Source organism: Sphingomonas sp. CFBP 13714 (assembly GCF_014842205.1).
In the GTDB taxonomy this organism is placed as follows: domain Bacteria; phylum Pseudomonadota; class Alphaproteobacteria; order Sphingomonadales; family Sphingomonadaceae; genus Sphingomonas; species Sphingomonas aerolata.
This window is the reverse complement of record NZ_JACYVG010000002.1, coordinates 676,264-732,871: the sequence shown is the minus strand read 5'-3', so window position 1 is coordinate 732,871 and position 56,608 is coordinate 676,264. Positions and strand designations below refer to the sequence as shown.

Here is a 56,608-nt window from a genome sequence, read left to right as displayed (position 1 = left end):
GTTTGCGACCTCAGCAACCAGACCGTGTGGCCGTTCGCTGCGGTGACACCCCTCTAGGACCACTCCCCAATCCCGTCAAATGCAAATTTCACTTTTATGGCAATTTTTGCGCCTTGTCGGCTGAGACGCTCCTGTAACGCTCCCGTCCTGCTTCCCGCCCCTCCCGTCCGTGGGGTCGTCCGAATGCGCGGCCCGGTACTGCCGTACCAACGGTCTCATAGTATTCAGATGCTAAAGAGGAAAATACGAAAAAACCGGCGCACGCTGCTTGCGTACGCCGGTTCTGTCTTTCGCCAGCCCGACATCAGTCGGACAGGAATTACTTGCGGAGCGTGAGACCGCCACCAAAGCGCTTGTTGAAGCGCGCGACCTGGCCACCAGTGTCGAGCATGGTGCCACGACCGCCGGTCCAGGCCGGATGCGCGAGCGGATCGATTTCGAGCGTCATCACATCGCCTTCCTTACCCCAGGTCGACCGGGTCTGGTACTTGGTACCATCGGTCATCTGGATCGTAATCATGTGATAGTCGGGATGCGTATCGGCCTTCATCGTATGTCTCCGGTATAAACGGCTGGTTCCGACCAGCCTAAAGCAAGGCGGGCCCGTACACACAGCGACGCCGTGATGCAAGCCAGCCCCCCGTTTCGGCAATTACGCCTTAGGCGGATCGGCGATCATCGCGGTAAAATTCGCTTCTGCGACCAGCTGACCGTCGACCAGGGCGCGCCCTGCGAATTTACAGACGCTTGCACGCTTCTGCACGAACGTCACGTCGAGCTGAAGCAGAACCCCGGGCTCGACCGGCTTGCGAAACTTCGCACCGTCGATCGCCATGAAATAGACAAGCTTTCCCGAACCCGCGAGACCGAGCGATTCGACCGCCAAGATGCCGGCGGCTTGCGCCATCGCCTCGACGATCAGCACGCCGGGCATGATCGGCCTGCCGGGGAAATGCCCCTGAAAGAACTGCTCGTTCATCGACACCGCCTTGATGGCGCTGATCGATGTGTCGGGGACGAGATCCACGACACGATCAACCAGCAACATCGGATAGCGGTGGGGCAATGCCGCCATCACCCGGCCGATATCGAGCGGTCCGCTCGATCGACCGGGCGCGGCGTCAGCCACGTCGACGTTCACGTTATCCGTGCTCACCGACGATGTTCTCAGCGGCCCTGCGGCGTCGTGCGCGCGGGGGTCGCGCGGGCGGGGGTCGCGCGGGCGGGTGCCGCTGCGGCAGGTGCGGCTGCCCCACCCTGCTGGCCCTGCTGGTTCGGCTGCCAGCCGGCGGGCGGCGTGATGCCGACGGTCGGGACGAGACGGTCGAGCTCGGCCGTGATCGACGCCGTGATATCAGCAGCCGGCTGTGCGAACAATGCGGCATCCGGACGAAGCAGTAGGGTCACGTTCTTGGCGCGGACAGCATTGCTGACCGCATCGCCGAGCTTCGCCTGGATCTGTTCGATGACATATTGCTGGGCGCGCTGTGCCGGCTGGGTCAGACGAGCCAGTTCCTGGTTTGCCGCGGTCTCGCGTGCCTGGATCGCCTGCGCCTGGCTCTGGAGCGACGCCGCATTCGGGGTCGGCGCGCGCTGTGCGGTCTGGAACGCGGTCACGAGCGGCTGGAGTTCGCGGGCGATCGCCTGGCGGCGGGTCTCGGCCTGGTCGAGCTGTGCCTTGTAGGTCGTCTCGATCTGGCCACGCGCGGTGGTCCAGGCCTTGGAGCCTGCGATCGCGCCCTGCGGGTCGGCGACCGCGATACCAGAAACCTGGGCCTGCGCCGGTGCGACGATCGCCGCCGGTGCGAGCACGGCTGCGGCGAGAAGAAGCGTCTTGAACGTCGTCATCAGAACTGTGTCCCTACGTTGAAAGTAATAAGCTTGGGGTCATCACCCGGCTGCGTCAGGATGGCCTTGGCGAGATCGATACGCAGCGGGCCGAACGGCGAATTCCAGTTCACGCCGATACCCACCGACAGACGGGGCCGCGGCGAGTTGCCAAGGAACGTCTCCTTGAACGGCGCGATCGCGCTGGTCGCGATGACATTGGCTTCGGCGCCCGAGCAGGCCCCGCCGAGCGTATCGGAATAGCCCGCCTGACACGTCGTCGCCCGCTGCGCCGTTTCGGTGGCACCGGTCGGCGTGTAGGTGTTGAAATAGAGCTGGCGGCCTGCGCTGTCGAACAGCGGCGTATTGATCGGCAACACGGTGACATTGCCGGCCGCGTCGACCGACGTTGGGAAGACCGCGGTTGGCAATGGCTTGGTGATGCCGAACAGGCTGCCGATCTGCGCGTAGATGGTCGGGCGAAGCCCCAGTTCGCGCGCGCCAGAGCCCAGCGGAATCTCGATTTCGGCACGAGCCAGATAATAAGCCCGGCCGCCGAGCGCGTCGTCGACGATCTGGTTGCGATCGGTCACTACCGTCTGCGTGCCATCGGCCGCAGTGACATATTGCTGGCGCAGGACCCGCGGACCGACGCCGCGAATGTCAAAGCCGCGGAACTGCGGTTCGCCCAGATAGAAGCGGTCGGTGATGCGGACGCGATCGACACCCTCGCCACGGCTTTTCTCGAGCGAGTGGATATAGCCGCCCTCGGCGATGATCGAGCCGATAAAGCCGCTGCCGAGGTTCCAGAACTTCGATCCTTCGGCGCGCGTACGGATATACTTCACGTCGCCGCCCAGACCGGCAAAGTCCTGGCTGAACGAGAAGCGCTGCCCGGCGGTCGGGCGCAAACGGCTGTTCAGCGTATCGTAGATCAGCGAATAGCCGATCGACGACGTCCAGCGATTGCCGAGTGCCTCACAGAGGTAACGCCCGGCCTTGAGCGGGTCGCAGACGCCGTTGGTGAAATAGGAGGCCTGATCGAGGCCGACCTCGTCATAGGACAGGCCGTAGCGGCCCGACAGCGACCAGAACTCGGTCAGCGGCACACCGGCACGGATCTGGAAGCCCGTCGAGACCTGCGAATAGGTCGTCTGGCGGTCGTTCCCGACATAGTTGAACGAATTGTAATCGCGCCGGAATATGTCGCCACCGAGCGCAATATTCTTGTCGAACAGATAGGGCTCGGTAAAGCCCAGCTCGATCGACTTCGAATAGCTCGAATAGTTCACGCCGGCGCGCAGTTCCTGGCCCTTGCCGCGGAAATTGCGCTGCGTGATGTTCGCCTGGATGATGAACCGCTCGAGGCTCGAATAGCCCGCCGACAGCTGCAATTCGCCCGTCGAGCGCTCTTCCAGATTGGTTTCAAGGATCACGCGATCGGGCGCGGAGCCCGGCGTCTGCTTGATCTCCATCTTGTCCTGGAAATAACCGAGCGAGTTGATGCGATCCTGCGAGCGCTTCACCTGGAAGCTGTTGAACGCGTCGCCCTCGGCAAGACGGATCTCGCGACGCACGACCTTGTCCTGCGTCTGAGAATTGCCGTTGATCTCGACCCGCTCGACATAGGTGCGCTTGGCTTCGGCGATGTTGAAGTTGATACCCATGGTGAGGGTATCGACGTCCTTCTGGAACTCCGGGTTCACCTCGGTGAACGCATAGCCGAACAGGCCCGCGGTCTGGCTCAGATTGTCGACCGAATCCTCGACGAGCTTCGCGTTATACCACTCGCCCTTCTTGAGCGGCAGCGTCGAGGCGAGCTTCTTGTTGTCGAAGTCGCGGATCTGGCTGTCGACGGTGACGTCACCGAACTTGTAGCGCTTGCCCTCCTCCACCACGTAGGTGATGATGAAGTCCTTCTTGTCCGGCGTCAGCTCGGCGACCGCGGACGTGACGCGGAAATCAGCATAGCCCTCGGTCAGGTAGAACTGGCGCAGCTTCTGCTGGTCGTAGCTCAGGCGATCCTGGTCATAGCTGGTCGCCGAGGACAGGAGGCGGAAAAGCCGTGCCTGCTTGGTCGCCATCTGGCCGCGGATCTTGTCGTCCGAAAACACTTCGTTGCCGAGGATGTTGATCTGGCGGACCTTGGACTTCGGGCCTTCGCTGATCTCGAACACGACATCGACGCGGTTCTGGTCGAGGTTGACCATCTTCGGATCCACGACCGCGGCGAAGCGGCCCTGCCGGCGATAGAGCTCGATGATCCGTGCGATGTCCTGGCGGACCGCGGTGCGCGTGAAGATCTGCCGCGGCGCGAGCTTGATCTCTTTGGTGATCTTGTCCGCCTTGAGCGCCTTGTTGCCCTCGAGAATCACGCGGTTAATGATCGGATTCTCGCGGATGCGCAGGACGATATTGCCGTCCTCAACCCCGGCGATCGAGTAATCCGCAAACAGGTCGCTCGCCTGCAGGTCCTTGAGCGCCTGGTCGAGCGTTTCGGCCGTGTACGGGATGCCGACGCGGAGCTTGGTGTAGCTCAACACGGTCTCGGGCTCGATGCGCTGCGAACCTTCAACACGCAAAGTCTTGATCAGAGTCTGGGATACAGGCGCCGCTACGGGCGTTGTAGGGGCGGATGCAGGGGCAGCCGCCTGTGCACGTGGCGGACCGGATCGTGCCTGCGCAGCGGGGGCCGAACCCGCAGGCGCAACCTGTGCCCAGACCGGCACGCCGGACAGCATCGTACCTGCCAGGAGCAGGGCGCCGTTACGCGCCAAAGTGTAACCGTTGATTGCTGTCACCAAACCCACCCCAAGAAACTTGCATACGCAAGGGCGCGCCCGCCCTGCCCTAACCGCGTCAGCCGATCAAGCCGGCCAGATTCTTCCACAACCCGAAATTGCCGAGATCGTTGAAGGTCACGAGAAGCATCAATGCGAGGATCGCCGCAAGACCGCCGCGATACGCCCATTCCTGAACGTCGGGACCGACGGGCTTTCGCCGGACTGCCTCTATCGCATAAAATAGCAAATGTCCGCCATCAAGCATCGGCACTGGCAGCAGGTTGATGAACCCCAGATTGATGGACACCAACGCAATCAGAAAGACATAGGCATCGAGGCCGAGCGACATCTGCTCGCCCGAGACCTTGGCGATACTGAGCGGTCCGCCAAGCTCCTTGACGGAGCGACGGCCCGAAATCACCTGGCCCAGCGTCTCGACCATCATCGAGACGATCTCGCCCGTCCGCTTCACCGCGACGGCCGGTGCTTCGAGCAAACCGACGCGAACGACGATGGGTTTGCCACCGGCGATCCCGAGCCGGCCGATCCGATATTCATTCCCGAACCGGTCGCGCTGTAGCTCGGTACCGATCACGACATCGCGCGATACCAGTCGTCCATCACGCAGTACATCAATGCGAGTGCGTTCTCCCGCACGGATGCGGGCATAGCGTGCCATGTCGTCGAAGGTTTCGACCGAACGCCCGCCCAGCGCAGTGACCCGGTCGCCCTGTTGCAGACCGGCGAGTGCCGCCGCACTGCCCGGAACGGTCGCCCCGATCACCGGCGGCATCCGGACGTCGCCATAAGCGAGCGCGAATCCGGCGAGGATGACGATTGCGACGACGAAATTGACCAGCGGGCCTGCGGCAACGACAATCGCGCGCTGCCAAACCGGTTTCGACTGGAATGTCCGCTGACGTTCGTCGGCAGGCAAGGCGAGCCATTCGGCGGAAGGCTGGCTTGCCGGGGTCATGTCCCCGGCGAATTTCACATAACCGCCAAGCGGCAGCCAGCCGAATCTCCAGCGTGTGCCGCGACGATCGGTAAAGCCCGCGATCTCGCGTCCGAACCCGATCGCAAAGGCGTCGGCCTTGATCCCGAATATCCGTCCAGCAAGATAATGGCCCATCTCGTGAACGAACACGAGCGGTCCGATGACGAGCATAAAGGACAGGATCGTCAACAGGATACCGGGCGTTTCGATCAAACCACGCAATCCTTCACACGCTCGCTCGCAAGGCGCCGCGCGTCGGCGTCGATGGCCAGAACGGCATCGACGCTATCCGGTGCGGCCGGATCGTAGCGTATCAGCGTATCCTCCACGATTGCGGCAATTTCGAGGAAGCGGATCCGGCGGTTGAGAAAGGCGTCGACGGCCACCTCGTTCGCCGCGTTGAGGATCGCCGGGCGCGCCCCGCCCGCGTCCAGTGCTTCGCGTGCCAGCCGCAATGCGGGAAACCGCACCGGATCGGGCGCCGCGAAATCGAGTCGGCCGATGCCGACGAGATCGAGCGGCGCCATCGGTGTCGCCATCCGGTCGGGCCAGGCCAAGGTATGTGCGATCGGCGTGCGCATGTCGGGCGGGCCGAGCTGTGCCAGAACCGAGCCATCGACATAGTCGACCAAGCTGTGGATCACCGACTGCGCATGGATGACGATCTCGATCCGGTCGGGCGGGATCGGGAACAGCCGGGCGGCCTCGATCAGTTCGAGGCCCTTGTTCATCATCGTTGCCGAGTCGACCGATATCTTGGCGCCCATCGACCAGTTAGGATGCTTGACCGCCTGTTCGAGCGTCACGCCGCGCATCTGATCGGTCGTCCAGTCGCGGAAGGGCCCGCCGCTGCACGTCAGGATGATCCGCCGTATGCCTTCGGGCCGCGCGGCATCAAAGCACTGAAAGATTGCGTTATGCTCGGAATCCGCCGGGAGCAGGGTCGCCCCGGACTGTGCCGCTGCGCGCAAGATGACGTCGCCGGCGGAGACGAGCGGCTCCTTGTTGGCGATGACGACCGTGCCGCCCTGCTCGATCGCAGCCAGAACCGGCTTGAGCCCCGCGCAGCCGACGATCGCGCCCATCGTCCAGTCGGCGCCCGATGCGGCGGCCTCGGCGATCGCGTCAGGGCCGCCGCCGGCGCGGACACCCGTTCCCGCCAATGCCGCCTGCAACTCTGGCAGGCACTGCTCGTCGGCAACCACCGCGAATTCGGCGCGGGTCCGGATCGCGGCCGCGGCGAGCCGCGCGACGTCACAATTTGCGGTCAGCGCGACGACGCGAAAACGATCGGGCTCGCGCTCGACGAGATCGAGCGTCGACGTACCGACCGACCCGGTCGCACCGAGAATCGTGACGCTTTTCATGAGTATAAGCTCGGCAACATGATGAGTAACGCCGCGACGGGGGCGACCGGGACAAGCCCGTCGAGACGGTCCATCACGCCGCCATGACCGGGCAGCGTATTGCCGCTGTCCTTGACGCCTGCGACGCGCTTCAACCAGCTTTCGTACAGGTCCCCCATCTGCGCCAGCGCCGCGAGAAACGGCGTGGCGAGCGCAAGGTGGAACGGCAGCGCATATTCGACGTGGAGGATCGCGGCGACGATGCCCGCGAGCGCCACGCCGCCAATCAGGCCCGACCAAGTCTTGTTCGGACTGATCACGGGTGCAAGCTTGGGTCCGCCGAGCGACCGCCCGGTGAAGAACGCGCCGATATCGCACGCCCAGACCAGCGACAGCGCCCAGAGGGTCAGAAGCACGCCGTCCTCCTGACGCCGGATGATCATCAGCGCGAGCACGGGCAGCCCGCAATAGATGATTCCGAGCGCCAGCGGAGGCCTACGCGTGGTGATGACGACGAAGAACGCCGCCCCGGCAAGCAGGCCCAGCGTGAAGAAATCGTGCACGACGAGGATCAGCGAGGCCGGCGCCATCAGCGCGAGCGGCACGGATAGCGCGAACTGCGTCATGCGCCTGGTTTTCGCGTCGGCGCCCTGCAGCATCGCCCATTCGGCCATCATGAACAGCGCGGCCACCACGCCCAGCAGCCAGAAGGCGATGCCGCCCAGCGTCAGCGCGATGCTCGCGACGACGATCATGCCGACGCTCGCGATCATCCGGAGCTTGAGGTTGGACGGTGTGCGAAGCGCCTGATCGGGGGCCCGTTCGGGATCGGTAAGCGTCACAGCCCACCGTAGCGGCGTTGCCGCACGCCAAAGGCCGCGACGGCCTCGGCGAGCGCGTCGCCGTCGAAATCGGGCCAGAGCGTGTCGACGAACAGCAGTTCGGCATAAGCCGCCTGCCACAACAGAAAATTCGACAGGCGCTGTTCGCCCGAGGTGCGGATCATCAGGTCCAGCGGGGGAAGATCACGCGTGTCGAGTTCACCCTCGACCATCGCCGCGTCGATGCTCGCCGGATCGAGCACCCCGTCGCGCGCGCGTTCGGCCAGACGGCGGGCGGCGAGCACGAGTTCGGCATGGGCGCCGTAGTTGAGTGCGATCGCGAGTAGCGGACCGGTGTTGGCCGCGGTCCGCGCGATCGCATCATCGACCATCGCGACCAGATCGGGCGAAAAGGCACGATAGTCGCCGATGACGCGCAAACGGACATTCTCGCGCGTCAGTTCGTCGAGATCGCTGCGGATGAAATGCCGCAGCAACCCCATGAGATCGCTGACCTCTTCCGCGGGGCGGCGCCAGTTCTCGGAGGAGAACGCATAGAGCGTCAGCGCCTCGATCCCCATCGCACGCGCCGCGCGGGTAACGTTTCGCACCGCATCGACGCCCGCCTTGTGGCCGGCAAAGCGGGGGAGGAAGCGCTTCTTCGCCCACCGCCCATTCCCGTCCATGATGATCGCGACATGACGCGGCACCGCGCCGCCCCCAGGAACGGCGACGAGCGACGCAGCCTGGGAGGCTCCGGCCGAAGCAGCGCCAAGCGGCCTCACTTGCCCAGGATTTCCTTTTCCTTGGCGCCCGCGGTCGCATCGAGATCGGCGATCGTGCTGTCAGTGAGCTTCTGCACCTCGACTTCGTGACGCTTGCGCTCGTCCTCGCCGAACACGCCCTTCTTCTCGTCGACCTTCAGCGAGTCCATCCCGTCGCGGCGGACGTTACGGACTGCAATGCGGGCCTTTTCAGCATATTGGCCGGCGAGCTTAGCGAGTTCCTTGCGACGCTCCTCGGTCAGATCGGGAATCGGCAGACGCAGCGTCTGACCGTCGACGATCGGGTTGAGACCCAGCCCAGCTGAGCGGATCGCCTTGTCGGTCGGGCCGACATTCGACTTGTCCCAGACCTGCACCGACAGCATCCGCGGCTCGGGCGCCGACACGGTCGCGACCTGGTTGAGCGGCATCGACGAGCCGTAGACCGTGACCATCACCGGATCGAGCAGCGCGGTCGACGCGCGGCCGGTGCGAAGCCCGGCCAGATCATGCTTCAGCGCTTCGACGGCACCCGCCATGCGGCGTTCCAGGTCGCTCTTGTCATACGCTGCCATCTTAACTCTCCTGCTCGTTCTGGACGATCGTCGACACGCCATCACCCGCCAGCACCGCGGCAAGATTGCCGGGTTCGCGGATGTTGAAGACGACGATCGGGATATCATTGTCGCGGCACAGAGCGATCGCGCTCGCGTCCATGACCTTGAGGTCCTCGGACAGCACCGTGCTGTACGAGATCGTCTCGTAGCGCGTTGCGTCCGGGTCCTTTTTCGGATCGGCGCTGTAGACGCCGTCGACCGACGTGCCCTTGAACAGCGCGTCGCACTTCATCTCGGCAGCACGCAGCGCGGCGCCCGAATCGGTGGTGAAATAGGGGCTGCCGACACCGGCGGCGAAGATCACGACGCGGCCCTTTTCGAGGTGCCGTTCGGCGCGACGCCGGATGAAGGGTTCGCAGACGCTCGCCATCGGGATCGCCGACTGGACTCGCGTGTCGATGCCGATCTGCTCGAGCGCGTTCTGTACCGCGAGCGCGTTCATCACGGTCGCGAGCATGCCCATATAATCGGCAGTCGCGCGCTCGAAGCCCTTGGCGGCGGCGGCGAGGCCACGGAAGATGTTGCCACCCCCGACGACGATACAGATCTCATAGCCCTTGGCGCGGACGTCGGCGATCTCGCCGGCGACACGTGCGGTGACGGTGGGATCGATCGAAAGACCGGCGGGTCCCATCAGGACTTCGCCCGACAGTTTGAGCAAAATGCGTTTGAAGCGCGGAGGCGTCATAAATCTCGAATTGTGATTGGCGGGGCGGCGCGGACCTTAGGCGGCGAGGCCGGGGATGTGAAGCGCTGCGACGTGCCTGTGTGGACTCTGAGCGGTCAGGAGACGGAAAATCGTCGACCGCAGGAGGGCGCGCGAGGGGAAATGCCGTCATTTCCGCGGAGATGGAGGCCCGGAAGGGGGGGGGGGCGTCGCGAGCGAACACCGACCGCGAAGGGTCTGGATCCCCGCCTGCGCGGGGATGACGGAGTAGTACGCGGCTACTCCGTGATCCTTCTCCCCTCGGGGAGACGGTGGACCAGCGGGGCCGGATGAGGGGCGTGAGGTTCGCGACCTCGCCACTCCCCTCACCCTTCCCACGGCCGAAGGGCCGTGGGCCCCTTCCCTCTCCCCGGACGGGAAAGGGAGGGCGTTGTTACGCCTGCGGAACGCCCGAGGCGGCAGCGACTTCGGCGGCGAAGTCGGACTGTTCCTTCTCGATGCCTTCGCCGAGCTGGAAGCGGACATAGTCCACCAGCTTGATCTCGGCGCCCGCGTCCTTGCCGGCCTTGGCGACGACGTCGGAGATCTTGGTCTTGCCGTCCATCACGAACAGCTGGCTGACCAGAGCATGCTCCTTGCGGTACTTGGCGATGCCGCCTTCGACCATCTTGGCAATGATATCAGCAGGCTTGCCCGATTCGGCGGCCTTCTCGGTCGCGATCGCGCGCTCACGCTCGATCTCGGCTTCGTCGAGATCGGCTTCGTTCAGCGCCTTCGGGAACGCCGCTGCGATGTGCATCGCGAGCTGCTTGCCGAGCGTCTGGAGCACCTCGTCCGACGCCTCCGATTCGAGTGCGACGAGCACGCCGATCTTGCCGAGGCCCGGCGATGCCGCGTTGTGGATGTACGGAACGACCGCACCCTTGCTGACTTCGAGCGTGCGCGAACGGCGCAGCGACTGGTTCTCGCCGATCGTCGCGACGTTGTTCGTCAGGACTTCCTCGACGGTCTTGCCCGATGGCATCGCCTGCGTCTTGAGCGAGTCGATGTCGCCGCCGGTGGCGAGCGCGATCTGCGTCACGTCACGGACAAACGACTGGAACTGATCGTTCTTTGCGACGAAATCGGTCTCCGAGTTGACCTCGACCGCAGCACCCTTGGTGCCCGAGACGGCGACGCCGACGAGACCCTCGGCCGCGGTGCGGCTGGACTTCTTGGCGGCGGCGGCGAGACCCTTGGTCCGCAGCCAGTCCATCGCCTGCTCCATGTCGCCGGCGTTCTCGCTGAGCGCCTTCTTGCAGTCCATCATGCCCGCGCCGCTCTTTTCGCGCAGATCCTTGACCATTGCTGCCGTGATATCAGCCATGTCCGTAAATCCTCTTTAGTCTGAATGTAGTTGCGGGCGAGGTAAGGCCAGATGCCCTACCCCGCCCGCATGACGGTTCGGCGACGACGCTTATGCGTCGATCTGGCGCTCACCCTCGGCCGCGAACTCTGCGGCGGTCTCGGCGTTCGCCGCAACCTGCGTCGTGTCGGCGGTCGGCTCGACGGTCGGCTCGGCGATCGCCTCTTCCTTCGGCGGCTCGACCATCGCGCCGATGTCGGCACCGGTCCGGCGCTGCTGCTCCTGGCCACCACGCGTCGCTGCGATTGCAATGGCTTCGCAGTAGAGGCGGATGGCGCGGGCGGCGTCGTCGTTCGCAGGCACCGGGAAGGCGATGCCGTCCGGCGAGACGTTCGAATCGAGGATCGCGACGACGGGAATACCCAGCGTGTTGGCTTCCTTGATCGCCAGCTCTTCCTTGTTCGCGTCGATCACGAACATCACGTCGGGAATGCCGCCCATGTCGCGGATGCCGCCGAGCGAAAGCTCGAGCTTGTCCTTCTCGCGGGTGAGCTGGAGCACTTCCTTCTTGGTCAGGCCGACGGTGTCACCCGACAGCATTTCCTCGAGCGTCTTCAAACGCTTGATCGAACCCGAGATGGTCTTCCAGTTGGTGAGCATGCCGCCCAGCCAGCGATGGTTGACGAAGTGCTGGCCCGCGCGACGTGCGGCGTCGGCGACGGGCTCCTGCGCCTGGCGCTTGGTGCCGACGAACAGGACCTTGCCACCGCCGGCGACGGCCGACGAGACGAATTCGAGCGCGCGCGCGAAGAGCGGCACGGTCTGCGAGAGGTCGAGGATGTGGACGCCGTTGCGATCACCGAAGATGTAAGGCTTCATCTTGGGGTTCCAGCGATGCGTCTGGTGACCAAAATGTGCGCCCGTTTCAATGAGCTGCTGCATCGAGACGACTGGTGCCGCCATAGGATATGTCCTTCCGGTTGTGCCTCTGGGAAGCGGATGACGTGCCGGCCGAATGACCGAAACGCACCGGGCTATGATGCCTCCCATGCGGGGTTAGAGGCGCGGCCCTTAGCCGGGGACCGCGCCAAATGCAACGGCTTACCGCCGACTTGACAAAAGAACGCAATAAGAACATAACGGGGTCAGAACAGAACAGAGGTTCGACTCGGCGCAGAATCACCCCGGAACGGCGGTGATCCAAATGCGACGAACGGAACGATGTTTTCGACCGGGTGTTGCGAACCTTAACACAATGTTCGCATTTGCAGGGAAGGCGAGCGGGAAGATGAGCGGGATGATGATAGTGAGCTTCATGGTGTTCTCGGGGTCGTTCGCAGTCGCGACCGCGGTGATCCTGACGTCGATCGCACCGCAATGGTCGCGCATCGTCAGCCTGGCATCGGGCAATGTCGAGCCGGCCTTCGCCCCGCTGCAAACGCTAGCGCGCGCCGAGCGCCGCATCGCGGTCCGCCGCTGGTCTTCGACCGGCATGCCGCAGCCGTCGCAGCGCTGGAATGCCGCCGCCTGAACCTTGGCGGTGTGACCTGGGCGCCTGATCGACAGGCGCCTTACTGATCCGCGGGCGTGGCCGGCTTGTGGATTACACGGGGTCCACCTGGGGATCGCCCGCCCCGGGTTAGCAGTCCAGGGGCTCGATCGGCCGGATCAGAGACCCGGTTTGTTGGACGTCTCGCCGCTACGGACGCCGGCGCGCTGGCGGCGGACCCTGGCATAGCTGGCGATGCTGAACGGCATCGACACAATGTAGAGAAGGCAGATGAGGCTGAGCGTGTGCCAGGGGGCGCTGACGAGCGCGGCACCGAGCAGGACGACGAGCGCGATCGCCTCGAACCGGACGTTACGACGCAGCTTGAGCGAACTCCACGACCAGGTCGCGATACTCGACACCATCAGCAGCGCGACGAACGCGATCCAGGGTGCGACGAGATAGGGCGAGGCGAACAGCGGCTCGTCGGTCCAGAACCAGAAGAACATCGGCATGAGCGCGAGCCCTGCCCCGGCCGGCGCGGGCACACCGGTCAGGAAGCCTGCGGACTTGTGCGGCTGATGGCTTTCGTCGATCTTGGCGTTGAACCGGGCGAGCCGGAGCGCGCAGAACACGGCGAAGATCAGCGCGCAGATCCAGCCCATCCGCGGCAGCGCGGCGAGCGACCAGAGATAGACGATCAGCGCAGGGGCGACGCCGAAGGAGATCGCATCGGAGAGCGAATCGAGTTCCGCGCCGAACCGGCTCTCGCCGTGGAGCATGCGCGCGATCCGGCCGTCGAGCCCGTCGAGCACGCCTGCGACCATGATCATCGCGACCGCGCTTTCCCACTGGCCGCCGATCGCGAACCGGACGCCGCTGAGACCCGAACACAGGGCCAGTGCGGTGACCGCGTTCGGGGCTACCGCGCGCAGAGGCAGACCGCGGCGCGGCCGGCGCGCCCGCATCGCACGGCCCGCCGCCTGCGGCTCGTCGGCGCGGCTGGCGGATCCGTAAGACGTCCCGTCCCGACCGTTCACCGGACCATCATTCAAAGGACCATCATGCTCTGGTCGATCATTCGAAGGACCATCGATCGCAGGACCATCGATCACTGGGCAATGCCGCCGACGGGCACGCCGCCGACCCGGCCGAGCACGGTTTCGCCGGCAATGCTGCGCTGGCCGAGACAGACCTGGGGGACGACATGATCGGGGAGATAGACGTCGACACGGCTGCCGAATCGGATGAGCCCGATCCGCTGGCCGACCGCGACCATGTCGCCCGCCTTGACGAAGCCCAGGATGCGGCGCGCGACGAGCCCGGCGATCTGGGTGAAGCCGATCCGCATGCCGTTGCGATCCTCGACCACGAAATGCTGGCGCTCATTCTCCTCGGACGCCTTGTCGAGATCGGCGTTGAGGAACTTGCCCGAGATATAGACGACCTGGCGGATCGTGCCCGCGATCGGCGTGCGGTTGATGTGCACGTCGAACACCGACATGAAGATCGACACGCGCACCAGCGGGGCGTCGCCGAGACCATTCTCGCCGGCGAGTTCGCGCGGGATGGGCACGCGCTGGATCATCGTGATCAGCCCGTCGGCGGGGGCGACGATCAGCCCCTCGCCCTGCGGCGTGGTGCGGACGGGGTCGCGGAAGAAGGTCGCGACCCAGATCACGACGCCGACCATCGGCCAGAACAGCACATGGCTGAGCATCGTCAGCAGCAATGTGATGCCGGTCGCGATGGCGACGTATTTATAGCCTTCCGGATGGACTGCGGGAAATCGCCATTTGACCGTGGAGGTCGTGACGGGCGGCTTGTCGAGCGATGCCATAGCATGCGGGTCTATCCGTGCCGGACGCGCGATACAACGATGAACAGCCTTTTCCCGACAGGACCGGGAGTTGCGCGAGGTTGCTCGAGGTTGCCTCGGACGACATTCGGTCGTCGATCGGGGCGCGCCCGACGGTTGATCGGCGGGGCCGGCTCCCCTAGACGCTCCCCCAACCCCCTCCCCCGAAGGACGATATATGGCGAAGATCAAGGTTAAGAATCCGATCGTGGAGATCGACGGCGACGAGATGACCCGGATCATCTGGGAATGGATCCGCGAGCGCCTGATCAAGCCGTATCTCGACATCCAGCTCGATTATTACGATCTCGGCGTCGAGCATCGCGACGCGACCGACGACCAGGTGACGATCGACAGCGCGCTCGCCACGCAGAAGCACGGCGTCGCGGTCAAGTGCGCGACGATCACGCCCGACGAGCAGCGCGTGACCGAATTCGGCCTGAAGAAGATGTGGAAGTCGCCGAACGGCACGATCCGCAACATCCTGGGCGGGACGATCTTCCGCGAGCCGATCGTGATCAAGAACGTCCCCCGCCTGATCCCAGGCTGGACCCACCCGATCGTCGTCGGCCGCCATGCGTTCGGCGACCAGTATCGCGCGACCGATTTCCTCGTCCCCGGCCCCGGCAAGCTGCGCCTGGTGTTCGAAGGCGATGACGGCGCGACGATCGACCGCGAAGTGTTCCAGTTCCCGTCGGCGGGCGTCGCGATGGCGATGTACAACCTCGACGACTCGATCCGCGACTTCGCGCGTGCGTCGATGCATTACGGCCTGAACCTGAAATGGCCGGTGTACCTGTCGACCAAGAACACGATCCTGAAGGCCTATGACGGCCGCTTCAAGGACCTCTTCGCCGAGGTTTTCGAGAGCGAATTCAAGGACAAGTTCAAGGAAGCGGGCATCGTCTACGAGCATCGCCTGATCGACGACATGGTCGCGTCGGCGCTGAAGTGGAACGGCGAGTTCGTGTGGGCGTGCAAGAACTATGATGGCGACGTCCAGTCGGACCAGGTCGCACAAGGCTTCGGCTCGCTGGGTCTCATGACCTCGATCCTGCTGACCCCGGACGGCAAGACCGTCGAGGCCGAAGCCGCGCACGGCACGGTCACGCGTCACTTCCGCATGCACGAGCAGGGCAAGGCGACCTCGACCAACCCGATCGCGTCGATCTTCGCCTGGACCGGTGGCCTCAAGTATCGCGGCAAGTTCGACGATACGCCCGACGTGACGAAGTTCGCCGAGACGCTCGAGCGCGTCTGCGTCCAGACGGTCGAGAACGGCCACATGACCAAGGATCTCGCGATCCTGATCGGGCCGGACCAGCCCTGGATGACGACCGAGCAGTTCTTCGAGCAGNAACTGGGCGTGACGGACGGACCCTCCCGGAAACGGGAGGGGCCTTTTTTTTTGGGTGCGGGTTGGGTGGTGGCCGCCTTCCGTGACGCCGCGCGCTCGCGGCTCTGCGAGGCTCGACCGGCCTGGCGTCCAAGGCCCGCCCGGCTCTCCGGCTCCCCTGCTTTAGCTTTCCGGTCCTGGCCCTCTCCGCCGTCATCCTGACGAACGTCAGGACCCAGGGTTACGGGCGGTGCGCTGCTTGGCTCTGGATCCTGACTTTCGTCAGGATGACGGTTGGGGGATGAGGCGTGGGTGGTTGCCGAGTAGCGGGGCTTGGCTTTGCGCAGCTTCGTTTTGCGCTGGTTAATCGCTGCCTGCTCCGCGCCGCGCCCCCGCCGCGCCCCCGCCCCGGCCTGCTCTGAGCCCCGCCACCGCCGTCATCCTGACGAAAGTCAGGATCCAGGGTTACGGGCGGTGTGCTCCTTGGCTCTGGGCCCTGACTTTCGTCAGGATGACGGGTTGGGGTGGGGTTGGTGTTCCGTGCCCGGCATTGCCCGGCCCGGCTCGGCCCACCTCAGCCTAGCCCGGCGCGGCTCGCCCCCCCCCACGCCCGCCGCTCTCAGGAATGCGAACCGCACGGGCGGTGGGGCGGTATTATTCCCTGACGAATCGGGGAGGCGTCGCCTAAGGTCGGGGGATGGCATTACGGCTCGACAATCAGGGTTTCAGCGACACACTCGTCATTCTCGGGGCGGCGGGGCTGGTGATTCCGGCGTTTGCGCGGTTCCGGGTCAGTCCGGTGATCGGGTTCATCCTGGTCGGGCTGCTGGTCGGGCCGGCGGGGCTGGGTTCGCTCACCGGGGCGGTGCCGTGGCTCTATTACCTGACGATCTCCAATCCCGAAGCGATCGAGCCATTCGCCGAGTTCGGGATCATCCTGCTGCTGTTCTCGATCGGGCTCGAATTGTCCTTCCGACGGCTCTGGTCGATGAAGCGGCTGGTGTTCGGGACGGGGGCGGCCGAGCTGATCGGGTCGGCGATGATCATCGCGGTCGCGCTGCATTTCATCGGGCAGGGCTGGGCGGGTGCGATCGGCCTGGGCTTTGCGCTGGCGCTGTCGTCGACCGCGCTGGTGCTGCCGCTGGTCGGGACGACCGGCGCGGTCGGGCGCGGGGCGTTCGCGATGCTGCTGTTCGAGGATCTGGCGCTGGTGCCGCTGATCTTCGTGCTGGGCGCGCTCGCGCCGACCGCGACCGCGGACGGGTGGAGCAACCTGGCAGGCGTCGCCTTGCGCGGCGCGGCCACGGTGGTGGCGATGTATGTCGGCGGGCGGCTGATCCTGCCGCGGCTGTTCGGGCAGGCGGCGCGGACCAAGAGCCCCGAACTGTTCCTGGCGGCGTCGCTGCTGGTGGTGATCGTCGCGAGTGTCGCGACGACCGCGGCGGGGCTGTCGCCGATCGTCGGCGCGCTGCTCGCCGGGCTGCTGATCGCGGAGACCGAATATCACAGCGAGGTCGAGGTGATCACCGCGCCGTTCAAGGGGCTGGCGCTGGGCGTGTTCCTGATCACGGTGGGGATGAGCCTCGACCTGCGGCTGATCGCGCAGAACTGGCCGTCGCTGCTGCTCGCGGTGACGGGGGTGGTGGCGACCAAGGCGGTCGTGACGTTCCTGTTCCTGCGCGTCGCCAATTCGCGGCGCGGGGTGGCGGCGGAGACCGGGCTGCTGATGGGGAGCCCGTCCGAGACGACGCTGATCGTGCTGGCGACCGCGGCGCAGGCGCAGCTGATCCTGCCGTCGACCGCGAGCTTCTGGCAGACGGTGACTGCGATCGGGCTGACGATCACGCCGCTGCTCGCCAAGCTCGGGCGCACCGTGTCGCGTCAGCTGGAAAGCCGGTCGACCGCGGATGCGGGCGATGTCGAGATCGACGAGGAGGGTCCGGGGACGGTGGTGATCGGCTTCGGCCGGGTCGGGCGGATGGTCGCGGACATGCTCGCGGTGCACGGCCAGCGCTATGTCGCGGTCGAGGCGGATATTGATTCGGTCGAGGCCGCGCGGGCGCAGGGGCATCCGGTGCTGTTCGGCGACGTCGCGCGGCCCGAACTGGTCGACCGGCTGAAACTGGATACCGCCAAGGCGCTGATCCTGACGATGGACGACCCGGTGCTGACGGTGCGGCTGGCGCGGCGGGTGCGGCTGCTGGCGCCCAATTTGCCGATCGTCGCGCGCGCGCGCGACACCGCGCATGCCGCCGAGCTCTACCGCGCGGGCGTGACCGATGCGGTGCCGGAGACCTTGGAGAGCTCGCTGCAGCTGGCGGAGGCGGTGCTGGTCGACCTGGGCGTCGCGATGGGGCCGGTGATCGCGTCGATCCACGAGAAGCGCGACGAACTGCGGCAGGAGATCAAGGCGGCGGCGGACATGCTGGTCGAGCCGCGGGTCCGCAAGGCCAAGCGGACGCCGCGGAAGGTTTAGCGCGGGGCGTCAGGCGTCGGTGAGGGTGAAGTCCCTGAACCGTTCGCGCAGTGCGGTCTTCAGGAGTTTGCCCGTTGCGGTGTGGGGCAGTTCGTCGACGAAGACGATCGCGTCGGGGAGCCACCATTTGGCGACGTGCCGGGCCAGGTGATCGCGGATCGCGGTGTCGGTGACGGTGCTGCCGGGTTTGCGGACGACGATCAGCAGCGGCCGCTCGTCCCATTTGGGGTGGTGGATGCCAATCGCCGCGGCCTCCGCGACGCCGGGGCAGCCGATCGCGGCGTTTTCGAGATCGACCGAGCTGATCCATTCGCCGCCCGACTTGATGACGTCCTTCGACCGGTCGGTGATCTGCATCGTGCCGTCGGTGTGGAGCATCGCGACGTCGCCGGTGTCGAACCAGCCCTCCGCATCGACCGCGTCGCTGTCCGCGCCGAAATAGCGCTGCACCACCCAGGGGCCGCGGACCTGGAGCGAGCCGGCGATCGAGCCGTCGCGCGGCAGCACCTGCCCCTGATCGTCGACGATGCGCAGTTCGATGCCGAAGGGGACGCTGCCCTGTTTGGTGACGAGATCGAGCTTCTCGTCATGCGTCATCATGTCCCAGTGCGGCGGCGCGAAGCCCGCGGTGCCGATCGGCGAGGTCTCGGTCATGCCCCAGAGGTGCTTGACGGACGCGCCCATGCCCATGATCCGGTCGATCATCGCGCGCGGGGCCGCCGCGCCGCCGATCGTCACCAGCTTCAGATGCTCGGGCGTCTCGCCGGTCGCGTCGATATGCCCGAACAGCGCGAGCCAGACGGTCGGCACGCCCGCCGAATGCGTCACATGCTCCTGGTTCATCAGCCGGCACAGCACGCCCGGATCGTTGATCGCCGAATAGACCACCTTCGCCCCCGACAGCGCGCAGGCGAAGGGCAGCCCCCAGGCGGCGGCGTGGAACATCGGCACGACCGGCAGCACGACCGCGCTGGGGGACAGATCGAACACCCAGGGCGCGACCTCCGCCATCGCGTGGATCAGCGTCGAGCGGTGCGTGTAGAGCACGCCCTTGGGATTGCCGGTGGTGCCGCTGGTATAGCAGAGCATGCACGGATCGCGCTCCGACCCCTCGACCCAGGCATAGTCGCCATCCTGCTCGTCGAGCAGCGCGCGGAAGCCGTCGGGGCCGAGATCGTCGAAACAGACATAATGGCGGATGCTCGACCATTGCCCGCGCAGCCGGTCGACAATGGGCTGGAACGCCTTGTCGTAGAGAATGACCCGGTCTTCGGCGTGGTTGGCGATATAGACGAGCTGTTCGTCGAACAGCCGCGGGTTGATCGTGTGGATCACCCCGCCCATCCCGATCGTGCCGTACCAGGCGATCAGGTGGTGTGCGTGGTTCATCGCCAGCGTCGCGACCCGGTCGCCGGGACGGACGCCAAGCTTCTCAAGCGCTTGGGAGAGCTTCTTCGCGTCGCGTGCGATCCCGGACCAGTCGGTGCGGGTCTCGCGGCCGTCCGCCCAGTAGCTGACGATCTCGCGACGCCCATGCTCGCGCGCGGCATGGTCGATCAGCCGGGGGACGCGAAGCTCGAAGTCCTGCATTCCACCCAGCATTCCCGCTCTCCCAAGCATTTGGCCCAAGCCGTTATCCGACGAGAGCCAGCCGCGTTTCCGAGGTCTTGAGCTCCACCTTTGTCACACCGTGCAACGACTCGATGTGCTCTGCAAGCTCGCCGTCGAGCAGGAAATCGCGGCCGAGCAGGATGCTGACCTCGCCGTCCGGGAGCATCGCGCGGACGCGCACCTCGCCGCGCGCGCCGCGGTGATCGGCGAGCAAGGACGCGAGCCCGGCGAAGGCGGCCATGTCCGAGATGGTCACGACGACCTGGAAGCGCGCGATGTTGGCGAGCCCCTCGAACGGCTGGATCCGCTTGATGCTGACGCGCGGCGTGTCCTCGCCGGGCTTGCGGTCGAGCTCGACGGTGATGAGGCCGCAGCCGCCCGCCTTGGCGGCGTCCTCGAGATCCTTCGAGACCTGATCGTCGAAACAGGTCGCCATGAACTGGCCGCTGGCGTCCGAGCATTGCGCCATCATGAAGCGCTTGCCGCGTGCGGAGGTGCGATAGCGCGCATCCTCGACCAGCACCGCCATCGTCGCGCCGGCGCGGCTGCCATCGTCGGGAATGTTGAGCTCCGACAAGGCGGTATAGGCGCGCGCGCCGTGGCTGTTGGCGATGTGGCGGTGGCGGTCGACCGGGTGCGCGGAGAAGTAGAAGCCGAACGCCTCCTTCTCCTGATCCATCCGCTGGCTCAGCGTCCAGCGGACCGACGGCGGCAGCTTGATCGCGTCGCCCGCGGGTTCCGCGTCGCCGAACAGACCGCCCTGCCCGCTGGTCTTGGCGGCGTGGGTGCGTGCGGCGATCGCGAGGATCGTCTCGGCGGTGGCGTGGATGCCGGCGCGGTTGGGCTCGAGCCCGTCGAACGCGCCCGCGGCGGCGAGCGTTTCGAGCTGGCGCTTGTTGAGCAGGCGCGGGTCGACGCGCTTGGCGAGATCGTCGAGCCCGGCGAAGGGGCCGTTCTGGACGCGCTCGACGATGAGCTTCTCCATCGCGCCTTCGCCGACCGACTTGAGCGCGCCAAGCGCGTAGCGGACCGCGGGTTCGCCGTCCTTCACCTCGACGTCGAACTCGGCCTGGCTCGCGTTGATGCAGGGCGGCAGCGTGGCGATGCCGAGGCGGCGCATGTCGTCGGTGAAGATCGCGAGCTTGTCGGTCTGGTGCAGGTCGTAGCACATCGACGCGGCGAAGAATTCGTGCGGGTGGTGCGCCTTCAGCCACGCGGTCTGGTAGGCGAGCAGCGCATAGGCGGCGGCGTGGCTCTTGTTGAAGCCGTAGCCGGCGAACTTGTCGATCAAGTCGAACAGCTCGTTGGCCTTCGCCTTCGGGATATTGTTCACCTTGGCGCAGCCCTCGACGAAGATCGCGCGCTGTGCGTCCATCTCAGCCTTGATCTTCTTGCCCATCGCGCGGCGCAGCAGATCGGCGCCGCCGAGCGAGAAGCCCGCGAGGATCTGCGCGGCCTGCATGACCTGTTCCTGATAGACGAAGATCCCGTAGGTCTCCGACAGGATCGATTCGAGCGCGGGGTGCGGATATTCGATCGTCTCGGTGCCGTTCTTGCGCCGGCCGAACGACGGGATATTATCCATCGGGCCCGGTCGGTAGAGCGAGACGAGCGCGATGATGTCGCCGAAGTTGGACGGGCGGACCGCGGACAGCGTGCGGCGCATGCCCTCCGATTCGAGCTGGAACACGCCGACCGTGTCGCCCTTCTGGAGCAGCGCGTAGACGCCGGCATCGTCCCATTCGAGCGCGTCGAGATCGACCTTGATGCCGCGTTTGGCGAGCAGCTGCACGCCCTTCTGGAGCACCGAGAGCGTCTTGAGGCCGAGAAAGTCGAACTTCACGAGGCCCGCACCCTCGACATATTTCATGTCGAACTGCGTGACGGGCATGTCCGAACGCGGATCGCGATAGAGGGGTACGAGCTGGGCCAAGGGCCGGTCGCCGATCACCACGCCGGCGGCGTGCGTCGACGAGTGGCGCGGCAACCCCTCGAGCTTCATCGCCAGATCGAGCAGCTTTCGCACGCCATTGTCGTTAGCATATTCCTTGGCGAGTTCGCCAACGCCGTTCAGCGCGCGCTCCAGCGTCCAGGGATCGGTCGGGTGGTTGGGGACGAGCTTGGCGAGGCGGTCGATCTGGCCATAGCTCATCTGCAACACGCGGCCGGTGTCTTTCAGCACCGCGCGTGCCTTCAGCTTTCCGAAGGTGATGATCTGCGCGACCTGATCGCGGCCGTATTTCTCCTGGACGTAGCGGATCACCTCGCCGCGGCGGGTTTCGCAGAAGTCGATGTCGAAATCGGGCATCGACACGCGTTCGGGGTTCAGGAAGCGCTCGAACAGGAGCCCCAGCTTGATCGGGTCGAGATCGGTGATGGTCAGCGCCCAGGCGACGACCGAGCCTGCGCCCGAACCACGGCCGGGGCCGACCGGAATGTCGTGATCCTTCGCCCATTTGATGAAGTCGGCGACGATCAGGAAATAGCCCGGAAAGCCCATCTGGACGATCACGTCGACCTCGAAGGCGAGCCGCGCGCGATAGACGTCGCGCCAGCCGTCCTCGGCCTCTCCGTGCAGCTCGGTGATGCGTGCCAGACGCTTTTCGAGCCCGGCCTCGGCATCGTCACGGAGCAGTTTCGCCTCGCCCTCGATATCGCCGGCGAGGCTGGGGAGGATCGGCTTGCGGTAGGGCGCCATCACCGCGCAGCGCTGCGCGACGACGAGCGTGTTGGCGATCGCCTCGGGCAGGTCGGCGAACATCTCGTGCATCACCGGGGCGGGCTTCATCCACGCTTCGGGGCAGCTGCGGATGCGGTCCTCGGTCTCGACATAGGTCGAGTGCGCGATGCAGAGCATGGCGTCGTGCGCGTCGCCGAACGCGCTTTCGGTGAAGCAGCACGGGTTGGTCGCGACGAGCGGCAGGTTGCGCTCATAGGCGATGTCGATCAGCGCGTCCTCGGCGGCGATCTCGGTCGCGTCGCCGCGGCGTGAGAGCTCGATGTAGAGGCGGTCGCCGAACAGGTGCTGGAGGCGGTCGAGATAGGCGCGGGCGCGGTCGGGCTGGCCCTCCGCGAACAGCCGCGCGAGACCGCCCTCGCCGCCCGCGGTCAGTGCGATCAGCCCGTCGGCATGGCGCTCGAGCGCGGCGAAATCGACATGCGCGGGCATCTCGATCGGGCGGTCGAGATGCGCCATCGAGACGAGCGCGCAGAGGTTGTCATAGCCCGTCGCGTTCTGGGCGTAGAGCGCGATCCAGTCGAACGGGGTGGCGATGCCGTCGGGCATGTCGGGACGGCTGAGGCCGAGCATCACGCCGATGACGGGCTGGACGCCGTCCTTCTTGGCGGCGTCCGAATAGGCCATCGCGGCGTAGAGGCCGTTGCGGTCGGTCAGCGCGGCGGCGGGAAAGCCGAGCGCGCGCGCCTGCTTGGCGATCGCCTTGGGATCGATCGCGCCGTCGAGCATGGTGTAGCAGGAGAAGACGCGGAGCGGGACGTAACCGGAATGCATGGGTGAGAGGTAGGCGTTGCGGCGTGATTCGACCAGACGCGATGGCGGGGGGTGTGGGTTGGGACGCGATGAGTTGAGGTGGGGGGTTTGGTTTTTGGTTCGAGGCTGTTCTTCCGCGAAGGCGGGAGGCCAGTCTGGGCCCCCGCCTTCGCGGGGGAACATCCTTGTGGTGCGGGTGCTGCCTACAGTTACCACCCCGGCGGAGGCCGGGGCCCAGTTGGGGGACGTTGCTAACTGAGGTCTGCGCTTCGTTACTGTGGCCTTTCCAACTGGGCCCCGGCCTTCGCCGGGGTGGTAGGAAAGGAGGTGGGAGTCCGGGCGGGGTCCCTGCCTTTGCGGGGGAACAGTCTTTTGGTGAGGGTGCTGCCCAAAACTACCACCCCGGCGGAGGCCGGGGTCCAGTGGGGGGAGGTTGCTGACTGAGGTCTGCGCTTCGTTACTGTGGCCTTTCCAACTGGGCCCCGGCCTTCGCCGGGGTGGTGGCGCGAGCCGAAGTTCTAGAGCAGTTTTTCGATGTCGGTGCGGATGTCCGCGGGTTTGGTGGTGGGGGCGTAGCGGTCGACGACCTTGCCGTTGCGGTCGATCAGGAATTTGGTGAAGTTCCATTTGATCGCCTTCGAGCCGAGCACGCCGGGGGCGTCCGACTTCAGGCGGTCGAACAGCGGGTCCGCCTCGCCGCCGTTGACGTCGACTTTCGCAAAGACGGGGAAGGTCACGTCGTAGGTGAGCGTGCAGAAGTTCGCGATCTCCGCGGCGTCGCCGGGTTCCTGCGCGCCGAACTGGTTGCAGGGGAAGGCGAGAACCTCGAACCCGCGATCGGCATAGTCGCGGTGAAGCGCCTCGAGCCCCTCATATTGCGGGGTGAAGCCGCATTTCGAGGCGGTGTTGACGATCAGCAGCACCTTGCCGGCATAGGCCGCGAGCGACGCGGGGGTGCCGTTGGCGGCCTTCACGGTGAAGTCGGTGATGGTCATGCGCGGTCCTCGTGTCGGGCGAGCAGATAGGTCAGGTTCTGACGGACGCCCGGCCATTCGTGGCGAAGGATGCTGTAGACGATGGTGTCGCGCAAGCGGCCGTCGGCCATCACCTGGTGGCCGCGCAGCACGCCGTCGCGTTTCGCGCCGAGCCGCTCGATCGCGGCCTGTGAGCGCTTGTTGAGGCTGTCGGTGCGGATCTGGACACATTCGCAGCCGAGCGTGTCGAACGCGTGGGCGAGCAGCATCCGCTTGGCCTCGGTATTGACGCCGGTGCGCTGGACCGCGGTGGCGTAGAAGGTGCCGCCGATCTCAAGCCGCCGGTTGGCCGCGCTCATCCGCATGAAGCGCGTGCTGCCGCGGACGATGCCGTCCACCACCACCGCGAAGACCCGCGCGCGGCCAAAGTCCTGCTGCTCGAACGCCGCCGCGAGCCAGCGATCGGGCGCCTTCATCAGCGCGACATTGGCGTAGAACAGGTCCCAGAGATCATCCGCAGACGCGGCGGCGACCAGCGCATCCTTGTCCGCCGCGACCAGCGGGCGGAGCGTGACGTGACGCCCGACGAGCGTCGGTGTCGCGTTCCAGCTCATGCCCCGTTGCTCATGCCAGCCGGCCTTCGTGCAGCCGGAACACGCGGTCCATCCGCGCGGCGAGCCGCTCGTTGTGAGTCGCGACCAGCGCCGCGGTGCCCTGTTCGCGGACCAGCCGGACGAATTCGGCGAAGACGATGTCGGCGGTATGCTCGTCGAGATTGCCGGTCGGCTCGTCCGCCAGCACCAGCGCGGGCTTGTTGGCGAGCGCGCGGGCGACCGCGACGCGCTGCTGCTCGCCGCCCGAGAGCTGGCTTGGGCGGTGCGTGAGGCGGTGGCCGAGCCCGAGCTGGGTCAGGAGTTCGGCCGCGCGCGCATCCGCCTGTGCGCGCGTCGCGCCGTGGACGAGCTGCGGCAGGACGACATTCTCGGTCGCGTTGAAATCGGGGAGGAGGTGATGGAACTGATAGACGAAGCCGAGGCTGTCGCGGCGCACCACGGTGCGCTCGTGCGCGTTGAGCTTCGACGCCTCGGTACCGGCGATCTTGATCGATCCCTGGAACCCGCCCTCGAGCAGCCCGACCGCCTGGAGCAGCGTCGACTTGCCCGAGCCCGACGGGCCGAGCAGCGCGACGATCTCGCCCGGTGCGATTCCGAGGTCGATGCCGCGCAGCACGTCGATCGTCGCGCCACCCTGCGTGAAGCTTTTGGTCAGACCGCTGGTCTGCAGGACATAGTCGTACGCCTGCGCGCTGCGTCGCTCGATCGGAAGGCCATTATTCATAACGCAGCACCTGCACGGGGTCGGTACTCGCCGCCTTCCAGGCCGGATAGAGCGTGGCAAGGAAGCTGAAGATCAGCGCCATCAGCGCGATCACGATGATCTCGACCGGATCGGTCTTCGACGGGAGTTCGGTCAGATAGCGGATCGAGGGATCCCACAGATTCTGCCCCGTCACGAGCTGGACGAAGTTCACGACGCCCTGCCGGTAGAACAGGAAGACGAAGCCGAGCCCGAGCCCGGCGAGCGTGCCGAGCGCGCCGATCGTCGTGCCGACGACGATGAAGATCCGCATCAGCCCCCCGCGCGTCGCGCCCATCGTCCGCAGGATCGCGATGTCGCGCGTCTTGGCGCGGACCAGCATGATCAGCGAGGACAGGATGTTGAAGACCGCGACGAGGATGATGATCGACAGCACGGTGAACATCGCGACGCGTTCGACCGCCAAGGCCTCGAACAGCTGGGCGTTCATCGTCCGCCAGTCCTGGATGACCGCGCGGCCGCCGATCTTCTCGGCGAGCGGCCGCAGGATCTCGCCGACCTTGTCCGCATCGACGGTCTTCAGCTCGACCATGCCCGCGGCGTCGCCCATCAGGAGGAGCGTCTGCGCATCCTCGATCGGCATGATGATATACGCCTTGTCATAGTCGTAGACGCCGATCTCGAAGATCGCGCCGACCTTGTAGCTTACGATGCGGGGGACGGTGCCGAACGGCGTGGTCTGGCCCTGCGGGCTGAACAGCGAGATGTCCGAGCCGACCTGCGCACCGAGCGACTCGGCGAGCCGCGAGCCGATCGCGATCCGGCCGGAGCCTTGCGTGATCGACTGGAGCGACCCCATCAGCACCTTGTCCTGGATCGTCGAGTTGCGGCGGATGTCGTCGACGCGCATCCCGCGGACGAGAACCGCCTCCGCGCGGCCGTTATAGGTGGCAGCGAGCGGCTGTTCGATCAGCGGTACCGCGCTGGTGACGCCGGGGGTGGCGCGCGCCTGTGCGACGATCTCGCGCCAGTCGGGCATCCGGCCGCCGAGCGGCTGGACCACCGCATGGCCGTTGAGCCCGACGATCTTGTCGAACAGCTCGGCGCGGAAGCCGTTCATCACGCTCATCACGATGACGAGCGCGGCGACGCCGAGCATGACGGCGACCAGGCTGATCGAGGCGACGAGGAAGATGAACGCCTCGCCCTTGCCCGGCAGCAGATAGCGCCGGGCGATCATCCGTTCATAGCGTGACAGGATCATGGGTGCGGGGGTTCGATCGTTATAAGAGATGTCCATCGGCTCTAGGACGCGGCCCCGCGCGAGGCAACCATGGCCGCGTCTGGATTGGTCTGTTGCGGATTCGACACAGCCCCCTGCCAATCGTGTGGCGCGCCCCGCAAACAGGGTGACAAACACCACGCAATTACTTAGCAAAAACCTCGCTGAGACACAGGCAACGGCCGTGGTTCGGGGAATGCTTTGACGCCGCACCGAAGGTGCAGAGCGGAAGCGACAAAATGGGGGCTGACGAGCGATCGTCACGCAGGCGCCCGGATCGGAAACGGTCCGGGCGTTTGCTTGTCCGGGCCATTTTCCTTACAACGAATACACTATTCGCCGTTCCCGGAACCCCCGAAGTGCAACAGGCACCGGACGAAGAGTGGGAGCTTCCAATTCTCACCCTTCGCCCGGATCTCTCTTTATAGCAGATAGAGTAGAGCAGCGTTTGTGAACCGTATCAGAACGAGCGCGAGATCGTGACGCCGTAGGTGCGCGGATCGCCCGGCTGGCCGACGACCAGCCCCGTGCTACCCGATTGCAGCGCGAGCAATTCGTAATAATCCTTGGCGAAGACATTGCGGACCCAGGCGAAGACGTTCAGCCGGTCCTCGCCGCGGAAGCCCAGCCGGACATTGCCGAGCGCATAGCCCTTGATGTCGGTATAGGCCGAGGCGGACGGGTTGGACGAGAAGGTCGAGCGGTAGCTGCCGTCATAGCCCAGATACACCTGGCCATCGAGACCGCCGATCCGCGCGGGCAGGTCGTATTCGGCGCCGTAGGAAAAGGCCCATTTCGAGATGCCCGGCAGGCGCTGGCCCGAAATGTCGCAGTTTGCGGGGCTGATCCCGCCCGGGGTCCCTGCCGGGCTTGGGCTCTGGCCAGCGGTCGCGGTGGTGCCGCCCGACAGCTCGGGCGGGCATGGCGCATCGACGAAGCGGACATATTTGGCGTCGGTATAGGCGCCGTTGACGTAGAGGTTGAAGCGCGCGGTCGGGCGGAACGCCGAGTCGAATTCGAACCCGCGCGTCCGCACCTTGCCCGCATTCGCCAGATAGCCGCGCAGCACGCCGAGCTGGCCGTTGGTGACGGTCGCCTGGTAATCGTTGATCTCGGTCCAGAAGCCCGCGAGGTTGAGCGTCACGCGGCGGTCGAGAAACTGGGTCTTGAGGCCGAGTTCGTAATGGTTGACCGTCTCGGGCTTGACCGTCGCCGAGGCGAGGATCGGGTTGTTCGCGCCGTCGAGCGGGAGCCCGGACAGGTTGATGCCGCCCGATTTGTAGCTGCGCGCATAGGTCGCATAGGCGTGGATGTCGGGCGCGACGTCATAGGCGAGCGTCGCGTCGCCCGACACGTTCCAGTCGTCGAAGGCGGGGGTGTAGACCTGGGGCGCGAGCGTGCTGCACCGGTCGCGCGTGACCGAACTGGCCGCCTGCGCGGTGGTCGAACAGTTGAGTACAGCCCCCGCCCCCGTCGTCACGACCGAGACATAGGAGCCGGTCTTCCTGTCGTAATTGACGCGCAGGCCGGGGGCGAAGGACAGATTGTCGGCGATGTGCCACGTCACCTTGCCGAATCCGGCCGCCGACGTGTTCTTGAAGCCGATCGTGTTGGTCGCGGTCAGGCCGTCGAGTACCGCGGGGTTGGATGCGTTCGCGCTGGTCGGGTTGAGCAGGTAGCGGCTGGCGGCGGCGCCCTGGACCTGCAGCCCCTGCGTGTCGATCGTCTGGTGGAAGTAGAACAGCCCGGCGACGTAATCGACCGTGTTGCGGCCGTTCGACGAGAGGCGGACCTCCTGGCTGACCTGTTCCTGCTGCGACGGGTTGGCGGAGACCGAGGTGATCGGCAGGCCGATGAAGTCGCGGTCGTTCGACGGCTTCCAGTCCCAGATGCGCCATGCCGAGACCGAGGTCAGCGATACTGGTCCGAGATCCCATTCGGCGAGCAGCGCGGCGCCGCCCAGCTCCTGCCGCGCGCGCAGCGGGGTGTCGAGATCCGTCACGCGGTCGAACGCGTCGCGCGACGGCGGGGTGTAGTTGAGCGCGGCGGCGAGCGCGTCATATTGCCGCGACACGGGCCGCTGCGTGGTGCCGACGCGTGCGAAGATCTGCGCGCAACAATCGGGGTTCTGGTGATTATAGTCGCCCGACAGCGTGAGATCGAGATTGCCGGTCGCGTGCCAGAAGAGCTGGCCGCGCAGGCTCTGATTGTCCTGCGCGTTGACGTCCTTGCCGGTGCGGAGATTGCGGATCGTGCCGTCGCGCCGGGTGATCGACGAGGACAGCCGGATCGCGAGCCGGTCGTCGACGAGCGGGCCCGACACCGACGCCTTGGCCTGGACGAAGCGAAGATTGCCGGTGGTGAGCTCGATCCGCGCCTCGGGGGTGAAGCTGGGCTTGCGCGTGTAGATGTTGATCGCGCCCGCGGTGGTGTTCTTGCCGTAGAGCGTGCCCTGCGGCCCGCGCAGGATCTCGATCCGTTCGGTGTCGGTGAAGTCGAACGTCGCCGAGGCGATGCGGCTGTAATAGACCTGGTCGACATAGATGCCGACGCCCTGTTCGATGCCGTCATTGGTGAGGCCGAACGGCGCGCCGAGCCCGCGGATGTTGGCGGCGGAGTTGCGCGGGTTGGTCGAGTAGAATTGCAGCGTCGGCTGAAACTGCGTGATGCGGTTGACGTTGTACGCGCCGGTGTCGGCGATCGCCTGGCCGCCGATCACCGACATCGCGATCGGCACGCTCTGGATCGTCTCGGCGCGGCGGCGTGCGGTGACGACGATGTCTCCCCCGCCCTGCTGTGCCGCGCCGACCCGGCCGGTGTCGCGCTGTGTGTCCTGCGGCGCGGGTGCGGCCTGATCGGCGGGTGTGGGCAGCGGTGATGCGGCCGCCTGCGCAGCGACCAGCATCGCGAAAATATGGGCCATGATCGTCTCCCTTGAACCTTGGCGCTAAAAGTCCATTGATTTGGTGGGAGTTCAATCGGGAACGGCTTTGCAGGGGCAAAGCTGCGCTATCAGGAGCCTGGAGAAAATCTTGGCGGTGCGATCTTGAAGGTTTTTGCGGGGTGACCAGATCACTGCCGCACGGCGCCTGATGGGCCGTGTGCCCGGGCCGCGCACAGGCGGGCCAGGGCTGATGTTGGATTGCTCAAGACGAGGATTTGACCATGCGACTCGACCTTACCCCCTATCGCCGCTCGACCGTCGGGTTCGACCGGCTGTTCGACATGATCGAGACGAACGCGCGCGCCGCGACGTCCGACAATTACCCGCCGTTCAACCTCGAGCGGATCGCGCAGGACCGTTACCGCATCACGCTGGCGATCGCCGGCTTCTCGCGCGACGAGATCGCGATCACCGCGCAGCAGAACCTGCTGCTGGTCGCGGGCAAGAAGGAGGAGCGCGCGCCCGAGGGCCAGCTGCTCCATGTCGGCATCGCCAACCGCTCGTTCGAGCGGCGCTTCGAGCTGGCGGACTTCGTGCTGGTGGAGGATGCGCGGCTGAACGACGGGCTGCTGGTGATCGACCTGGTCCGCGAAGTGCCCGAGGCGATGAAGCCGAAGAGCATCGCGATCAAGACCGGCGCGCCGCTGGCTGCGGTCGATACGGTTGCTGTCGATCAGGCTGCCTGATTTCTGGTCAGCGCTGTGGGGCGTCCGGATCCTTTGGGTCCGGGCGCCTTTTTTGTGTCCGGGGTTCGGAGGGTAGCAGAATTTTGTTCGCGCGGAGGCGCGAAGGCGCGAAGGCGCGGAGATTTTCCTGGCCGCGTCGCGGCCCTCATTAAATCCTGCGCGAACCTAGAGTGAGGCTGGCTGCGATAGGCCACGATTTCTCTCCGCGTCTCCGCGTCTCCGCGTCTCCGCGTGGACACATTCTTCTGTTCGGACCAGGCGGAGCGGGTCTTGTTCGCGCGAAGGCGCGAAGGCGCTAAGATTCTGGGTCCCTTTGCGCCTTTGCGCCTTCGCGTGATCGATATTTCGCTTTGGTGGGCGCCCCCGGGGGCGCCCGGTTGGGTCAGACGAGGCGGCTCTGTTTGACGGCGGCTTCGATGAAGCTGGCGAACAGGGGGTGCGGGTCGAAGGGTTTGCTTTTGAGTTCGGGGTGGAACTGGACGCCGACGAACCAGGGATGGTCGGGACGCTCGACGATCTCGGGCAGCGTGCCGTCGGGCGACATGCCCGAGAAGACCAGACCGCCCTGTTCGAGCACGTCCTTGTAGCCCGTATTCACCTCGTAGCGGTGACGATGGCGTTCCGAGATGTCGGTGCCGCCATAGATCGCCGCGACGACGCTGTTGCCGTCGAGCTTGGCGTCATAGGCGCCGAGCCGCATCGTGCCGCCGAGATCGCCCTCGGCCGCGCGCGTCTCGAGACCCTCGCGGCCCATCCATTCGGTGATCATGCCGACCACCGGCTTGTCGGTCGGGCCGAATTCGGTCGACGAGGCATCGGGGATGCCGCCGAGACCGCGTGCGCCCTCGACACACGCCATCTGCATCCCGAAGCAGATCCCGAAATAGGGGATCTTGCGTTCGCGCGCGAACTTTACCGAGGCGATCTTGCCCTCTGCGCCGCGTTCGCCGAACGCACCGGGGACGAGGATCGCGTCGCAGGGCTCGAGCTGGCCGGCGATGTCGCTCTCGGCATTCTCGAACAGCTCGGCGTCGATCCAGCGGACGTTGACCTTGACGCGGTTGGCGATGCCGCCGTGGACCAGCGCCTCGTTGAGCGACTTGTACGCGTCCTGCAGCCCGACATATTTGCCGACCACGCCGATCGTGACCTCGCCCTGCGGATTGGTCAGCCGGTCCATGATCTCGGTCCAGCGCGACAGGTCCGGCGCGGCGGCGGGTTCGATCCCGAACGCGCGCAGCACCTCGATATCGAGGCCCTCGCCGTGATACTGGAGCGGCACCGCATAGATGCTCTTCGCGTCGAGCGCGGGGATGACCGCGCTGGCGGGGACGTTGCAGAACAGGGCGATCTTCGCGCGCTCCGACGGCGGCAGCGGGTGTTCGCAGCGGCAGACGAGCACGTCGGGCTGGACGCCGAGCGCGGCGAGTTCGCGGACCGAATGCTGGGTCGGCTTGGTCTTCAGCTCGCCCGCGGCGGCGATATAGGGGACCAGAGTCACGTGGATGCTGATCGCCTTGCCGCGCCCTTCCTCGTTCTTCAGCTGGCGAATCGCCTCGATGAAGGGGAGCGATTCGATGTCGCCGACGGTGCCGCCGATCTCGCAGAGCACGAAGTCGACATCGTCGGTCTCGGCGCGCGCGAACGCCTTGATCGCGTCGGTGACGTGCGGGATGACCTGCACCGTCGCGCCGAGATAGTCGCCGCGGCGTTCGCGCGCGATGATCTGCTGATAGATGCGGCCGGAGGTGACGTTGTCCGACTGGCGCGAGGGCACGCCGGTGAAGCGTTCATAGTGACCGAGGTCGAGATCGGTCTCCGCGCCGTCGTCGGTCACATAGACCTCGCCGTGCTGATAGGGCGACATCGTGCCGGGATCGACGTTCAGATACGGATCGAACTTCCGGATCCTGACGCTGTAGCCGCGTGCCTGGAGGAGGGCGGCAAGCGATGCCGCCATGAGACCTTTACCGAGCGACGATACCACGCCCCCGGTGATGAAAATGTACCGAGCCATGGGAAGAGTCTCGTAGCGTGTGTTGGGGACGAACGACAAGCGCCCGCGGATCACGCAGGGCGCTTTTGTCGGCGAATGGAGTGTTTAGCGGGCGAGCGGGACCGCGCCATTGTCGGCAGGCGCCGGTGCGGCGGCGCCGGCATTCTCTGCACCACCGGCAAACGGTGCCGCATCGCCCTTGGGCTCCGCGGTCGGAACCGCGGTGGCGGCGGCGGCGGGCGTGCGGGCGAGCGACGTGTCGATGTCGGTGCTGCGGTGATTCGCCGCGAGGATCGCGAGCAGGATCGAGAACAGCACGAACATCGTCCCGAGTACGCCCGTTGCGCGCGTCAGGAAATCGGCGGCGCCGCGGGCCGACATCAGCCCCGAGGGACTGCCGCCCATACCCAGACCGCCGCCTTCCGACCGCTGCATGAGGATCACGGTGACGAGGGCGGCCGCGATGATCGCGTGGATGACAAGCAGGAAGGCGAACATTGCGCGGAAAACCCCGGAACTTTTACGAAGCCGCGCACATAGGCGAGCCGGCGGCAACGATCAACCGCATCCCGGGCTCCGGATATCGCACGCGACACCGAAACACACGGAAACAAGCCGTGCGGGCGGGCGTTGTGACAGCGTAATGACGTTCCTTAACGGGACGTAGACCCTGAAATTCAGATGGCGGATCAACGCTGTGGCATCAATGGCAGTCAATACTCTATCGACGTGGATGACGGCTCTGGTCGATTATGTCCGTTCGGGTGAACCGGATCTGACCAATCGCCAGATGGCGCTTTTGCTGCTCGTCTATCTCAAACCCGGCCCGCATACGGTGCGCGGTCTGGCGCGTGCACTGAACGTATCAAAGCCCGTCGTCACGCGCGCCTTGAACAGATTGGGTGCCCTCGGCTATCTGCGCCGGCAACGCGACGATAGCGACAAGCGCAACATCTTCGTCGCGCGGACGAGTGAAGGGGCAGATTTTCTTGAAGAATTCGGGCAGTTCATCGGCGATAACGACGCCGCGCCCCGCGCCGCGACAGCCTGACGGCGTCATTCAGCCGCGTGATTCTGCCGACTCGCGTCGCCAGAGTTTCGCGCTGACCGGGCGTTCGGTCGATCTCGACCTGCGCACGCACGCGGTCCGCCGCGACATTGCCGACATCCGCCTCGCCGAGCATGTCTTCGCGCCGCACTACGCAGTGCCGATGGTCCGGCTGGTCGCGCGCACCGCGACGCTGCGCGCGGGCCGTGACGCGGCGAGCGAGCCGGTCACCGCGCTGGCGGTCGGCGACACGATCGAAGTGCTCGAGATTGCGGGATCGTCCGCCTGGGGCGTCGCGCAGCCGCACGGCCTTGTGGGCTATGTCGAGATCGACGCGCTCGACCTGCCGGACGGCAAGGCGGTGGCGGCATGACCGCGACGGTGTTCATCGACGGTGCGGCAGGCACCACCGGGCTCGAGATCCGCGACCGGCTCGCCGGGCGGTCCGACATCCAGATCGCCTTGCTCGACGAGGCGAACCGCAAGGATCCCGCGGCGCGGCGCGCGGCGCTCAACGATGCCGATTTCGTCATCCTCTGCCTGCCTGACGATGCCGCACGCGAAGCGGTCGCGCTGATCGACAATGACCGCACGCGGGTGATCGACGCGTCGAGCGCACACCGCGTCGCGCCGGGCTGGACCTATGGGTTCGCCGAGCTGCCGGGCCAGGCCGCGCGGATCGCCGCGGCGACGCGCGTGTCCAACCCCGGCTGTTACCCGACCGGCTTCCTCGCGCTCGTCGCGCCGCTGGTCGCCGCCGGGCTGCTGCCGGCGGGCCATCCGCTGAGCGTCAACGCGACATCGGGCTATTCGGGCGGCGGCAAGGCGATGATCGCGGAGTTCGAGGGGGCCGGCGCCACCCCGACCGCGTTCCGCGCCTATGCGCTGGGCCTTGCGCACAAGCATATCGCCGAGATGACGCAGCATGCCGCGCTGACGCATGCGCCGATCTTCGCGCCCGCAGTCGCCAACACCTATCGCGGGATGGTCGTCGAGGTGCCGTTGCACCTTCATGCCCTGCCCGGCCGGCCGACGCTGGCGGCGGTCGAGGACGTGCTGCGGCAGGCCTATGACGGCGCGGCGCTCGTGAGCGTGGCGGCGGGCGATGCGGCGGCGATCGCGATCGAGGAAAATGCCGGAACCGACCGGTTGACGTTGCGCGTCTGCGGCAACGATGCGACCGGTCACGCGCGGCTGGTCGCGACACTCGACAATCTGGGCAAGGGCGCCGGCGGCGCCGCGGTCCAGAACCTCAACATCATGGCCGGGGTCGACCCGGTCGCCGGTCTGGTTTCGTAAGACCGACTGACCCAGGAGCTCTCATGCACCGTAATCCCGTAGCCAAGCTGCTCCTGTTCGGCGCGACCGGCGATCTCGCGCAGCGGATGCTGTTGCCCTCGCTCTATGGCCTCCACGCCGACGGGCTGCTGCCCGAGGGGCTGACGATCACCGGCGCGGCGCGTCACGATCACGACGACGCGGCGTATCGCACCTTCGCGCGAGCGGCGCTCGACGAGTATCTGAAGGACGATCGCAAGGATGCGGGGACGATCGACGCGTTCCTCGAGCGCGTGCATTACCAGCCGACCGACCTGTCCGATCCGGCGAGCTTCCAGCCGCTGGCGGACAAGATCGGCGACATTTCGGGCGGGCTCGCCATCTATCTGTCGACCGCGCCGTCGCTGTTCGAATCGGCGATCGAGGGGCTGCACAAGGTCGGGCTGGCGGGCGAGACGGTCCGCGTCGGGCTGGAAAAGCCGCTGGGCTACGACCTGCCGACGAGCCGCGAGATCAACGACGCGGTCGCCAAGGCGTTTCCCGAGAACCGGACCTACCGGATCGATCATTATCTAGGCAAGGAAACCGTCCAGAACATCCTGGCGCTGCGCTTCGGCAACTCGTTCTTCGAGCCGGTGTGGAATGCGCAGGGGATCGACAACGTCCAGATCACGATCTCCGAGACGGTCGGGCTGGAGGAGCGCGCAGGCTATTACGAGAGCGCGGGCGCGCTGCGCGACATGGTCCAGAACCATATCCTGCAGCTGCTCGCGCTGATCGCGATGGAGCCGCCGGCGCGGTTCGAGGGCACCGACGTTCGCGACGAGAAGTCGAAGGTGTTCCGATCGCTCCGGCTGATCAAGCCCGAGGAGGCGCCACACGTCACCGTGACCGGGCAATATGCCGAGGGCGCGGTCAACGGGAAGTTCGTGAAGAGCTATTCGGAGGAGCTCGGGCAAACGTCGACCACCGAGACGTTCGTCGCGATCAAGGCGCATGTCGACAACTGGCGCTGGCAGGGCGTGCCCTTCTACCTGCGCACCGGCAAGCGGATGGCCGCGCGCGGCAGCGAGATCGCGATCCAGTTCAAGGCGGTGCCGCATTCGATGTTCGCAGGCCGCGGCGGGCTGCTCCAGCCCAACATGCTGATCATCCGCCTGCAGCCCGAAGAGCATGTCCAGCTGCTGGTGATGGCGAAGGAGCCGGGTCTCGACCGCGAGGGCGTGCGGCTGCGCGAGGTGCCGCTGAACCTCAGCCTCGACGCCGAGTTTGCGGGTACGCGCCGGCGGATCGCCTATGAGCGGCTGCTGCTCGACCTGATCGAGGGCGACCAGACGCTGTTCGTGCGGCGTGACGAGGTCGAGGCGCAGTGGACTTGGATCGATGCGATCCGCGAGGGCTGGAAAGCGAACGGAATGAAGCCCAAAAGCTATCCGTCGGGCAGCTGGGGCCCGTCCGCCGCAATCGCGCTGACCGAGCGCGACGGCGTGACCTGGCAGGACGACTGAGTTTCAGGGGACATACTACCCCGCGTGCGTTCGCCCCGAGCGACGTCGAAAGGCCGCCCGTTTTGTGGCACTGTCCTTCGACTTCGCTCAGGACGAACGGAAAATGCGTTTTCAAGGAAAGATCGAATGACCGAGATCGAATGGTGGGATTACGAGGACACCGAGGAGCTCGCAGCCGCGGTTGCCGGCGACATCCAGTTCGTCATCGAGAGCGCGCTCGACGCGCGCGGCTCGGCGGTGATCGCGCTGGCGGGCGGCAAGACGCCGATGGCGGCGTATGAGAAGCTCGCCCAGGCCAAGCTCGACTGGAAGAAGGTCACGATCATCCCCGGCGACGAGCGGATCGTGAAACTGGGCGATCCGATGTCGAACGTCACCGCGCTCGCCAAGATTTTCCTGCCCAAGGGTGCGCGGGTGAAGCCGATCGTCCCCGATGCGATCTCCGACTACAAGGCGGCAGGCCGTTCGGCGGATGCGCTGATGCAGGACCTGCACTGGCCGCTGGACTTCTGTCTGTTGGGCATGGGCACCGACGGCCATACCGCGTCGATCTTCCCCGGCCCCGATTTCGACGAGGCGCTGAGCGGTCCCAAGGAACGCCGCGCGGTGGGCGTGATGCCCGAGCCGCTGCCGCCCGAGGCACCGGTCGCGCGCGTCACCCTGTCCGCGGCGGCGATCGCGTCGTCCAAGGCGCTGATGATCATGATCACCGGCGAGGAGAAGAAGACGCTGCTCGAACAGGCGATCGAGCAGGGTCCGTCGTCCAAGTATCCGATCGGGCGCGTGCTGGCCGAGGTCGAGCTGCCCGTCGACATCCACTGGGCCGCCTGAGATGCTGAACGCCGTCGTCTCCGCGGTCACCGACCGGATCATCGAACGGTCGCGTGACAGCCGCGCCGCCTATCTCGCGCTGATCGACCGCGAGGGCGAGGCGCAGGTGCGCCGGCCGTCGCTGGGCTGTGCGAACCTCGCGCACGCCTATGCGGGGACCGAGGAGGACCGCGATGCGATGAAGGCCGATGCCGGCATGAACATCGGCATCGTGACGGCGTATAACGACATGCTGTCGGCGCATGCGGTCTATTACCGCTATCCCGAACTGATGAAGGTCTGGGCGCGCGAGGCCGGCGCCACCGCGCAGGTCGCGGGCGGCGTGCCGGCGATGTGCGACGGCGTGACGCAGGGCTATCCGGGGATGGAGCTGTCGCTGTTCAGCCGCGATACGATCGCGCTGAGCACGGCGATCGCGCTGAGCCACGGCACGTTCGAGGGCGCGGCGCTGCTCGGCATCTGCGACAAGATCGTGCCGGGGCTGCTGATGGGCGCGCTGCGCTTCGGGCACCTGCCGATGGTGCTGATCCCGGGCGGGCCGATGCCGACCGGGCTGCCCAACAAGGCCAAGGCCGCGGTGCGCGAGAAGTTCGCCGAAGGGCTGGTCGGCCGCGAGGAACTGCTCGAGGCCGAGATCGGCGCCTATCATTCGAAGGGCACCTGCACCTTCTACGGCACCGCCAACACCAACCAGATGATGATGGAGGTCATGGGCCTCCACATGCCGGGTGCGGCGTTCGTCAATCCGGGCACGAAACTGCGCCAGGAACTGACGCGCGCGGCGGTGCATAGGCTCGCGAAGATCGGGGCACGCGGCGACGATTACCGGCCGCTCGGCCGCTGCGTCGACGAGCGCGCGATCGTCAATGCGGCGGTCGGCCTGCTCGCGACGGGCGGCTCGACCAACCACCTGCTCCACGTCCCCGCGATCGCGCGCGCGGCGGGGATCGTGATCGACTGGGAGGATTTCGATCGCCTGTCGGCCGCGGTGCCGCTGATCGCGCGCGTCTATCCAAACGGCTCGGCGGACGTGAACGCGTTCGAGGCGGCGGGCGGCATGCCCTATGTGATTCGGGAGCTGCTCGGCGAAGGGCTACTCCACGGCGACATCATGACGATCGGCGGGCAGGATTTGTCGGCCTATGCGAAGACCGCGGTGGTCGCGGACGGCGCGCTCGAATGGCGCGACACGCCCGACAGCGGTGACGAGACGATTTTGCGTCCGGCCACCGCGCCGTTCTCGGCGGATGGCGGCATGCGGATCCTCGCGGGCAATATCGGCCGCGCGTGCATCAAGGTGTCCGCGGTCGAGCGCGATCGCTGGATCGTCGAGGCGCCCGCAATGGTGTTCGACGACCAGCTCGACGTGATCGAGGCGTTCAAGCGCGGCGAGCTGGAAAAGGACGTCGTCGTCGTCGTCCGCTTCCAGGGGCCGCGCGCCAACGGCATGCCCGAGCTGCACAAGCTGACCCCGCCGCTGGGCGTGCTGCAGAATCGCGGATTCAAGGTGGCGCTCGTCACCGATGGGCGCATGTCGGGTGCGAGCGGCAAGGTGCCGTGCGCGATCCATTGCTCGCCGGAAGCACTGCTCGACGGCGCGATCGGGCTGATCCGCGACGGCGACATGATCCGCGTCGATGCGGTCAACGGCACGCTGGAAGCGCTGGTCGATGCGGACGTATGGGCGACGCGCGAGATGGTGACGCTGCCCCCCGCCGTCAGTGGCATGGGTCGCGAGCTGTTCGGCATGTTCCGCGGGCTGGCCGACGAGGCCGAAAAGGGCGCGTCGGCGATGCTGGCGGGCGCGGGGCTCTAGAGCCCTCGCCTACCGTTCGTTCCGGGCGATGTCCTTCGACGTCGCTCAGGACGAACGGCGATAAGAGATCAAGGATCGGGAGAGACCAATGGAAATCGTAGCGGCAGATATCGGCGGGACGCATGCGCGCTTTGCGATTGCCGAGGTCGAGAATGGCCGCGTCGTCAGGCTGGGCGAGCCGGTTACGATGAAGACCGCGGACCACGCGTCGCTGCAGACCGCCTATCAGGCGTTCGAGGCGGGGCTGGGACGGCCCCTGCCCCGCGCGCTGGGCATCGCGGTCGCGTCGCCGGTCGCGAACGACGTGATCCGGCTGACCAACAATCCGTGGATCATCCGCAAGTCGCTGATCACCGAGCGGCTGAACGCGGACCAGTGGGTCGTCGTCAATGATTTCGGCGCGGTCGGCCATGCCGTCGCGCAGGTTCCCGACAGCGACTTCATCCATCTGTGCGGCCCCGACACGCCTTTGCCGTCCGAGGGGATCACGACGATCTGCGGACCGGGCACGGGGCTGGGCGTCGCGCAGCTGCTGCGGCACCGCGACCGGTACCAGGTGCTCGAGACCGAGGGCGGTCACATGGACTTCGCCCCGCTCGACGGGATCGAGGACGCGCTGCTCAAGCGGCTGCGCAAGACCTTCACACGCGTTTCCGCCGAGCGCGTCGTCGCCGGGCCGGGGATCGTCGCGATCTACGAGACGCTGGCCGAGATGGAGGGGCGTTCGGTGCCCAGCCGCGACGACCGGACGATCTGGACCGAGGCGATCGACGGCACCGATTCGATCGCGCTCGCAGCGCTCGACCGCTTCTGCCTCGCGCTTGGCGCAGTGGCGGGCGATCTCGCGCTCGCGCAGGGCGCCAAGGCGGTCGTGATCGCGGGCGGGCTCGGCTTCCGGATCAAGGACCGTCTGGTCCGCTCGGGCTTCGACCAGCGCTTCGTCGCCAAGGGCCGGTTCCAGACGATGATGGCGGCGATGCCCGTCAAGCTGATCACCCATCCCCAGCCCGGCCTGTTCGGCGCCGCGGCTGCCTTCGCACAGGAACACACGCAATGACCGTCACAGCCTTGCCCACCATTGCAAACATCATGCAGACCAGCGCCGTCATCCCGGTGCTGGTGATCGAGGACGCGGCGCTCGCCCGCCCGCTTGCCGAGGCACTGGTCGCGGGCGGCCTGCGCGTGCTCGAGGTGACGCTGCGCACCGGCGCCGCGCTCGAGGCGATCGCCGAGATGAAGAAGGTCGAGGGCGCGATCGTCGGTGCGGGCACCGTCGTCAACACGCGCCAGTTCGCCGAGGTGATGGACGCGGGCGCCGAGTTCATCGTCTCGCCCGGCCTGACCGAGCGGCTCGCGACGCCGATCATCGAGAGCGGCGTGCCGTTCCTGCCGGGCATCGCCAATGCCGCGGACATCATGACCGGGCTCGACCTCGGCCTCACGCATTTCAAGTTCTTCCCGGCGGAGGCGAGCGGTGGGCTGAAGGCGCTGAAGGCGCTGGCGGCGCCGTTCTACCAGGCGCGGTTCTGCCCGACCGGCGGGATCACCGAGGCCAGCGCGCCCGAGTGGCTGGCGTTCAAGCCGGTGCTGTGCGTCGGCGGGAGCTGGGTGACCGGCGGGACGATGGCCGAGATCGAGATGAAGGCGCGCGCGGCCAACGCGTTGCGGGGGTAAGGATCGGACGTGCGGCACTGGTGCCCACGTCCCCCCTTCCCGTTCGTGCCGAGTAGAGACCAAGTAGCCCCGATGGGGCGTATCGAGGGCTCGTATCGAAGCACCGCTTATCCGAAGAGGGGGTATCGACGGAGGGGGCCCGTGCGCCAATTGTCCCTCGATACGCCGCTTCGACTTCGCTCAGCAGCTACTCGGGACGAACGGGGTGGCTGAGCGACCCGGCGCCATGCTGTCAGGCGCCGAGGGGGCGATTACATCTCGCCGCGGGCCTTGCGGATCGCGTACCATTTGCGGACGTTGGCGTTGTGCTGGTCGAGCGTGTCGGCGAAGACATGGCCGCCGGTGCCGTCCGCAACGAAATACAGCGCCTGGGTCTGCGCCGGGTCGAGCACCGCGTCGATCGAGGCGCGGCCGGGATTGGCGATCGGGCCGAGCGGCAGACCGGGGCTGGCATAGGTGTTGTAGCCGTTCTTCGCCTGCAGTTCGGAGCGCAGGATGCGGCGGCCGAGCGGGCGGCCCTTGGTGATCGGGTAGATCACGGTCGGATCCGCCTGGAGCGGCATGCCGACGCGCAGGCGGTTGCCATAGACCGCGGCGACCATGCGACGTTCGGACGGCTTGCCGGTTTCCTTCTCGACGATCGAGGCGAGGATGATCGCCTGTTCGGGGGTCGCCACCGCGATGCCCGGCTTGCGCGCCGCCCAGGTTTTGGCGAGGTACGCCGTCATCGCCGACTGCATCTGCGCGACGACCGTGGCGCGCGTGTCGCCGCGTTCGAACGCATAGCTGTCGGGCAGGATCGAGCCTTCGGCGGGGACGGGCACGGTGCCGGTCAGGCCGTCGGCCTTCATCAGCGCGTCGTGGACGAGCACCGAGGGATAGCCTTCGGGGACCGCGACGAGCCGCTGGACGACCTTGCCGCCCTGCATCAGTTTCAGGATGTCGGACGGGCTGGCCTGTGCGGGGATGCGATATTCGCCCGCCTTGATCGGATCGCCCGAGCCGAAGATGCGCGCATAGAGCCGGAAGCGGCTGGCGGAGCGGATCGCGCCGGCCTTTTCGAGTTCGGTCGCGGCGGCGGCGAGGCTCGACCCCTGCGGCACCTGGACGGTCAGCGTACGCGCGGCCGGGCCGGCGCCGCCCCAGCCCTGGACGACGAGGAACAGCGCGACGATCGCCACGAGGGCGAGGATCACTCCGAAACAGCCGACCTTGCGCATTCTCACCCCTTGTTTCCCCGCGAAGGCGGGGACCCAGTCTGGGCCCCCGCCTTCGCGGGGGAACAAACTCTTACTTGACCAGCGTCATCACCAGCGAAGCGTTGGTGCCGCCGAAGCCGAACGAGTTGTTCAGCACCGCGCGGACTTCGCGCTTCTTGGCGACGTGCGGCACGAGGTCGACGCCGATGCAGCTGTCGCTCGGATTGTCGAGGTTGAGCGTCGGCGGGACGATCTGGTCGCGCAGCGCGAGGATGCAGAAGATGCTCTCGACCGCGCCGGCGCCGCCGAGCAGATGGCCGATCGCCGACTTGGTCGACGACATCGACAGGCCCGAGATCGCATCGCCGAACAGCCGGCGGACCGCGCCGAGTTCGAGCTCGTCGCCCATCGGCGTCGAGGTGCCGTGCGCGTTGATGTAGTCGATGTCCTCGAGCTTGAGGCCCGACTTCCTGATCGCCATCTGCATCGAACGGAACGCGCCGTCGCCTTCGGGATGCGGTGCGGTGACGTGATAGGCGTCGCCCGACAGGCCATAGCCGATCACCTCGGCATAGATCTTTGCGCCACGCGCCTTGGCGTGTTCATATTCCTCGAGCACGAGCACGCCCGCGCCCTCGCCCATCACGAAGCCGTCGCGGTCCTTGTCATAGGGACGCGAGGCCTTTTCGGGCGAATCGTTGAAGTTGGTCGACAGCGCTCGTGCCTGCGCGAAGCCGGCGATGCCGAGCGGGCAGACGGTGCCCTCCGCGCCGCCCGCGAGCATGACGTCGGCATCGTCCATCGCGATCATCCGCGCGGCGTCGCCGATCGCATGCGCGCCGGTCGAGCAGGCAGTGACGACCGCATGGTTCGGCCCGCGCAGACCATATTTGATCGAGACCTGACCCGAGATCAGGTTGATCAGACGGCCGTGGACGAAGTGCGGCGAGACGCGGCGCGGCCCCTTGGTGTGGAGGACGATCGATTCGCTCTCGATGCCCGGCAGGCCGCCGATGCCCGAGCCGATCGACACGCCCGCGCGCCAGCTTTCCTCGACCGTCATCTCGGTCAGGCCGGCGTCTTCGAGCGCCTGGCCCGCGGCGTCGATGCCGTAGATGATGAAGGGATCGACCTGGCGCTGGACCTTGTGGTCGACGCGCTTGGCGGGATCGAAGCCATATTCATGGTCTGCGGGCTTCACCTCGCAGGCGATGCGACAGACCTGGTCCGACGCATCGAACCGGGTGATCGGGCCCGCCCCCGACTTGCCGGCGAGAATGTTCGCCCAAGCCGTTTCAACATCGGCCCCCAGGGGGGTGACCAGGCCTAGCCCGGTTACGACGACACGCCGCATGACCTCAAACTCCACATGCTTCCAAAACGAAACGGCTCCCCGCCCTCTTAGCCCAAGGACGGGGAGCCGCTCAGATCATAGCCACCAGGGCAAGCCCGACGGATCGGACCTCAAGCCCTGATCAGGCCTTGTGCTCGTCGATATAGGTGATCGCGTCCTTGACGGTCGCGATCTTCTCGGCCGCGTCGTCAGGGATCTCGACGCCGAATTCCTCTTCGAACGCCATGACCAGCTCGACGATGTCGAGGCTGTCGGCACCCAGATCGTCGATGAAGCTCGCATCTTCGGTCACCTTGTCGGCTTCGACGCCGAGATGCTCGACGACGATCTTCTTCACGCGGTCTGCGGTCTCGCTCATGTTCGTTCCCTCTATCTTTGGGGGTTTTTACCAGTTCCTGAACGCCCGTAGAACGGGGTCCGTTTCGTGGCAAGGGTCAGTTCATCGCCTTGCCGGGTCGCTTTGCGCGATTGCGGGCGAAAACCGGGTGTTAGCCCGGCTCATGCCACCGATCCGTGACGTCAGATCATCGCCATCCCGCCATTCACGTGCAGCGTCTGCCCGGTGACATAGCCCGCCTCGCGGCTGGCGAGATAGACGATCGCCGCGCCGATGTCCGCACCCTCGCCCAGCCGGCCGGCCGGAATCTTCGTCGTCAGCGCGGTCTTCTGCGCGTCGGGGAGCGCGTCGGTCATCGGCGAGGTGATGAAGCCGGGCGCGACGCAGTTGACGGTGATGCCGCGGCTGGCGAGCTCCTGCGCCATCGATTTCGACATGCCGATCAGCCCCGCCTTCGACGCGGCGTAGTTCGCCTGGCCGGGATTGCCGGTGACGCCGACGATCGAGGTGACCGAGATCATCCGGCCGAAGCGCGCCTTCATCATCGGCTTGGCGGCGGCGCGCATCAGGCGGAACGCGGCCTCGAGGTTGACGCGGATGACGCTGTCCCACTCGTCGTCCTTCATCCGCATCGCGAGATTGTCGCGGGTGACGCCGGCATTGTTGACGAGGATGTCGATCTTGCCGAGCTTTTCGACCGCCTGGGGGACGAGCGCGTCGACCGCGGCGGGGTCGGACAGGTCGCACGGCAGCGCGACATGATCGCCGCCGAGGGTGGCGAGGAAGGCGTCGAGCTTGGCGGCGTTGGAGCCGGATATGGCGAGGCGCGCGCCCTGTGTGGCGAGGGCCCGGGCGATCTCGGACCCGATCCCGCCCGATGCGCCGGTGACGAGGGCGGTCATGCCTGTGAGGTCGAACATTCTAGTCTCCAATAATTTGGTTCACGCGAAGGCGCGATGGCGCGAAGGGGGTGTAGCCGTTGACGATCCGACGGAGCCCCTCCTTCAGCGTTTCGCCTCCGAAGTTGATCAGCAGCCCAAGTGGCTGCCTGGTAAGTCGCAAATAGGTCAGCAATTGCTTTGCATGAGCGGCGTTCAGCCGCTCGACGGATTTGATTTCGACGAGCAGTCGATTGCCGATGATGAGGTCGATCCGAAATGCCGCATCGAAGTGCAGCCCTTCGAACTCGATCGAAACAGCTCGCTGCCGCTCGACCTGATAGCCCAGCGTGGTGAGCTTGGACGCCAGAACAGTTTCGTAGACGCTCTCGAGCAAGCCTGGGCCCAGTTCGCGGTGAAGGCGCAGAGACACGTTAATGACGTCAGAAGCGGCAGCCTCGATATCCATCATCTTCGCGCCTTTGCGCCTTTGCGTGAATTACATCTTCTTCACGAAATCCTCGATGTCGTCCATCGTGATGACGCTGGTGGTTTCGGCGTCGGGGGCGGTGCGTTTTACCATGGGGGCTAGGACCTTGCCGCCGAGTTCGACGAAGTGGCCGACGCCCGCCGCGTGCATCGCCAGGACCGATTCGCGCCAGCGGACCATGCCGGTGACCTGCTGGACGAGCAGGTGGCGGATCGCGCCGGGGTTGGCGACGGCGACCGCGTCGACATTGGCGAAGACGGGGACCAGCGGCGCGCGGAGGTCGGCGTCGAGGAGCGCGGCTTCCATCGCCTCGGCGGCGGGCTGCATCAGCGGGCAGTGGAACGGCGCGGAGACGGGGAGCAGGACCGCGCGCTTGGCGCCGAGATCCTTAGCGAGGCCGATCGCCTTCTCGATCGCGAGGCGGTGGCCCGAGATCACGACCTGCGACGGGTCATTGTCGTTGGCGACAGTGCAGACCAGTTCGGCCCCGCCCTCGGCGAGGATCGAATCGACCGCGGCGCCCGCGATCAGCTGCGCCTTTTCGAGGTCGGTGCCGAGCAGCGCGGCCATCGCGCCCTCGCCCACCGGCACCGCCGCCTGCATCGCCCGGCCGCGCAGCTTGAGCAGCCGCGCGGTGGTCGACAGGTCGAGCGCGCCCGCGGCGCACAGCGCGGTATATTCGCCGAGGCTATGCCCGGCGACGTAATCGGCCTTGTCGGCGAGGCGCAGACCGCCCTCCTTCTCGGCGACGCGCAGCGTGGCGATCGCGTTCGCCATGATCGCGGGCTGCGCATTCTCGGTGAGGAGGAGGTCGTCGGCCGGCCCCTCGCTCATCAGCCGGAACAGATTCTGGCCGAGCGCCTCGTCGACTTCGGCGAAGACCTCGCGCGCGGTGGCGCTGGCGTCGGCGAGCGCCTTGCCCATGCCGACAGACTGGCTCCCCTGGCCGGGGAAGATGAACGCGCGCATGACCTCTCCTCTTTGAAGCGGGCGGACTAGAAAGGTGTGGCCCGAGTTGCAACCGCGCGAACCTGAACGGACCCGGCAGGTTTGCGACAAAATGCGACCAATTCGCGACCCCTGCGACAAGCGCCTGCGACAAGCGGCCCCCAGATTATGGAGGACGCCGCAGCATCGGCGCCGTGTTTCAACGGGAGAGTATCATGAAGACGTTCATCCTCAGCGCGCTTGCCGCCACCCTCGTCGCCAGCCCGCTGCTGGCCGCCGCTCCGGCCGAGGCGCAGCAGCGCCGCGAAGTGACCACCGTGCGCCAGAACAACAATGGCCGCACCGTCGTTACCAAGCGGACCACTGTCCGCCCGAACCAGTATCGCAATTTCCGCACCGGCCAGCGGTTCGACCGCCGCTATGCGCAGAACTACCGGGTGATCACGACCTACCGCAACTATCGCCTCGCCGCCCCGCCGCGTGGCAGCCAGTGGGTCCGTTCGGGTCGTGACGCGCTGCTGGTCAATGGCCGCGGCAATGTGGTCCAGGTGCGCGGTGGCGCGTTCCGGTAAGGTTTGAGCCCTCTACTGCATCGTCATCCTGAGATGAGCGCCGTCCTCGATATACCCCGTCATCCTGACGAAAGTCAGGATCCAGGGTCAGACAGGGCGGCGCTCCGCTACTCTGGATCCTGACTTTCGTCAGGATGACGGAGGAGGGAGCGGATGACGGAAGGGGTTGGGAAGACGGACGGACACCTTGCCTTTCCCCGATAATCGGGTAAGGGCCATCGCAACCGGGGTGAGGGATTCGCGTCCCTTGCCCCGGTTTGCATTCTAGACGACAGCCGGAGGGGTGCACGCATGGGGCGTGTATCAGCGATCGGCCAAGACGAAGGACAAGACATGGCTCTTTACGAGCACGTGTTCCTTGCGCGCCAGGATCTGGCACAGGCGCAGGTGGACGCTCTGGCGGAAATCGCCACCAAGATCGTGAACGACAACGAAGGTCGGGTCGTAAAGACCGAGAACTGGGGCTTGCGTTCGCTGGCGTACAAGATCGCCAAGAACCGCAAGGCGCACTATGTGATGCTCGAGATCGATGCCCCGGGCAACGTGATCGCAGAGCTGGAGCGCCAGACGCAGATCAACGAAGACATCATCCGTTACATGACGGTCAAGGTCGACACGCTCGAAGAGGGCCCGACCGTGATGATGCGCAAGTCGGACCGCGACCGTGAGCGTCGTGGCGACCGCGAAGGTGGCCGTGAAGGCCGTCCTGACCGCGGCGATCGTCCGGACCGTGGTCCCCGTCGTGACCGCGAAGAGGGAGCTGAATAATCATGGCACGTCCATTCTTCCGCCGCCGCAAGAGCTGCCCGTTCTCCGCCAAAGACGCTCCCCGGATTGACTATAAGGACGTCCGGTTGCTGCAGGGCTTCGTGTCCGAGCGTGGCAAGATCGTCCCGTCGCGTATCACTTCGGTGGCCGCAAAGAAGCAGCGCGAACTGGCCCAGGCCATCAAGCGTGCGCGTCATCTGGGCCTGCTGCCCTACATCGTTAAGTAAGGAGCGCCCCCATGGACGTCATTCTGCTTGAGCGCGTCGAAAAGCTCGGCGCCATCGGCGACGTGGTGAAGGTCAAGGACGGCTATGCCCGTAACTTCCTTCTCCCGAACAAGAAGGCGCTTCGTTCGAACGAAGCCAACCGCAAGGTTTTCGAAGCAAACCGTGCGCGGATCGAGTCGGACAACGCATCGCGCCGTGCCGATGCCGAGACCGAAGCGAAGACCTTCACCGACGCGAGCGTGACCCTGATCCGTCAGGCGTCGAACACCGGTCAGCTCTACGGCTCGGTCGCGGTTCGCGATCTGGTCGATGCGCTGGTGGCCGATGGTCACAAGGTCGGCAAGTCGGCGATCGTGCTCGACAAGCCGATCAAGGCGATCGGCGTGTACACCGTCAAGGTTGCACTCCACCCCGAGGTGTCGGTGTCCGTCAAGGTCAACGTCGCCCGGTCGCCGGAAGAAGCCGAGATGCAGGCTCAGGGCGTCGACGTCATGTCGTCGATGTTCGAGCGTGACGAGGCTGGCTTCGTCGAGGATTACGATCCGAACGCAGAGCCCGGCGCGACTGCCGAAGCCCCGCGCGACCAGGAGGAAGAGGCACAGGGCTAACCCCCTCGCCTTTCCTGGCCGACACGAAAAAGGCCCGTCCGGAGCGATCCGGGCGGGCCTTTTTCATGTCCGCGGCAGGAACGCCAGCGGCTCAGGGGCAGGTGACGCAGGCGCCGACCATCGCGGCGAGGGGGACGAGCGCGAAGAGGACGGGGAGGATCTGTTTCATGGCCGGCGAACTCTATGAAATGGGACGCGCCGATAATGCCCAAGGCCGGCGAAAGGTTGCGGGCAGATGAACCGCACGGTGCGGCGAACCGGCGGCATTCACCCCGCCCCCTGCTCCACCGCAGAAGACGCACATTCTGGCCAAAATCGATTGTCAGCGCGCGATTGTGATCGCTGAGTGCAGGTTCCAGTTTTTGGAAAGGTTAAGAAAATGCGTACGAGTCTCCAGAAATATCCGACGGTTGCCCTCCTGCTGATCGGGTCGATCGGGCTGGGCGGTTGCGCCACCAAGGGCTTTGTCCGCGAGCAGATCGCGACCGTCAACACGCGCATCGACGGCATGGACGGCCGCCTGCGGACCGTCGAGGGCACGTCGGGCGAGGCGCTGACCCAGGCCCAGGCCGCAGCCGGCCAGGCGCAGCAGAACGGCCAGCGGATCGACCAGATCAACGGTCGCGTCGACGGCATGGAGCAGAAGATGCAGCAGCAGATGCAGCAGCGCCAGCGCAAGCCGCGCGGCTGAGCCTGACCCTGCATCCATGCCAATACCCGGGACGGCTTTCGCCGCACAGGATCGCAATCGTGAGTGGATCTTGCGCGTGAGAGGGCCGTTACCGGGACGGTACCGGGCGGCGGCGCTTGCCGGCCTGGCGCTGGCGCTCGTCGCCATGCCGGTGCCGCTGGCGGCCGCTGCCGGCGCCAAGGTCGCCGCGAAGACTGGCGGCAAGACGGGTGGCAAGGCTGTTGGCAAGACGCGCGCGAAGCCGCGGCGCGGGGCGGCGGTGGCTGCCCCGGTCGTGCCGCTCGCGCTGCCGCTGCTGTCGCCGGCCGCGGACCATATCGTGGCCTGGGTCGCGGCGGCGAAGGACAATGCCGGGCTGCCCTATGCGGTGATCGACAAGCAGGCGGCGTCGCTGCTGCTGTTCGATGCGAAGGGCGCGTATGTCGGGCAGACGCCGGTGCTGCTCGGCGTCGGGATCGGTGACGATTCGTCGCCGGGCGTCGGCGCGAAGGATCTGGCCGAGATCGGCCCCGCCGAGCGGACCACGCCTGCGGGCCGGTTCGTCACGAAGTTCGGGCGCGCGTTCGGACGCCAGTCGGTGCTGTGGGTCGACTATGCGAATTCGGTCGCGATCCATGCGGTGATCACGACCCACAAGAAGGAACGCCGGGTCGAGCGGCTGGTGTCGCCGAGCCCGGAGGACAACCGGATCAGCTTTGGCTGCATCAATGTCGGCAGCAAATTCTATACCGGCCAGCTGAGCCCGCTGTTCCGCCGCAAGGGCGGCGTTGTGTACATCCTGCCCGAGAGCCGCACGCTCGACGACGTGTTTCCGCGGGCGCGGCTGCTGCCCTATCTGAAGCCGACGCCGGTCGCGGCGACCCCTGGTGCGGAAAGCGAACCGACATGATCCTGTTCTGGCTCGCCGCGGTGGCCGCTGCCCCCACTCCTGCCCGCACCCCCGCTCGCGCTGACCGCCCCGTGGTGGTGAGCGCGCTGACGACCGAGGAGCTGATCGCGCAGTGCCGCGGCAAGGATGCGGACCCCGCGCCGAGCTTTTGCACGGGCTATATCCTCGGCGCGTTCGACACGCTGTCGATGGCGCGCGAGATCTGCCCCTCGGCAACCAAGGGCTCGACGATCGACGCGGTGGCGACGACGCGCAAATATCTGCGCACCAAGGGCAAGAAGGCGAAAGCCGCACCGATCTTCGTGGTCCGCGACGCGCTGCGCCGGTCCTTTGCGTGCAAGCGGAACGCCAAACGCTAGTCCGCCCGCCGTACCGGTAGCGGTACGGCCCTCTCACAATCCGCCGAAGTGCCACCCGCGACGATTCGTCTGCGGGCGGCACGGCAATGGGCGGCGCCATGGTGAACGGCGATGGCTTTCGATAACCGAAATAGTGCCTATTCTGAACGTCGTCGCAACATTCGTATGAATCGGTCATATTTGGGTATTGTCATATAAGTCATAATGGAGAATTCATGTCCCCGGAACCGGACCAAGCGCGATCGCGCAGCCGGACAAGGGGGCCTTCATGAACTTCAGACATACCACGTCCTATATTGCACTTGCCGGATCGCTGTTGCTGACGGCGATCCCCGCTGCGGCGCAGACCGCGACGGACAGCTCGGCGACGCCGGCCCAGGCCAAGGTCGAGGCCGATGCGCAGACCGCGTTCGCCGCGGGCGATACGGCCAAGACCGTGTCCGACGACATGATCGTCGTCACCGGATCGCGGATCCAGCGGCCCAACATGACATCGGCCGCGCCGATCACCTCGGTCACCGCGCAGGACATCCGCGCGCAGGCGGCGATCACCGTCGAGGACGTGCTCAACCGCCTGCCGCAGGTGTCGCCCGACAGCCAGCAGACCTATCAGGATTCGGACGGCCGCCAGCGGATCAAGCTGCGCAGCCTCGGCTTCGAGCGGACGCTGGTGCTGGTCGACGGCAAGCGGCTGGGCACGCAGAACGGCCAGGACGTCGGCATCATCCCGCCCTCGCTGCTCGAACGCGTCGACGTGCTAACCGGCGGCGCGTCGTCGGTCTATGGATCGGACGCGGTCGCGGGCGTGGTGAACTTCATCCTGAAGAAGGATTTCGAGGGGATCCAGCTCGACGGCAATTACAGCTTCTACAATCACGAGAACAAGGACACGATCGTGTCGCCGCTGGCGCGCGCGAACGCGTTCGAGGCGCCGCGCGGGCTGACCAATGACGGCGGCCGGTCCGACGTCACGCTGACCGCGGGCACCAAGCTGTTCGACGGCGCGCTGCGCGTGTCGGGCTTCGTCAATTACCGCCAGGCCAATGACGTCCCCTATGACGCACGGTCGAGCTCGGCATGCCAGCTGGTCCAGACTGGCAAGGACGGCCCGCTGTCCTGCTCGCTGTCGACCTATTCGCCGAGCGGCTATATTTCGCCGCGCAGCGGGGCGAACAGCGGCGTCGGCTATGTCAACGATCCCGCCGGCACGCGCAGCTTCGTGCCGTACGGCGCAGGCGCGGGCAACGCGGCCAACCCCTATGACGGCTATTCCTACCAGCGCGAATTCGAACGCTATACCGCCGGCGGCTTCGTCAGCGCGAAGATCGCGCCCGAGCTCGAGCTCTACGGCTCGGGGATCTGGTTCCGCGACAGGTCGGTGAACCCCTATCCGACGCGCGTCTACAGCTACACCAACTATGGCGACACGCCGTACCAGGTGAACTGCAACAACCCGTTCCTGTCGACGTCGCAGGCCAGCACGATCTGCGGTGCGCAGGCGGGGACGTCGGCGCTCGCGCCGCTCGACGTGCGCTATCGCTTCAACGACCTGCCCTTCTCGCCCGACGTCTATCTGAACAAGGGGATCCGCGCGACCGCGGGGTTCCGTGGCACCGTCGGCGAGGCGTGGACCTATGATCTGGGCGGCGTGTTCTCGCGCAACCAGCAGGACATCACCTTCGGCAATTTCGCCGATTTCGACCGGGTGAACCGCTCGCTCAACGTCGTCAGCGTCAACGGCACGCCGACCTGCGCGGCGACCGTGTCGGGGGTCGACCCGACCTGTGTCCCGTTCAACGCGTTCAGCGCAGGGACGCTCGGCGGACCGCTCGCCGATTACCTGTTCACCGCGCGCAGCGGCACCTCGACCGGCGTCGCCAAATTGTGGGACATCGTGTCGTCGGTGACCGGCGACCTCGGCAAATACGGGATCACCTCGCCCTTTGCGAACCAGGGCGTCGCGATCGCGCTGGGCGGCGAATATCGCAAGGACAGCTATGCCTCGTCCGCCGATGCGATCTACCGCGAGCAGAATGGCGGCGAGGATTTCAACCTGAGCCAGGACGTGTGGGAATCGAACATCGAGGTCCAGGCGCCGCTGATCGAGGAGCGCCGCTTCGCGCATCTGCTGCAGGTCACGGGCGGCTATCGTGTGTCGAAATACAGCAGCAATCCCAAGACCTTCAACACGTGGAAGCTCGAGGGCACCTATGCCCCGGTCAGCGACCTGACGTTCCGCGCGTCGTTCAACAAGGCGCAGCGCGCACCGACGGTGTTCGAGATCCGCCAGGCGACCGCGATCAACTATAGCCGGCAGGGCGGATCGCAGAACGACTTCTGCGCCCCCGTGCCGCGCCAGATCGCCGACCCCGCCAATCCCGGCCGGACGATCACCACGACCACGCCGATCGCCTCGCGCGAGGTGTGCGCGGCGACCGGGCTGTCCGACGCACTCTATGGCAGCGCGACCCTGCTGTGCCCGAACGACCAGTGCACGGTGCGATCGGGCGGGTTCACCGCCGATCCGGAAACCGCCTATACCCAGACCTATGGCTTGGTCGTGAAGCCGAGCTTCCTGCGCGGGCTGGTCTTCTCGGTCGATCGCTACCGGATCAAGATCAACAACTCGCTCGGCTATAACGACGACAGCTATTACACCGATGGCTGCCAGCGCTCGAACGGCGACCCGTTCTTCTGCTCGGGGATCGTCCGCCAGCCCGGCACCGGCATCCTCTACGCCGCCGCCGCGAACAACCCGACCAGCGGCTTCATCCGCGCGGGCACGACCAATTATTACTTCTCGATCGCGCGCGGCTGGGACTTCCAGAGCCAGTATACGCTGGGTCTGGGCGGGGCCGGCAAGATCGACTGGAACTTCAACGGGTCGCTGACCACCTTTGCCGGCGGGCAGGATTCGCCGCTCCAGCCCAAGCGCAATTGTGCGGGCTATTACGGCAATGGCTGCGGCCAGCTGCTGCCGAAATGGTCGCACGGGCTGCGGACGACCTATACGACGAGCGACGGCATCTTCAGCACCTCGTTCAACTGGCGCTATGTCGGGTCGCTGACGAGTGCGGACAATTCGGGCGATCCGGCGATCGGCGGCACGCCCGACCGCGCGCGGACGACCTTCTACAGGATCGCGCCGGTGAACTATTTCGACCTGGCGCTGACCTTCGCCGTGTCGCGCGACTTCTCGCTCCGGCTGATCGCGAACAACCTGCTCGACAAGACGCCGCCGATCCTGGCGAATTCCTACGACATCAGCCTGGCGCGCAGCAACACGATCCCCGCGCGCTACGACGCGCTGGGCCGCAACCTCGCAGTCGGGGCGACCGTGCGGTTCTGATCGAACCGGGGCGTATCGGGGGGCTCGTCGTTCGCGACGGGCCCCTTTTTTTTGGGAAGCGCGCCGGCGACGTCCGTCCGTCGCTCCGCCCTCGAGACGCGTTAAGATCCGCGTGCCGGGCGCCGGCAATTTCGACGTCATGACGCAAACGGAACAAGACTGCGTCGAGAGTGTTCGAACCTGTTGTAAGTACAGGGAGAGTTAAATGTCAGATTATCGGGGCGGCGAGCCAATTCGTCAGAAGAGCGGCGCAGGCAAGACGATCGTCATCGTCCTTGTCGTCATTGCGGCCATCGTCGGTGTCCTCTTTGCGACCGGGTTCTGGAGCGCCAACGTGAAGGAAGGTTCGCTTCCGGAGGTCTCCGTCAAGGGCGGCGACATGCCGAATGTCGATCTCGACTCTAAGGCGGTCGTCGTCGGCACGAAGAAGACCGAAGTCGAGGTCCCCAAGGTCAAGACCGAGACCGAAACGGTCGACGTGCCCACCGTGGGCGTCAAGGACAATGGCGAGAAGTAAGACTTCGCCTGACGTCACGAGCCCTCACCTGACGGTGGGGGCTTTTTTTTTGTGACGCGGATGTGAGGGCGGGATCGGGTGGCGTTATTGCCGGGCGCCGGGCTCGCCTTTTGGAGTGGGCCAACGCGTCGGCGGGAAGGCAGATGGCAATAGCCGCCGACCTGATTACCGCTCTTCTGGCCGGATGTGCCGCACGCGTGCGGACAATGCCTCAATGTCAGCCAAGTCGTAATTGAGAAAGCGGCGTTGCGAGGAAGGCGGGCGCTTCGCTACTGACAATCCGGGCCGCCACTCGGTAGCTGGGCGGATCGGCCTGGGGGTGAACCCACCGCCGCAGTTGGGGCACACATTCTGCAATCTGTTGTCGACACAGTCTGAGCAAAACGTGCACTCATAAGTGCAGATTCGAGCTTCGGTCGCATGCGGTGGAAGGTCGCGGTCGCAAAACTCGCAGTTCGGTCGAAGTTCGAGTGCCACTGACTTCTCCCTGTTACTGACAACGGTGTCCTACAGTCGGCGTTCGACGAGAACAAGCAGTCCGCCTGGCGCGTCCGCATACGGGCGATCAGAGGTTCATCCGGAATGACCGTCATTGAGGGTTAGATGACGTCCCTTGTCCGTTCGCCCTGAGCGAAGTCGAAGGGTGTGTTCCGGGTGGCGGTGCTTCGACTTCGCTCAGCACGAACGGAGTGTGAGGAGTGTGGGGAATGTGGGGAGTGTGGGGGACCGTGGGAGACGGTGCCCGCCCCCCCCCCTCGCCGTACCGTTTACTTGCGGCCGAACAGTTTCTCGATGTCGCCGTGCGCGAGTTTTACCCAGGTGGGGCGGCCGTGGTTGCATTGGCCCGAATGGGGGGTGATCTCCATTTCGCGCAGCAGCGCGTTCATCTCGGGGACCGAGAGGATGCGGCCGGCGCGGACCGAGCCGTGGCAGGCCATCGTGCCCGCGACCGCGTCGAGCCGTTCCTTGAGCGACAGCGCCTCGTCGAACGCGGCGAGTTCGTCGGCGAGGTCGGTGACGAGCCCCTTCGGATCACTCTGGCCGAGCAAGGCGGGGGTCGCGCGGACGAGCATCGCGCGCGCGCCGAAGCGTTCGAGGTCGAGCCCGAACTCGGACAGTTCGGCGGCGCGCGCCTCGAGCCGGTCGCAGGCGGGTTCGTCGAGTTCGACGACCTCCGGGATCAGCAGCGCCTGGCTGGCGACCGTGCCGCCGGCGAGCGCAGCGCGCATCCGTTCGAGGACGAGGCGTTCATGCGCGGCATGCTGGTCGACGAGGACGAGACCGTCCTCCGCCTCGGCGACGATATAGGTCTTGGCGACCTGGCCGCGGGCGACGCCCATCGGGAAGGAGGAGGTTTGCGGCGGGGGTGTCCAGGCGGGTTCGGCTCTGGCCTGTGGGGGGGCGGCGAAGAACGTCGGGCGGGCGTCGTTTACCGTGGCGTAGCTGCGGTTTTCGAGCGGCAGTCTTTGGGGCGTGCCCTCACCTTCCCACCCGCTTTGCGGGCGGGCCCCTTCCTCTCCCCCGGGGGGAGAGGAGGTTTCAGGTTGCCACATGGCGAGCGCGGAGTCGCTGGCGCGCTGGCTGCGGTGGCCGGCGGCGTCGAGGGCGCGGCGGAGGCCCGAGACGATCAGGCCTCTTACCATCGCGGGGTCGCGGAAGCGGACCTCGGTCTTGGCGGGGTGGACATTGACGTCGACCTGGTCGGTGGGGACGTCGAGGAACAGCGCGACGACCGCGTGCCGGTCGCGCGGGAGCATCTCGGCATAGGCGCCGCGGATCGCGCCCATCAGCAGCCGGTCCTTCACCGGCCGACCGTTGACGAACAGATACTGGTGATCGGCAATGCCGCGATTGTAGGTCGGCAGGCTGGCGACCCCGCCGAGCACGAGCATGCCCGAGTCGACCGGGCGTTCGAGATCGATCGTGACCGCATTGTCGGCGAGCGCGCGATCGGTGAGCGTCGCGACCCGGCCCGGCCGGTCCTCGACCTGCGTCGCCGCCAGCGTGCGGCGGCCGTCATGCTCGATCGTGAAGCCGATATCGGGACGCGCCATCGCCAGCCGGCGGACGACGTCGAGACAGGCGGCATATTCGGCGCGCGGCGAGCGGAGGAACTTGCGGCGGGCGGGGACGCGCGCGAACAGATCCTCGACGACGACGCGCGTGCCGGGGGGCAGCGCGGCGGGGCCCTCGCGCTCGACGCGGCCATTGTCGACGATCCGCGACCAGCCCTCGGCCCCCCTCACCCGGCTTTCGATCGTCAGCCGTGCGACGCTGGCGATCGAGGGCAGCGCCTCGCCGCGAAAGCCGAGCGTCACGACCGATTCGATGATCTCGTCGGGCATCTTCGAGGTCGCGTGCCGTTCGAGCGCGAGCATCATGTCGGCGGGCGTCATGCCGCATCCGTCGTCGGCGACTTCGATGCGCGATGTGCCGCCTTCGACGAGGAGAATCGCGATGCGTCCGGCGCCCGCGTCGATGGCGTTCTCGACTAACTCCTTCAACGCGCTGGCGGGTCTTTCCACCACTTCACCGGCGGCGATACGATTGACGAGATGCTCGGGGAGACGCCGTATTGACATGGGTTTGCGTCTAGACCAAGCGACGGCATCCCGCGACCCGCAAACGCCCGCTTATTAGG

At 66.2% G+C, this 56,608-nt stretch carries 51 protein-coding genes and 1 pseudogene; 21 read left to right on the top strand and 31 right to left on the bottom strand.

Annotated features, from left to right (window positions below; genetic code table 11):
* Positions 1-319: 319 nt before the first annotated feature.
* The 12 genes from rpmE to rpsB all read right to left on the bottom strand — a co-directional run bounded on the left by rpmE (position 320) and on the right by rpsB (position 12,130).
* Complete coding sequence (gene rpmE / locus IFT54_RS07815; RefSeq protein ID WP_031393312.1) at positions 320-550, bottom strand: 50S ribosomal protein L31; 231 nt, start codon at positions 548-550, stop codon at positions 320-322.
* Between the two features lie 102 nt (positions 551-652).
* Positions 653-1,156: a 3-hydroxyacyl-ACP dehydratase FabZ gene (gene fabZ / locus IFT54_RS07810; RefSeq protein ID WP_443024362.1), complete on the bottom strand. Its 504-nt coding sequence runs from the start codon at positions 1,154-1,156 to the stop codon at positions 653-655.
* A gap of 11 nt (positions 1,157-1,167) precedes the next feature.
* The gene (locus IFT54_RS07805) at positions 1,168-1,848 is read right to left on the bottom strand and encodes an OmpH family outer membrane protein (RefSeq protein WP_192070127.1); all 681 of its coding nucleotides are present in this window, start codon (positions 1,846-1,848) and stop codon (positions 1,168-1,170) included.
* Positions 1,848-4,568: an outer membrane protein assembly factor BamA gene (gene bamA / locus IFT54_RS07800; RefSeq protein WP_192070181.1), complete on the bottom strand. Its 2,721-nt coding sequence runs from the start codon at positions 4,566-4,568 to the stop codon at positions 1,848-1,850. The genes IFT54_RS07805 and bamA overlap by 1 nt, the downstream gene beginning before the upstream one ends.
* Before the next feature lie 118 nt (positions 4,569-4,686).
* Positions 4,687-5,820, bottom strand: a complete 1,134-nt coding sequence (gene rseP, locus IFT54_RS07795) for an RIP metalloprotease RseP (protein WP_192070126.1) — start codon at positions 5,818-5,820, stop codon at positions 4,687-4,689.
* A complete protein-coding gene (locus IFT54_RS07790) occupies positions 5,817-6,974 on the bottom strand; it encodes a 1-deoxy-D-xylulose-5-phosphate reductoisomerase (RefSeq protein WP_192070125.1) in 1,158 nt (385 codons plus the stop codon). The genes rseP and IFT54_RS07790 overlap by 4 nt, the downstream gene beginning before the upstream one ends.
* A complete protein-coding gene (locus tag IFT54_RS07785) occupies positions 6,971-7,726 on the bottom strand; it encodes a phosphatidate cytidylyltransferase (protein WP_052149409.1) in 756 nt (251 codons plus the stop codon). Before IFT54_RS07785 ends, IFT54_RS07790 begins: the two co-directional genes overlap by 4 nt.
* A gap of 65 nt (positions 7,727-7,791) precedes the next feature.
* On the bottom strand, positions 7,792-8,559 hold the full coding sequence (locus IFT54_RS07780; protein ID WP_107932662.1) for an isoprenyl transferase: 768 nt from the start codon (positions 8,557-8,559) through the stop codon (positions 7,792-7,794).
* Complete coding sequence (frr, locus tag IFT54_RS07775) at positions 8,556-9,113, bottom strand: ribosome recycling factor (protein WP_031394213.1); 558 nt, start codon at positions 9,111-9,113, stop codon at positions 8,556-8,558. Before frr ends, IFT54_RS07780 begins: the two co-directional genes overlap by 4 nt.
* 1 nt (position 9,114) lies before the next feature.
* Complete coding sequence (gene pyrH, locus IFT54_RS07770) at positions 9,115-9,843, bottom strand: UMP kinase (RefSeq protein ID WP_031394212.1); 729 nt, start codon at positions 9,841-9,843, stop codon at positions 9,115-9,117.
* Positions 9,844-10,255: 412 nt separating this feature from the next.
* On the bottom strand, positions 10,256-11,188 hold the full coding sequence (tsf, locus tag IFT54_RS07765; RefSeq protein WP_031439366.1) for a translation elongation factor Ts: 933 nt from the start codon (positions 11,186-11,188) through the stop codon (positions 10,256-10,258).
* A 90-nt stretch (positions 11,189-11,278) separates the two neighbouring features.
* Entirely contained in the window at positions 11,279-12,130 is an 852-nt protein-coding gene (rpsB, locus tag IFT54_RS07760; protein WP_031394210.1) for a 30S ribosomal protein S2, read from the bottom strand.
* A gap of 334 nt (positions 12,131-12,464) precedes the next feature.
* Between rpsB and IFT54_RS07755 the strand changes: the two genes are divergently transcribed.
* A complete protein-coding gene (locus IFT54_RS07755) occupies positions 12,465-12,698 on the top strand; it encodes a hypothetical protein (RefSeq protein WP_197975102.1) in 234 nt (77 codons plus the stop codon).
* A gap of 137 nt (positions 12,699-12,835) precedes the next feature.
* Here the strand turns inward: IFT54_RS07755 and pssA are convergent, their stop codons facing one another.
* Together pssA and IFT54_RS07745 are read right to left on the bottom strand one after the other, a co-directional pair.
* Complete coding sequence (gene pssA, locus IFT54_RS07750; RefSeq protein ID WP_192070180.1) at positions 12,836-13,624, bottom strand: CDP-diacylglycerol--serine O-phosphatidyltransferase; 789 nt, start codon at positions 13,622-13,624, stop codon at positions 12,836-12,838.
* A gap of 143 nt (positions 13,625-13,767) precedes the next feature.
* Positions 13,768-14,496, bottom strand: a complete 729-nt coding sequence (locus tag IFT54_RS07745) for a phosphatidylserine decarboxylase (RefSeq protein WP_031440639.1) — start codon at positions 14,494-14,496, stop codon at positions 13,768-13,770.
* Between the two features lie 196 nt (positions 14,497-14,692).
* Here IFT54_RS07745 and IFT54_RS07740 point away from each other — a divergent pair.
* Both IFT54_RS07740 and IFT54_RS07735 read left to right on the top strand, forming a co-directional pair.
* Positions 14,693-15,871 (top strand): annotated as a pseudogene (locus IFT54_RS07740) (NADP-dependent isocitrate dehydrogenase); the annotation flags it as partial.
* A gap of 676 nt (positions 15,872-16,547) precedes the next feature.
* The gene (locus IFT54_RS07735; protein ID WP_183935411.1) at positions 16,548-18,326 is read left to right on the top strand and encodes a cation:proton antiporter domain-containing protein; all 1,779 of its coding nucleotides are present in this window, start codon (positions 16,548-16,550) and stop codon (positions 18,324-18,326) included.
* 9 nt (positions 18,327-18,335) lie between these two features.
* On the opposite strand, the gene IFT54_RS07730 is transcribed toward IFT54_RS07735, so the two are convergent.
* The 7 genes from IFT54_RS07730 to IFT54_RS07700 form a co-directional block, all read right to left on the bottom strand.
* On the bottom strand, positions 18,336-19,928 hold the full coding sequence (locus tag IFT54_RS07730; protein ID WP_192070124.1) for a long-chain fatty acid--CoA ligase: 1,593 nt from the start codon (positions 19,926-19,928) through the stop codon (positions 18,336-18,338).
* A 31-nt stretch (positions 19,929-19,959) separates the two neighbouring features.
* Complete coding sequence (gene dnaE, locus IFT54_RS07725) at positions 19,960-23,448, bottom strand: DNA polymerase III subunit alpha (RefSeq protein ID WP_192070123.1); 3,489 nt, start codon at positions 23,446-23,448, stop codon at positions 19,960-19,962.
* Positions 23,449-23,945: 497 nt separating this feature from the next.
* Positions 23,946-24,422, bottom strand: coding sequence for a glutathione peroxidase (locus IFT54_RS07720; RefSeq protein ID WP_192070122.1), 477 nt, complete (start codon positions 24,420-24,422; stop codon positions 23,946-23,948).
* On the bottom strand, positions 24,419-25,015 hold the full coding sequence (locus IFT54_RS07715; protein ID WP_192070121.1) for a GNAT family N-acetyltransferase: 597 nt from the start codon (positions 25,013-25,015) through the stop codon (positions 24,419-24,421). The genes IFT54_RS07720 and IFT54_RS07715 overlap by 4 nt, the downstream gene beginning before the upstream one ends.
* A 10-nt stretch (positions 25,016-25,025) precedes the next feature.
* Entirely contained in the window at positions 25,026-25,739 is a 714-nt protein-coding gene (locus IFT54_RS07710; protein ID WP_042467156.1) for an ABC transporter ATP-binding protein, read from the bottom strand.
* Complete coding sequence (locus IFT54_RS07705) at positions 25,732-26,982, bottom strand: lipoprotein-releasing ABC transporter permease subunit (protein ID WP_031396032.1); 1,251 nt, start codon at positions 26,980-26,982, stop codon at positions 25,732-25,734. Before IFT54_RS07705 ends, IFT54_RS07710 begins: the two co-directional genes overlap by 8 nt.
* Before the next feature lie 478 nt (positions 26,983-27,460).
* Complete coding sequence (locus IFT54_RS07700; protein WP_192070120.1) at positions 27,461-29,923, bottom strand: TonB-dependent receptor; 2,463 nt, start codon at positions 29,921-29,923, stop codon at positions 27,461-27,463.
* A gap of 242 nt (positions 29,924-30,165) precedes the next feature.
* On the opposite strand from IFT54_RS07700, the gene IFT54_RS07695 reads away from it, so the two are divergent.
* Complete coding sequence (locus IFT54_RS07695; RefSeq protein WP_031440813.1) at positions 30,166-30,630, top strand: Hsp20 family protein; 465 nt, start codon at positions 30,166-30,168, stop codon at positions 30,628-30,630.
* Between the two features lie 382 nt (positions 30,631-31,012).
* Here the strand turns inward: IFT54_RS07695 and IFT54_RS07690 are convergent, their stop codons facing one another.
* Both IFT54_RS07690 and secG read right to left on the bottom strand, forming a co-directional pair.
* Positions 31,013-32,647 (bottom strand): CTP synthase, encoded by a 1,635-nt coding sequence (locus tag IFT54_RS07690; protein WP_192070119.1) that lies wholly within the window; start codon positions 32,645-32,647, stop codon positions 31,013-31,015.
* Between the two features lie 84 nt (positions 32,648-32,731).
* The gene (secG, locus tag IFT54_RS07685; RefSeq protein ID WP_031395050.1) at positions 32,732-33,124 is read right to left on the bottom strand and encodes a preprotein translocase subunit SecG; all 393 of its coding nucleotides are present in this window, start codon (positions 33,122-33,124) and stop codon (positions 32,732-32,734) included.
* Positions 33,125-33,359: 235 nt separating this feature from the next.
* On the opposite strand from secG, the gene IFT54_RS07680 reads away from it, so the two are divergent.
* From IFT54_RS07680 to eda, 8 genes are all read left to right on the top strand, one after another.
* The gene (locus tag IFT54_RS07680) at positions 33,360-33,677 is read left to right on the top strand and encodes a MarR family transcriptional regulator (RefSeq protein ID WP_031395049.1); all 318 of its coding nucleotides are present in this window, start codon (positions 33,360-33,362) and stop codon (positions 33,675-33,677) included.
* A complete protein-coding gene (locus IFT54_RS07675) occupies positions 33,616-34,047 on the top strand; it encodes a hypothetical protein (RefSeq protein ID WP_234387592.1) in 432 nt (143 codons plus the stop codon). The genes IFT54_RS07680 and IFT54_RS07675 overlap by 62 nt, the downstream gene beginning before the upstream one ends.
* Complete coding sequence (gene argC / locus IFT54_RS07670; RefSeq protein ID WP_192070118.1) at positions 34,044-34,973, top strand: N-acetyl-gamma-glutamyl-phosphate reductase; 930 nt, start codon at positions 34,044-34,046, stop codon at positions 34,971-34,973. The genes IFT54_RS07675 and argC overlap by 4 nt, the downstream gene beginning before the upstream one ends.
* Positions 34,974-34,996: 23 nt before the next feature.
* Positions 34,997-36,460, top strand: a complete 1,464-nt coding sequence (gene zwf / locus IFT54_RS07665) for a glucose-6-phosphate dehydrogenase (protein WP_037528659.1) — start codon at positions 34,997-34,999, stop codon at positions 36,458-36,460.
* Between the two features lie 126 nt (positions 36,461-36,586).
* Positions 36,587-37,291: a 6-phosphogluconolactonase gene (pgl, locus tag IFT54_RS07660; RefSeq protein WP_031396120.1), complete on the top strand. Its 705-nt coding sequence runs from the start codon at positions 36,587-36,589 to the stop codon at positions 37,289-37,291.
* A 1-nt stretch (position 37,292) separates the two neighbouring features.
* Complete coding sequence (gene edd, locus IFT54_RS07655; RefSeq protein ID WP_031440817.1) at positions 37,293-39,107, top strand: phosphogluconate dehydratase; 1,815 nt, start codon at positions 37,293-37,295, stop codon at positions 39,105-39,107.
* An 88-nt stretch (positions 39,108-39,195) separates the two neighbouring features.
* On the top strand, positions 39,196-40,164 hold the full coding sequence (glk, locus tag IFT54_RS07650) for a glucokinase (RefSeq protein WP_192070117.1): 969 nt from the start codon (positions 39,196-39,198) through the stop codon (positions 40,162-40,164).
* A 32-nt stretch (positions 40,165-40,196) separates the two neighbouring features.
* On the top strand, positions 40,197-40,781 hold the full coding sequence (eda, locus tag IFT54_RS07645; RefSeq protein WP_249403142.1) for a bifunctional 4-hydroxy-2-oxoglutarate aldolase/2-dehydro-3-deoxy-phosphogluconate aldolase: 585 nt from the start codon (positions 40,197-40,199) through the stop codon (positions 40,779-40,781).
* 251 nt (positions 40,782-41,032) lie between these two features.
* On the opposite strand, the gene mltG is transcribed toward eda, so the two are convergent.
* From mltG to fabD, 6 genes are all read right to left on the bottom strand, one after another.
* Complete coding sequence (mltG, locus tag IFT54_RS07640; RefSeq protein ID WP_192070116.1) at positions 41,033-42,001, bottom strand: endolytic transglycosylase MltG; 969 nt, start codon at positions 41,999-42,001, stop codon at positions 41,033-41,035.
* Positions 42,002-42,071: 70 nt separating this feature from the next.
* Positions 42,072-43,334, bottom strand: a complete 1,263-nt coding sequence (gene fabF / locus IFT54_RS07635; RefSeq protein WP_037528671.1) for a beta-ketoacyl-ACP synthase II — start codon at positions 43,332-43,334, stop codon at positions 42,072-42,074.
* Between the two features lie 121 nt (positions 43,335-43,455).
* Entirely contained in the window at positions 43,456-43,692 is a 237-nt protein-coding gene (locus IFT54_RS07630; RefSeq protein ID WP_031393971.1) for an acyl carrier protein, read from the bottom strand.
* 161 nt (positions 43,693-43,853) lie between these two features.
* A complete protein-coding gene (gene fabG, locus IFT54_RS07625) occupies positions 43,854-44,591 on the bottom strand; it encodes a 3-oxoacyl-[acyl-carrier-protein] reductase (protein ID WP_192070115.1) in 738 nt (245 codons plus the stop codon).
* A 1-nt stretch (position 44,592) separates the two neighbouring features.
* Positions 44,593-45,021 carry a GxxExxY protein gene (locus IFT54_RS07620; RefSeq protein WP_192070114.1) on the bottom strand — a complete coding sequence of 143 codons (429 nt, stop codon included), beginning with the start codon at positions 45,019-45,021 and terminating at the stop codon, positions 44,593-44,595.
* 27 nt (positions 45,022-45,048) lie between these two features.
* Complete coding sequence (fabD, locus tag IFT54_RS07615) at positions 45,049-46,008, bottom strand: ACP S-malonyltransferase (RefSeq protein ID WP_192070113.1); 960 nt, start codon at positions 46,006-46,008, stop codon at positions 45,049-45,051.
* A gap of 194 nt (positions 46,009-46,202) precedes the next feature.
* On the opposite strand from fabD, the gene IFT54_RS07610 reads away from it, so the two are divergent.
* The 9 genes from IFT54_RS07610 to IFT54_RS07570 all read left to right on the top strand — a co-directional run bounded on the left by IFT54_RS07610 (position 46,203) and on the right by IFT54_RS07570 (position 53,967).
* Positions 46,203-46,559 (top strand): RcnB family protein, encoded by a 357-nt coding sequence (locus IFT54_RS07610; protein WP_037528667.1) that lies wholly within the window; start codon positions 46,203-46,205, stop codon positions 46,557-46,559.
* 333 nt (positions 46,560-46,892) lie between these two features.
* Positions 46,893-47,327, top strand: coding sequence for a 30S ribosomal protein S6 (rpsF, locus tag IFT54_RS07605; RefSeq protein ID WP_031393977.1), 435 nt, complete (start codon positions 46,893-46,895; stop codon positions 47,325-47,327).
* 2 nt (positions 47,328-47,329) lie between these two features.
* Positions 47,330-47,554 (top strand): 30S ribosomal protein S18, encoded by a 225-nt coding sequence (gene rpsR, locus IFT54_RS07600; RefSeq protein ID WP_031393978.1) that lies wholly within the window; start codon positions 47,330-47,332, stop codon positions 47,552-47,554.
* A gap of 11 nt (positions 47,555-47,565) precedes the next feature.
* The gene (gene rplI, locus IFT54_RS07595; RefSeq protein WP_031440825.1) at positions 47,566-48,162 is read left to right on the top strand and encodes a 50S ribosomal protein L9; all 597 of its coding nucleotides are present in this window, start codon (positions 47,566-47,568) and stop codon (positions 48,160-48,162) included.
* 379 nt (positions 48,163-48,541) lie between these two features.
* Positions 48,542-48,853 carry a hypothetical protein gene (locus IFT54_RS07590; protein WP_031393980.1) on the top strand — a complete coding sequence of 104 codons (312 nt, stop codon included), beginning with the start codon at positions 48,542-48,544 and terminating at the stop codon, positions 48,851-48,853.
* A gap of 76 nt (positions 48,854-48,929) precedes the next feature.
* Entirely contained in the window at positions 48,930-49,742 is an 813-nt protein-coding gene (locus tag IFT54_RS07585) for a hypothetical protein (RefSeq protein ID WP_192070112.1), read from the top strand.
* Positions 49,739-50,101, top strand: coding sequence for a Rap1a/Tai family immunity protein (locus IFT54_RS07580; protein WP_031393653.1), 363 nt, complete (start codon positions 49,739-49,741; stop codon positions 50,099-50,101). The genes IFT54_RS07585 and IFT54_RS07580 overlap by 4 nt, the downstream gene beginning before the upstream one ends.
* A 268-nt stretch (positions 50,102-50,369) precedes the next feature.
* Positions 50,370-53,450: a TonB-dependent receptor domain-containing protein gene (locus tag IFT54_RS07575; protein WP_192070111.1), complete on the top strand. Its 3,081-nt coding sequence runs from the start codon at positions 50,370-50,372 to the stop codon at positions 53,448-53,450.
* Positions 53,451-53,655: 205 nt separating this feature from the next.
* A complete protein-coding gene (locus IFT54_RS07570; protein WP_031440198.1) occupies positions 53,656-53,967 on the top strand; it encodes a hypothetical protein in 312 nt (103 codons plus the stop codon).
* Between the two features lie 165 nt (positions 53,968-54,132).
* On the opposite strand, the gene IFT54_RS07565 is transcribed toward IFT54_RS07570, so the two are convergent.
* Both IFT54_RS07565 and mutL read right to left on the bottom strand, forming a co-directional pair.
* Positions 54,133-54,444 carry a DUF1272 domain-containing protein gene (locus IFT54_RS07565; protein WP_192070110.1) on the bottom strand — a complete coding sequence of 104 codons (312 nt, stop codon included), beginning with the start codon at positions 54,442-54,444 and terminating at the stop codon, positions 54,133-54,135.
* 290 nt (positions 54,445-54,734) lie between these two features.
* The gene (gene mutL, locus IFT54_RS07560) at positions 54,735-56,549 is read right to left on the bottom strand and encodes a DNA mismatch repair endonuclease MutL (RefSeq protein ID WP_192070109.1); all 1,815 of its coding nucleotides are present in this window, start codon (positions 56,547-56,549) and stop codon (positions 54,735-54,737) included.
* Positions 56,550-56,608 lie beyond the last annotated feature (59 nt).

Bases quoted from the DNA above. Each gene is read 5' to 3' on its own strand.
- mutL (WP_192070109.1), bottom strand. From the start codon at position 56,549: ATGTCAATACGGCGTCTCCCCGAGCATCTCGTCAATCGTATCGCCGCC.
- bamA (WP_192070181.1), bottom strand. From the start codon at position 4,568: ATGCTGTCCGGCGTGCCGGTCTGGGCACAGGTTGCGCCTGCGGGTTCG.
- pgl (WP_031396120.1), top strand. From the start codon at position 36,587: ATGACCGAGATCGAATGGTGGGATTACGAGGACACCGAGGAGCTCGCA.
- IFT54_RS07715 (WP_192070121.1), bottom strand. From the start codon at position 25,015: ATGAGCTGGAACGCGACACCGACGCTCGTCGGGCGTCACGTCACGCTC.
- secG (WP_031395050.1), bottom strand. From the start codon at position 33,124: ATGTTCGCCTTCCTGCTTGTCATCCACGCGATCATCGCGGCCGCCCTC.
- IFT54_RS07790 (WP_192070125.1), bottom strand. From the start codon at position 6,974: ATGAAAAGCGTCACGATTCTCGGTGCGACCGGGTCGGTCGGTACGTCG.
- dnaE (WP_192070123.1), bottom strand. From the start codon at position 23,448: ATGCATTCCGGTTACGTCCCGCTCCGCGTCTTCTCCTGCTACACCATG.
- rpmE (WP_031393312.1), bottom strand. From the start codon at position 550: ATGAAGGCCGATACGCATCCCGACTATCACATGATTACGATCCAGATG.
- IFT54_RS07580 (WP_031393653.1), top strand. From the start codon at position 49,739: ATGATCCTGTTCTGGCTCGCCGCGGTGGCCGCTGCCCCCACTCCTGCC.
- IFT54_RS07690 (WP_192070119.1), bottom strand. From the start codon at position 32,647: ATGGCTCGGTACATTTTCATCACCGGGGGCGTGGTATCGTCGCTCGGT.
- fabD (WP_192070113.1), bottom strand. From the start codon at position 46,008: ATGCGCGCGTTCATCTTCCCCGGCCAGGGGAGCCAGTCTGTCGGCATG.
- IFT54_RS07700 (WP_192070120.1), bottom strand. From the start codon at position 29,923: ATGGCCCATATTTTCGCGATGCTGGTCGCTGCGCAGGCGGCCGCATCA.
- IFT54_RS07735 (WP_183935411.1), top strand. From the start codon at position 16,548: ATGGCATTACGGCTCGACAATCAGGGTTTCAGCGACACACTCGTCATT.
- IFT54_RS07785 (WP_052149409.1), bottom strand. From the start codon at position 7,726: ATGATCGCGAGCGTCGGCATGATCGTCGTCGCGAGCATCGCGCTGACG.
- IFT54_RS07575 (WP_192070111.1), top strand. From the start codon at position 50,370: ATGAACTTCAGACATACCACGTCCTATATTGCACTTGCCGGATCGCTG.
- IFT54_RS07630 (WP_031393971.1), bottom strand. From the start codon at position 43,692: ATGAGCGAGACCGCAGACCGCGTGAAGAAGATCGTCGTCGAGCATCTC.
- rpsR (WP_031393978.1), top strand. From the start codon at position 47,330: ATGGCACGTCCATTCTTCCGCCGCCGCAAGAGCTGCCCGTTCTCCGCC.
- fabG (WP_192070115.1), bottom strand. From the start codon at position 44,591: ATGTTCGACCTCACAGGCATGACCGCCCTCGTCACCGGCGCATCGGGC.
- argC (WP_192070118.1), top strand. From the start codon at position 34,044: ATGACCGCGACGGTGTTCATCGACGGTGCGGCAGGCACCACCGGGCTC.
- eda (WP_249403142.1), top strand. From the start codon at position 40,197: ATGCAGACCAGCGCCGTCATCCCGGTGCTGGTGATCGAGGACGCGGCG.
- IFT54_RS07620 (WP_192070114.1), bottom strand. From the start codon at position 45,021: ATGATGGATATCGAGGCTGCCGCTTCTGACGTCATTAACGTGTCTCTG.
- tsf (WP_031439366.1), bottom strand. From the start codon at position 11,188: ATGGCTGATATCACGGCAGCAATGGTCAAGGATCTGCGCGAAAAGAGC.
- IFT54_RS07730 (WP_192070124.1), bottom strand. From the start codon at position 19,928: ATGCTGGGTGGAATGCAGGACTTCGAGCTTCGCGTCCCCCGGCTGATC.
- pyrH (WP_031394212.1), bottom strand. From the start codon at position 9,843: ATGACGCCTCCGCGCTTCAAACGCATTTTGCTCAAACTGTCGGGCGAA.
- fabF (WP_037528671.1), bottom strand. From the start codon at position 43,334: ATGCGGCGTGTCGTCGTAACCGGGCTAGGCCTGGTCACCCCCCTGGGG.
- pssA (WP_192070180.1), bottom strand. From the start codon at position 13,624: ATGCGGGCGCGCCGGCCGCGCCGCGGTCTGCCTCTGCGCGCGGTAGCC.
- mltG (WP_192070116.1), bottom strand. From the start codon at position 42,001: ATGCGCAAGGTCGGCTGTTTCGGAGTGATCCTCGCCCTCGTGGCGATC.
- frr (WP_031394213.1), bottom strand. From the start codon at position 9,113: ATGGCAGCGTATGACAAGAGCGACCTGGAACGCCGCATGGCGGGTGCC.
- IFT54_RS07720 (WP_192070122.1), bottom strand. From the start codon at position 24,422: ATGACCATCACCGACTTCACCGTGAAGGCCGCCAACGGCACCCCCGCG.
- IFT54_RS07570 (WP_031440198.1), top strand. From the start codon at position 53,656: ATGTCAGATTATCGGGGCGGCGAGCCAATTCGTCAGAAGAGCGGCGCA.
- IFT54_RS07695 (WP_031440813.1), top strand. From the start codon at position 30,166: ATGCGACTCGACCTTACCCCCTATCGCCGCTCGACCGTCGGGTTCGAC.
- IFT54_RS07805 (WP_192070127.1), bottom strand. From the start codon at position 1,848: ATGACGACGTTCAAGACGCTTCTTCTCGCCGCAGCCGTGCTCGCACCG.
- IFT54_RS07680 (WP_031395049.1), top strand. From the start codon at position 33,360: ATGACGGCTCTGGTCGATTATGTCCGTTCGGGTGAACCGGATCTGACC.
- rplI (WP_031440825.1), top strand. From the start codon at position 47,566: ATGGACGTCATTCTGCTTGAGCGCGTCGAAAAGCTCGGCGCCATCGGC.
- IFT54_RS07590 (WP_031393980.1), top strand. From the start codon at position 48,542: ATGCGTACGAGTCTCCAGAAATATCCGACGGTTGCCCTCCTGCTGATC.
- IFT54_RS07710 (WP_042467156.1), bottom strand. From the start codon at position 25,739: ATGAATAATGGCCTTCCGATCGAGCGACGCAGCGCGCAGGCGTACGAC.
- zwf (WP_037528659.1), top strand. From the start codon at position 34,997: ATGCACCGTAATCCCGTAGCCAAGCTGCTCCTGTTCGGCGCGACCGGC.
- IFT54_RS07755 (WP_197975102.1), top strand. From the start codon at position 12,465: ATGATGATAGTGAGCTTCATGGTGTTCTCGGGGTCGTTCGCAGTCGCG.
- IFT54_RS07610 (WP_037528667.1), top strand. From the start codon at position 46,203: ATGAAGACGTTCATCCTCAGCGCGCTTGCCGCCACCCTCGTCGCCAGC.
- rpsB (WP_031394210.1), bottom strand. From the start codon at position 12,130: ATGGCGGCACCAGTCGTCTCGATGCAGCAGCTCATTGAAACGGGCGCA.
- IFT54_RS07705 (WP_031396032.1), bottom strand. From the start codon at position 26,982: ATGATCCTGTCACGCTATGAACGGATGATCGCCCGGCGCTATCTGCTG.
- IFT54_RS07745 (WP_031440639.1), bottom strand. From the start codon at position 14,496: ATGGCATCGCTCGACAAGCCGCCCGTCACGACCTCCACGGTCAAATGG.
- glk (WP_192070117.1), top strand. From the start codon at position 39,196: ATGGAAATCGTAGCGGCAGATATCGGCGGGACGCATGCGCGCTTTGCG.
- edd (WP_031440817.1), top strand. From the start codon at position 37,293: ATGCTGAACGCCGTCGTCTCCGCGGTCACCGACCGGATCATCGAACGG.
- rpsF (WP_031393977.1), top strand. From the start codon at position 46,893: ATGGCTCTTTACGAGCACGTGTTCCTTGCGCGCCAGGATCTGGCACAG.